The following is a 57,671-nucleotide window of genomic DNA, read 5'->3' on the forward strand; positions in this document are numbered from 1 at the left end:
GCATAATCTGCCAGGTATTGATCAAAGCCTGAACGCCCTTTTAATATTTCCAGCCCCACTGCCACCGACTTTTCGTCTGTTGAGTTGAGCAATTGTAAAAGTTTGTCAGTGTGCTCCATAATTGGCAATATAAGCAAAAAAACGACCCATAAAATGAGCCGTTTTTTACAAAATTTACAATTTATACACAAAATGAGGCCGTTTAACCAACCTCAAAACCTTAAACCCACCCTTCCAAAAACTGAAGATCAAACTTAAAAGGTTTGGTTGTTTCATCTACTATTTTGAATAAATGCGGGTAATACTTTCTCAACTCACTAATGTACAAGTCATAAGGCAAGTCAGCGAAATCGCCATAATCGTGTACATATTTCAAATACTTGTGCTTGCGTCGATGATGTTTTTTAAACAGCTTCTCTTCTGCAATACCAAAGTCCAGCGGAGGCAAATCCAGGTAGTCGCAAGCCTCCCGGTTAAAAGCAGGAGAGAGTTTTACCCAATGATTGCCCATCCATAGCTCTACATAACTATGAAAAACCAGCATGTCAGACTGTAATACATTTCCAAGCTGTTCGGCGGTAAGGTTACTACGCAAATTGGCAAAGCTTACCCGACTTGGTATGCCTACTGCCCTTGCTGCTGCCGCCAACAAAGTACTTTTTTCTATGTCGGTGCCTACCCCACGTTTTACCAAAGCACTGGCTTTGAGTTTACTTGGGTGCAGGTCTATATGTCCTAAATCAAATTTAAAATCGTCGCGCACCGCATAAAAAAGCTCTACAGCTTTTTCGGTGTCATATTTCAACCCATTGGTTACCTGATGTGCATAATCAATCACTGCCGGGTTATTGCTATCAATAAACTCCGCAGGTGTTAAGTATGCCTCTAATGCATGATCTGTTCTCATTCTCTTAAATTTATATATGCCTTACTTTCCGAGGCTTAAAATTAACCTCACTGGTTGAAGAGAATCCTTTATTTATGATTTTCCCATCAAATGATGGATGTATTATGCCTGAATTACTACCTGAGCATTGAGCCATTCTACACTGTCAGCCCAAAGCGAATCCTTAAATTTTTCTCTGAAAAAGCCAAAATGATCAATTCGATTGACACCTAAATCCTGAGGAGCCAGGTGACGATGCGTAATATCCGCTTTGTTGTAGCGGTTGAGCAATGCTTTTACTGCCCTGATTGGGGCATATCCATCATCGGTAAAACTCCACGAAAGCAAGGGTACTTCCAGTTCGCTGTGTTGCTTGGGTACTTCAAAATCATACGCAAACAAGTAATCGGGATGGCTTCCCCATTGGCTCCACTCTATTGCCACTCCTTTGGGCAGGTTTTCAAACATCCCCAGTTTTTTTGCCGGAAAATAACCAAACAACTTAGCCAGGTAGGGAAGCATATACTTCCAGAAAAACTTAAGTTTAGTCCTGCCTTTATCCCAGTAAGCCCAGTTGCCCACTTGCGAAGCTACCAGCATAATTGCCTGTACCTTTTGGCAAGAAGGAGCCAACCCTAATGCTTGCCCACCTACACTGTGTCCTATAGCAGTGAGCGGCAAATTGGGGTGTTGTACAGTGGCGTATTCGATCATTGTATTGACATCTACAATGCCCCACTGGTGAATACTTGCCTCAAAACCTCGCAACGATTTTGGGCTTGACCCACCAATGCCACGATAGTCGTAACTGTATACTTGAAACCCTTCATTTGCCAAAAATGCAGCAAACTTATTATAGTACTGTCTGAGTACTCCCATTGCGGAGTTAATCATTACCACCGCTTTAGGAGCGCCTGCCGGGTTAAACGATGTAACCGCAAGCGGGTGGCCATCAGGGGTTGTTATTTTTAATTCTTGCATCAGTGTTGTGTGTGAATGAATATTGTTGGTTTTATTTTACATCAAGTCAAATTGCTTCAAATGATGACGGTAGTGTTTGTTGTGCAATCGTTGTAATTCGTCAAAAGACAATGCCCCCATAGTTGGATTATAAGGTTGTAAGTCAGGGTTTTGTGCAAAAGCCTGATAGAACCATTCTATAGCCTCAATCGCTGCTTCACGGGCTTCGTCAAAAGTAGCATAGTGCAGACCTTCCAGTTTACCTGTCTTTGTATCATTCTTTTTAAACTCCCCTTCATTGACAAAAGCCTTAAACTTGAGTTGTCCTTCGGTAGGTTCAGCAGGTGGAGCGCCGTATTGTTTGACACTTGCTTTAGTGATTTTAGCCAAGTGTTCGAGCATGTGTTGGGCAGTCATCATACCCCACTGAGGGGTTGCATCTACTTGAAGGTTTTGGAGTATGTTGGGTACTTGAGTAGTCAAAAACTCCCGATGACTGACAGTTGTGTTCATCATAGTATATTGTGTTTTGTTGATTGGTTATTCATTCTTATGAGCTTAAGCCAATAGCCGTTTTTGACTTTTAATTACTTGTTGCTATTTACTTAGCTGTTTCCATCGCAGGTTTTTTCTTATTTTTAGGAATCCATGCCCACAACATCTCACATTCTACAGGTACCACCCCTGCCTCATCAGTTACCACCACTTTTACCAATACCTCCCCTTTGTCTTCGCTGTGTAGCAATTGTCTTTGTTCGGGGGTAAGTGTCGCAATTGCTTTCATTGCGCCTTGCGATCGTTTTACATAATTTACCTTCATTGTTTTCATCAAAGGCAGTTTGTCATCCGGCAGGTTCATGCCTACCATCATTCCTGTAGCAGTTTCGGCAAGTAGTGCAGTAGCTGCGGCATGTATTTGTTTGATATGATTGCGAACTTTCTTGCGGTTCTTGAGCGTAATTATTACCTCTTCAGTGGTCATTTTTTCAAACCTGATTCCAGCCGTTCCTACAAATGGCACAGTGCGCCCTATAGTCCAGGAAAGCAAAGGTTTGTACCAGGATTTAGGGTAGCTTTCCAGCTTTTTTACCGCGCGTTGTAATCTATTAGGCTTTGTCATATTAATTTATTGAATAGTCATTAAAAAATATATAAGCTTTATTGTTCTTACTCTGTGCTTTCTTTCAGGTTTTTCAACAATTTTACACTTATGGGTATATTTTGTAAATAAATTTATTGAACAGTCATTCAATTTTTAATGCAAAAAATAATTGTCAAACTGCTATTTGTCTCCAAGTTCTAAAAAACAATTTAACAATCATGGCTTACTTATGGGCTAATCGAGTAACCTCGCTCCCCTGTCAAGGGCTTTAAAAAAATACTTGGGATCGTTATAGAGCCTCATCAACATAATGCCACCCTCTACATCCTGCACTGCTTGTTCAGCTTTTTCTATGGCAATGGCTTCTACATATTTTTCTTTGAGCAAATGGGCATTGGCGGCAATCCAATCATCAAAAAAGGCACGTATAACCGGGATAAACTGTGGTTGATCTTGTACCATCTCTAATACCGTGTTTGCCATAATACAGCCACCTTCGGCTCTTAAGAAGACATCTCTGGTGATCTCTACCATTTCGTTGAGTCGTTCACGTACTGGTTTATCTTCTTGATAAGCAATACAAAACACCTTACGGTTAAAATACCCATGTACTGCTTTTAGTATTTCTTCCAGCAAGTGTTCTTTACTTTTAAAGTAATAGTAAAACAACGATTGTTTAATGCCGCAAGCTTCTGCCAGCTTTTTAATACCTGTATTGTAATAACCGTCTTTTCGAAATACTTCCAGACAGGTAGATATCATCTCCTTCTTTACGTCAGTATTCTTAGACATAACATTTAATATAAAGTGATTTTTCTGATAGTCGCACAATTATTTATTGAACGATCATTCAAATTTATAAAAACTTCTCTGAAACTCAAAAAATATCTTTTGGAAGTAGTGTAAGGTTGAGGCTTATTTGATTTTTTTTGATGAAACTGTAATAATAATTAACCAAGTGTGACTAATCTTTCAGATATTTAACACCAATCAAACCCATTTTATAAAACTTAAATTACTCTAATGAAAAAATATTTTTCTTTATTAATAGCCTTGTTGCTGATAAATGCCGGAGTTTGTGTGCAAGCCCAAACAGTAGACAAAATATTGAATAGTTATTTTGAAAATACTGGAGGAAAAGCCAAATGGAATAAACTGAACTCGATGATTATGGAGGGAAAAGTAGAGGCGCAAGGGCAGCAATTTCCGGTAAAAATGTATAACCAACGTCCTAATTTTCAGCGTATGGAAATGGTGTTTCAGGGCAAAACTATAGTACAACGTGCTTATGACGGCAAAGATGCCTGGGCGTCTAACCCTATTGCTGGCAAAACGGTAAAATTGCCCGAAGAACAAGCCAAAGAGTTAGCCGAAGATATGTTCGAGCCTGCTTACCTTAATTATAAGACCAAAGGGCATAAGATAGTGCTTGATGGTAAAGAAGAGATAGAAGGTACTGAGTGTAACAAGCTAAAGTTAACCAAAAAGAATGGCGACGTAGAGTACTTGTTTTTTGACACCGAAAGCAATGTATTATTAATGCAACGAACTACCGTAAAACAAGGGCCTTCTAAAGGTACCCAAATAGACTCTTTTATGAGTGACTACAAAGAAGTAGGTGGTTTGATGATACCTCATGCTTTGACTCAAAAGATGGGTACCAACACGTTTACAGTTACTATGGATAAGATTACGTTGAATTCTAAGATTGATAAGAGCTTGTTTTCTTTCCCCAAAAAGAAATAAAATAAACACTCAATAAACATTTGACTCCCTTTAATCAGCTACTTGCTCCTTTTATTGGCAGGTTTACCCACTTACAATGGCGGGGAAGTGTTTTCATTGGTAGTTTTAGTGATAGATTAAATCATTAGATACACACTACAATAATGAAAAAACATACCTGGGTTATTCGTGGAATTTTATTGGGAGTTTATTGCCTGGTGGCACAATTGACTTATGCCCAAACACTCAAAGAGGTCATTGCATTGCACCAAAAGAGTGTGCAAACTACTTCGAAGTCAAAGCTTACCTCTATGGTACTCAAAGGTACAACTACCATGGGAGGGATGGAGTTTGCGACTCAAGTATATCGAAAAGCACCTCATTTTTTTAAGGTGGAGGTGACTATACAGGGCAAAACTCTGGTCAATGCGTATGATGGGGTCAATGCCTGGAAAATTTACCCTTTTCCAGGAGGCAGTGATAAACCTCAGTATATGGCAGGCGCCGCAAAAACAAGTACAATCATAGATGCTGACTTTGACTATGAGTTTATCAATGCCGCTAAAAAAGGACACAAGGCAACCTTGGAAGGTACCGAAGAGGTAGAAGGCACTACTTGTTATAAAATAAAAGTGGTGAGAAAAGACCAACAGGTAAAGGCTTTCTTTTTGGATACAGATTCAGGGGTTTTGATTATGGTAAGAGGCAAGTCGGTACACCCAATGAAGCCTGATGTATTGGTAGAAAAAGAAACTTACCAAAGCGATTTCAAAGAAGTGGAGGGTTATATGATTGCCCACTATATGGAAGAGCGTATCGATGGAAAAGTAATTGCCAAAATGCAGTTTGACAGCGTTCAGGTAAATGAAAAAATCTCTAATAAAATATTTACATTTTCTGAAAAGCAATGAGGTATTTGATGTTGTCAAACGGAGCAGTAGATATAATATAAATAACAATTGTCAGGCAATGAAGTAGCGAAGGCATACTTGGTTGCCTGACATTTTTTTTGAAAAAAGAAACTTAAACTTCTCTGAAATGAATATCATACAAAAAACCAAGTGGGCAATGCTTGTTTGGTGTGGAGTGCTATGGGCTGGAATGATTACTACCTACGCCCAAACCAAAAAGCCGCTTAAAGGAGGTAAAATATTTGGAACGATGCAAGCGCGTCATATCGGACCAGCAGTAATGAGTGGGCGGGTAAGTGATATTGATGGGGTAAACAGTGACCCTAAAACTTTTTATGTAGGTACGGCGGGCGGCGGAGTATGGAAAACCACCAGTGGAGGTGTTAACTTTCGTCCTGTTTTCGACAAGCACTCACAATCTATAGGTAAGGTAACTGTTGACCAGCAAAACCCTAAAACTATTTGGGTAGGTACTGGCGAGCCTTGGGTACGCAATAGTGTATCGGTGGGTACAGGTTTGTATAAGACTAACGATGGAGGTAAAAACTGGAAGTTGATGGGGTTTAAAGACTCAGAACGTATCAGCGAGATTATTGTACACCCCAAAAACTCTGATATTGTGTATGTGGGAGTATTGGGGCATTTGTGGGATGCACACAAAACCCGTGGAGTGTATAAAACCGAAGATGGAGGCAAAACTTGGAAACAGTTGTTATATGTAGACGAAAATACTGGATTGGCTGATATGGCAATGGACGCCAAAAACCCAGAGGTAATTTATGCTTCTATGTGGCAGTTTCGTCGCTCTCCTGACTTTTTTGAGTCTGGTGGCAAAGGCAGTGCCTTGTATAAAACAACCGATGGAGGCAAAACCTGGAAAAAAATCCACAATGGTTTTCCTAAAGGCATATTGGGGCGTATGGCTGTACAATCGGCTCCTTCTAAACCAAATATAGTGTATGCTACTGTAGAGTCAGAAAAGAGAGCAAAAAATGGTTTGTATAAGTCTACCGATGGTGGCGCTAACTGGAAGCTGATTAATACTGATTTTGGGGTAGTAGTACGTCCTTTTTATTTTGCTCGCTTGGTGGTAGACCCAAAAGACGAAAATAAAGTCTTTAAAATGGGGCTAAACCTCATTATAAGTAAAGATGGTGGCAAGCGTTTCCGTACGGTGGGCAGTGGTGTACACTCTGACATGCACGCAGTGTGGGTAAATCCACAAAATACTAAGAACATATTGGTAGGCACTGATGGTGGCGTGTATCAGTCGTTTGATGATGGAATGTTTTTTATGCACTTGAAAAACCTTCCAATCTCTCAGTTTTACCGCGTAAGCGTAGACAATGAGCGCCCTTATAATGTGTACGGAGGCTTGCAAGACAATGGGAGTTGGGTAGGTCCTTCTCGCTCGTCTAATGGCGTGCAAAATCGTGACTGGAGTAACCTGGGAGGGGGTGATGGTTTTGTTGCAATGCGTCATCCTAAAAACAAAAACCTGGTATACTGCGAAATGCAAGGGGGTAAAATGTGGCGTTATAACCTAAGTTCTGGGCAACGAAAGACTATTACTCCAATGCCTCAGCAAAACGATCCTAAATATCGTTTTAACTGGAACACACCTGCCATATTAAGTGTACACAACCCCAATAGGTTGTATATGGGGAGCCAGTTTTTGCACATTTCAAATGACAATGGTGAATCGTGGAAAAAAATCTCGCCTGATTTAACTACCAATAGCCCCAAACGACAACGACGTGCATCGGGTGGGCTTACACCCGACGTATCGGCTGCCGAAACCAATACTACTATTTTTACAATTAGCGAATCGGTACTGGACGAAAAAGTGATATGGGTAGGCACTGATGATGGTCACCTACAGGTGACTACAGATGGTGGTAAAAACTGGATGAACACTACACCTAATATTAAGGGGTTACCCAAAAACACTTGGTGTAGTAGTGTAGAAGCCAGTCGTTTTGATAAAAACACAGCGTATGCTACTTTTGACGGACATCGTACTGGAGACAAAAAAGCGTATGTATACCAAACGACCGATGGGGGTAAAACCTGGAAGCCGCTTGCTACAGCTGATATTAAAGGCTATGCCCATGTGATTCGTGAAGACCTGAAAAGCCGTGATTTATTATTTTTGGGTACTGAGCTGGGCTTGTATATAAGCATAGATCAAGGCAAGAATTGGTCACGTTTTAAAAACAATTTGCCTATGGTAAGCATTCGTGATATGGTATTACAAGCCGACGAAGATGACCTGGTAATGGGTACGCACGGACGGGGTATTATTATTATAGATGATATTTCTCCTTTGCGAAAAATAACTCCTGAAATAGCTAGTAAAAAACTTTACTTTCTAAAGTCTAAGCCTATCATCATCCGCTCTTTGGGTGGAGGGCAAGAGTTTCCTGGAGCAGCCGAGTTTGTGGGTGAAAACCCTAACCCTGCTGGAAAAATCATCTATTTTCAGAAAAAACGCCACATTTTTGGTTCTATGAAAATAGAGATATTTGACGCTAAAGGTAATAAAGTGAGTACTGTGCCTGCAGCTAAAAGTGCAGGGCTCAATGTGGTATACTGGAATCCTCGTCTGAAGGCTCCGAAAACGCCCAAGGCCAAAACCTTTACTTTTGGGGCATTCAATGGTCCATTATTGCCCGAAGGTACTTATACAGTAAAGCTAACCAAAGGCAAAGACAAGTTTGAAACGACTATAGAGGTAAAAACAGACCCCAATTCACCTTACACCGCAGCAGACCGCAAGGCTTACCAACAAACTACGATGCGTTTGTACAACCTGATAGAAAAGTTGGCATATACTGCCAATGTAGTACAAACGATTATGAAAGATGCCACTGCTAAAGCTAAAAACGAGGCAAAAGGCAACAAACGTTTGGTGAAAAAGCTCAAGGCAATGTCAAATGAAATGGCCAAGTTTAACAGTGAGTTGGTGATTACCAGTGGCGACAATTATACAGACAGTGCTGAAGAACGTTTGAACGAAAAGTTAGCAGCATTGTATGGCGAAATTAGCGGCTACAGTGGTCGTCCGTCAAAAGACCAACTGCAACGTGTTGATGTATTGGAGAAAAAGGTAGAAGCTGCTTATCAGCGTATGTTGAAGATTAAAAGTAAAGAGCTGAAAAGTATGAATGACCGATTGGCAAAAGCCAAAATAGGAGAGATTAAAGTAAAAACTATGGAAGAGTTTAAGAAGAGCGATAAATAGGCATTTCTTTTACTGACACCTTATAAACAGGCCCTGTTCATTGAGTTGAGCAGGGTTTTTATATTTGTGGAAGAGTACTAAAGTAAAAAACGAGACCCTAACAGAATCTCGTTTTTCTTTCCTAACCACAAAGCTTATTAAATATCTTTGATTAATATATATTCAAACGAAAGACCAAAAGCGTTTTTGCTTAAAAACTATTTTGTAAGTAGTTGGTAGTCAGTGAAATAAAATTTAAATTTTCTGTTTTATCGAAAGTGAAAGAGGTGCAAAATAGCGGTTTTTATACGTTATCTCGTAATGATTGCGTTATTTCGTTAGTAGGGGTAATGTGATTGCCCTCATGTGTAATCGTTTATCGGAATGCTTGCTACATCATTTAGAAAACAACACCAGTACTACGCTCCGCGAAGGTCTTACCGCAGGGTGATCTGAGCAATGCTATTCGAAACCTAATAAACGACTTTTGTAAGACTTGTTGGAGTGGATTGGTCATACACAGATAAAACAGGAGAGCATTTCAGAAAGGCACTAAAGTAAAAAACGAGACCCTAGTAGAATCTCGTTTTTCTTTCCTAACCACAAAGCTTATTAAATATCTTTGGTTACTATATATTCAAACGAAAGACCAAAAGCATTTTTGCTTAAAAAATATTTTTTAAGTAGTTGGTAGTCAGTGAAATAAAATTTAAATTTTCTGTTTTATCGAAAGTGAAAGAGGTGCAAAATAGCGGTTTTTATACGTTATTTCGTAATGATTGCGGTATTTCGTTAGTAGGGGTAATGTGATTGCCCTCATGTGTAATCGTTTATCGGAATGCTTGCTCCATCATTTAGAAAACAACACCAGTACTACCCTCCGCAAAGGTCTTACCACAGGGTGACCTGAGCAATGCTATTCGAAACCTGATAAACGACTTTTGTAAGAATTTCTTGGTTGGCAATTGTTCCGTTATTCGCCGGAATAGCCAGGCTTATTGGTCAGGCTGGCGCCTACCCTCCGAGAAGGCCTTACCGCAGGGTGACCTGAGCAATGCCATTCGAAACCTAATAAACGACTTTTGTAAGATTTGTTGGAGTGGGTTGGTCATACACAGTGAAACAGGAGAGCATTTCAGAAAGGCACTAAAGTAAAAAACGAGACCCTAACAGAATCTCGTTTTTCTTTCCTAACCACAAAGCTTATTAAATATCTTTGATTACTATATATTCAAACGAAAGACCAAAAGCATTTTTGCTTAAAAAATATTTTTTAAGTAGTTGATAGTCAGTGAAATAAATTTTCATTTTTCTGTTTTATCAAAAATGGAAGCGTTACAAAACAGTAGTTTTTATACGTTATTTCGTAATGGTTGCGGTATTTCGTTAGTAGGGGTAATGTGATTGCCCTCATGTGTAATCGTTTATCGGAATGCTTGCTCCATCATTTAGAAAACAACACCAGTACTACCCTCCGCAAAGGTCTTACCACAGGGTGACCTGAGCAATGCTATTCGAAACCTGATAAACGACTTTTGTAAGAATTTCTTGGTTGGTAATTGTTCCGTTATTCGCCGGAATAGCCAGGCTTATTGGTCAGGCTGGCGCCTACCCTCCGAGAAGGCCTTACCGCAGGGTGACCTGAGCAATGCCATTCGAAACCTAATAAACGACTTTTGTAAGATTTGTTGGAGTGGGTTGGTCATACACAGTGAAACAGGAGAGCATTTCAGAAAGGCACTAAAGTAAAAAACGAGACCCTAACAGAATCTCGTTTTTCTTTCCTAACCACAAAGCTTATTAAATATCTTTGATTACTATATATTCAAACGAAAGACCAAAAGCATTTTTGCTTAAAAAATATTTTTTAAGTAGTTGATAGTCAGTGAAATAAATTTTCATTTTTCTGTTTTATCAAAAATGGAAGCGTTACAAAACAGTAGTTTTTATACGTTATTTCGTAATGGTTGCGGTATTTCGTTAGCAAGCGTTGTCCAATAAATTTATTATATTTAAGGCGAACCAATGCCATGAAAGAATATGACTATAGAAGAATTGAAGCAATTTTTTGATGAACGCCCTTCGTTGAGTGTCAATGGGGTAGGACAAGAAGCAGGACTCTCAAGTAGTTATTTGAGTAAAATTTTTTTAGAACAACGTCCTTTGTCACAAAAGACAACAGGTAAACTGCTTCCTGTATTAAAAAAATATGGGTATGCTTGTAAATAAATGGACGTTAAATTAAGACTTTTGCCTCTTTTCTACTATATTTGTATCACTTTTTCGGGTGAAAAAGTAGCCAATGGGATAGTTTGAGACCTGTCCCCATTGGCTTTTATTCACGTTAAACAACACGAACAATGCAAGGTACACAACCCTCATTGAATAGTCAAAGTATATCGTTACAAAACGATGCTAAAGTGCAATTAACTGCCCTCATTGATAACTTACAATATAGTTTGCAACGCAGACACGAAACCGTTTCGGCTTTGAGCCAAGATGCCCTCGAACACCTCAAAGAGCAAAATTCTCAACAAATCGAACATCATTTGCTTATGTTGGAAGATGAAATGCGTCTTGCTCGAAACGATTGGGCTTTGTTAGAGTGGTTGAGATAATGGGCTAATAAACAAAAACACCTTTTCAGACCACCACGAGGGTTTTTGAGAAGGTGTTGATTATATGGAAAAGAAACCGAGTAATACCTTAATTAAAATTGTTCTGCTTCTTGAATAATTTCTTCTACCAAGTGAAGCTTTTTATTTTGCAAAGCTTCTATTTGTTGTTGAAGTTCCTTCATTCGCTTCAATTTACCTTGTACTTCACTTGGGGCAGTAATGGCCCCTGTAATCCAGTACTCAGCAATTTTCATTTTTTCATCTTGATTCGCAAGCGTTTCCATAATTGTACGATTTATACATTCCTTAGGAATAGTACCAAAATAAATTTACATTTTTAACGTCATCTTTCGCTGACAGAATTCGTTAAAAAAACTTGACGTAGCGCTGCTATGCCGCCGTCCCGCAGGGCGGGCTCAACATCCACTGGATATTGCCCTGCCTATCCTGCCAACAAAATATTTTGGCGTTACTATAGAACTTTATTTTTACACCATTCCTTATAAATAACCGAAGTTGTTTTGCAAATCTAAATTACAGAAATTTATTTTTTATTCCAATAGCTTTCTTTCTCGTTAGGGAAGTCTTTTTTCTTAATATCGCTCACATAATTTTGAATAGACCCCGTAATTACAGAGTGTAAGTCGGCATAACGACGTAAAAAACGCGGTTTGAAGTCTTTATTTATTCCCAGCATATCTTGTAGTACCAATACTTGTCCGTCGGTATCAACCCCGGCTCCAATACCAATGGTAGGAACTTTCAAAGACTCAGATACTTTTTTGGCAAGCGGAGCCGGTATTTTTTCCAGTACTATTCCAAAACAGCCGCACTCTTGTAAAACAAGGGCATCTTGAATAAGTTTGGCAGCTTCTTCTTCTTCCTTGGCGCGCACGGTATACGTTCCAAATTTATAAATAGACTGAGGAGTAAGCCCCAAGTGTCCCATTACTGGTACACCAGCACTTAATACCCTCGTTACCGATTCCTTGATTTCGGCACCACCTTCCAGTTTTACTGCGTGGGCGCCCGATTCTTTCATAATACGAATAGCTGAGCGTAAAGCCTCCTCAGAGTTACCTTGGTAAGAGCCAAAAGGTAAGTCAACTACAATCAGGGCACGTTTGGCAGCTCTTACTACCGCCGATGCATGGTAAATCATTTGATCAAGTGTAATAGGCAAGGTAGTTTCGTGTCCTGCCATTACGTTAGATGCGGAGTCACCTACTAAAATAACATCTACTCCAGCGCCATCTACAATTTTTGCCAGAGAGTAGTCGTAAGCGGTAAGCATAGATATTTTTTCGCCTAAGGTTTTCATTTCCTGAAGCGAGTGAGTAGTTACTCGTTTGAGTTCTGCACTATATGTAGACATAAGGTGTTGGTTTTTTTTAAGTAATGTGATTGGGTCAGACACATGAGGCTTTGGTTAGCCAGTACCCAATAAAGTGATACAAATATTGATAAGAACAGAAGTTTTGGTTGGCTTGATGGTTAATTACTGCAATAAAACTACCTTTCCCCCTGTTTTCTGTGAGGGTCAAATGTAGTACAATTTATTGAGAAACCGAGAAAAGATTTGGCAAAGCCATCGGCTATGCAAGGGGTTTTTAGTAGCTTTGTGGAATTTTTTGACACAATAGATCACTAATTTAAGAATGCTTAAAATCAAAAAGATACGGGCATATTATCAGGCATACCGTAAAGATTTGGCAGCTACCCTTAGGCTAAGTTATCCTATTATGATAGGGCAGGTAGGGGTAATGCTCATGTCGTTGATAGATAATGTAATGGTAGGGCAACTAGGTGCAGTGCCTTTGGCAGCTTCTTCTATAGCCAATGCCATATTTTTTATGCTTACCATATTTGGGTTAGGCACTATTTCTATAGTAACCCCGCTTGTAGCTACTCGCCACGGCAAACAAGACAAAGATGCTTGTGGGGCTCTATTTTCTGCAGGTATCAAAGTAGCCTTTACTTTTGGGGTATTGTTTGTTGGTATTAGCTACTTGCTGGTATCTTATTTTGACATATTTGCTCAACCTGAAAAGGTAGTACCACTTGCCATCGAGTATTTGATCATCATTGCCTTTTCGGCCATTCCTATGATGTTGTTTATGGTAGCCAAACATTTTGCCGAAGGCATATCAGCTACCAAACCTGCCATGTATGTGACCTATGCCAGTGCAGCAGTAAATGTTTGTTTGAACTATGTGCTTATTTATGGGAAGTTTGGTGCACCCGCATTAGGGTTGGCTGGAGCAGGGTATGCTACTTTGATTACTCGTGCGTTAATGGCTGTAGGTATGTTTTGGTATGTGTTTACCAAACCACGTTTTCGCCCTTTTCTACGTACATTTACCCTATTTAAAGCCACTTATTCACAAACTAAAATCATACTTCAACAAGGCTTGCCGGCTGGTTTTCAGCACTTTTTTGAGGTGTCAGCTTTTGCTGGGGCGGCAATTATGGTAGGTTGGCTGGGTGCCAAACCATTGGCAGCCCATCAAATAGCGCTCAACCTTGCCGCGGTTACGTATATGGCAGCTACTGGGTTAGGGGTGGCGGGTTCTATCAGGGTAGGCAACGCCGCCGGAGAAGAAAGTCCAGCTCGGATATTCAGGGCAGGCACCAGTGCTTTTATGTTAGTATTTATATTTATGAGCATTACTTGTTTGTTGTTTATTTCGTTCAATTACTTTTTGGTAAAAGTATACATAGACGATCAACAGGTAATCAATATAGCCGCTTCGTTAATGATCATTGCAGGCTTTTTTCAATTGTCAGATGGCATTCAGGTAGTAGGTTTGGGGGTGTTACGAGGCATAGGCGATGTAAACCTACCCACTGTCATCACCTTGGTATCTTATTGGTTCATTGCTTTGCCAGTGGGTTATGTCTTGTGCTTTCACTTCAATTGGGGTGTAGAAGGTATGTGGGTAGGGCTACTATTAGGGCTTACTGTCTCCGCTATTTTTCTCACCTTACGTTTTTACCGCCTGGTATATGCCAATCGCAAGCAAGAAGCCACAGTATATTAATTAGTTATGAATGGTAAGCCTCTGGTGCTTGTCAGAAAATATTACTGCTTTGTTGGTGGAATCTTTCAATGGGGAATAATCAACAGATGGTTGTTCCTTGACTAACTCTATGGAGTGAATCATTTTTTCCTCATTTTTTTTTAATGCTTCAAGTGCAGCTTTGGCGTGTGGATGCGTAGCATTGATATTTATTATAGGGGCAGGATAATCTTGACCAATAGTACATTTATAAAAAATTTGTTCAATGGTAGTCATCTTGCTCAAATCGTGAATGAGCCCTGCTGGAATGTTTTTAAGCTCAGGTACCCATTTTTTTATAAACTGGGCTTTAGGGTCACACTTTTTAGAGACTTTTATTGGGTTCAAAATTTTTACCTTATGGGTATCTACAGCTCCCGCTTGCGCCTGAAAGCGAACAAAGTGTACTCCTGGTTCATAGTCTAAAAACTGTTGGCCAAGGTAATGTACACCAGTGTGCCATGATTGCCACAAATGGTGGGTAAGAAAAGACACGATTAATGAGCGCATTTGGAAGTTTAGATACCCTGTTTGGCGTATACAACGCATGCTTGCATCCACCAAAGGAAAACCTGTTTGCCCATTTTTCCAAGCCTCCAAGAGGTCATTTTTGTGATTTTGTTCCAATTGTAGGTACGCCTCGTTCCCTGCCTCAAACTCCAGGTAATCTTCCATTTCAAATTTTTGTATGCATTGACAATGCATGCGCAAATGATGCAGGTATGTCTCGAAGTTGGCTCGATGAGGTGAGTCTATCATCAACTGTTGGCAATGCTGGTATACTTGCCGTACACTCAGGTTTCCCCATGCTAAATAAGGTGATAAATGGCTATTACTTTGGTTGCTTAATGCAGGTTGTTTATGTTGGGTAGTATATTGTACAATGCATTTTTTGCCAAATGCTTTGAGGTATTTTTGGGCACTGCGCATGCCTACTGGTTGGTAGTTTTTGGAGTAAAGGTGAATTTTTTGTCCGGTCACATAATCAAACAAAAAAGCAAAATCGGTCACTTCGTAAGGCATAGCCTTTAATTGGGCTAAGTTGGGCGTAGCCAGTGGTTCTTTCATGAATATTTGCCAATCTTGTGCCCAACCTCGACGATTTTTCCTGCCCCTTTGTATGCCGTTTTGTTCAAACTCTTGCCACTCTATGTCTTTTTGTTCAAAAAACTGTTGCATTTGACGGTCACGGTCATAAGTCAACCGAATGCCTGTTTCCTGATGCGAAAAAACTTTGTCAATTTGGTGGGTTTTTAATATATACTCGAATACATCAGGGACTTCAGCATGGAAGCAATGAAGCTTGACTTGATAGTCTTCCAGTTCAAAATTGAGGTCTTCTATAGATTGATACACAAATTGCCAATGGCGTATGTTCCAGTCAGGGCTTTGTTGCAAAGAGGGTTCAAAAACATACACAAGTAAAACAGGTAAACCCACTTCGATAGCAGCTTTGAGTGGGGCGTGGTCTTCGAGACGCAAATCGCGTTTAAACCATACCACATTGATCATAGAAGTGTCTTTGACAGGGGTATCAGTCGAATCGGCATTTTCTTTTGGCTGCTCCATGCAATTACCCAAGGTTTTAGTGATAGTCCAGTGTATAAAAGTGAGGTACATTGACAACAATATGAGTATTTATAAAGTTTGCCTATCAATGTTTAGCAAAAATACAAAACCCAAACAGATTTTGCTAACTTTTTGTGAGCGTTTGTGTATAAAATGGGCATATAAACTAAAGCAAGTACTATTTCCTTTAAAATTCCTCAAAAGCCCCCTTTAACACTACTTTAACAACTCAATAACTACTCAGTAACAGGGGATCTTTATACAAACTAATATCTTTGAGACTTCAACTTAAAAAAACAAAACAAACATCTAATTCTGTAATCTTATGAAGAATCACCTACGCTTATTGTTTTCAGCGATTTTCTTTTTGTCTGTCACTACATTGGCCATTGCTCAACCCAAACTACCTGCGCCTAGCCCTGGTGCTGAAGTAATGCAAACTGTAGGCTTGACCGATGTAAAAGTTGTATACTCTTCTCCGGCAGTAAAAGGACGTACTATTTGGGGAGGACTCGAAAAATATGGCAAAGTATGGCGTGCTGGTGCTAATACTCCTACAAAGATTTCTTTTAGCAATGATGTGAAAATCAACGGTAAAAATATTAAAAAAGGAGACTATGTGTTAATGCTCGACCTCAAAGACGCAAATAATTGGGAGTGGATGCTGGCTACTAAAGGAAGTGCCTTTGGTTTTAAGGAAGCCGATGTATTAGTAAGAACTAAAGCTACTGTCACTAAAGGTTTACGCAACAGAGAGCGTTTGACTTATTATATTTCTGCTGGTACCAACGGTAAAGGTACTGTGAATCTTCGCTGGGAAAAAATAGAAGCTTCTTTCTCTTTTACAAGCGACATAAAAGGACCTTTGATGGCAAGTGTAAAGAAATTTGCTGGTCAGGCAAACTGGTTCAATTTAGGGAATACTGGTTACCAAGTGGTGTTAAACTCTGACAAAGAAAAAGACCTGAAACTAGCCAAAGGTATGATTGATGCTTCGGTAGCTATGGGCGGCGAAAATATGATCAACACCTGGTGGAAGGCCGAATTGATGGCTAAAATGGGCAAGAAAAAAGAAGCTTATACACTAGGTAAAAAGGTAAAAGAGCTATACGCCAAGGAAAAACGCAATGGTTGGAAAAACTTCTACAAAAACACCATTGATCCAAGTCTTTCTAAAGGAATGAAAGCGTGGAAATAATTTGAATATATTGATATATTAGCGAGGGGAAATGAGAGTTTCCCTTTTTTTGTGACTTTTTTGTAACAATACCTACAGTGTGGCTATTGAACAACGAAAAGTTGCATTGAACAAAGCATATCCCTATTACTCAAAATACATATTCTTATGGCAAAACTTAATACTTTGTTTTTGCTGGTTTTGACCTTGGTTTTTGGTACTTGCCTTACGGCAAAAGCCCAATCTTTGGCAGAACCTCGCCCCCAAATGAATGCTGCCGAAATAAAGCTGGCACTCAAAAAGCTACAAGTAACTGGTACCGCAATGTACCTTGCTGCTCACCCAGACGACGAAAACACCCGTTTGATTGCCTATCTTGCCAAAGGGCGGTTGTACCGAACGGCTTACTTAGCCTTGACACGTGGCGATGGAGGGCAAAACCTGATAGGTACTGAGGTAAGAGAATTGTTGGGAGTTATTCGCACTCAGGAGCTATTGGCTGCTCGCCGTACTGATGGAGGACAACAGTTTTTTACCCGTGCCAATGACTTTGGTTACTCAAAGAATACCGAGGAAACCCAGCAGATATGGGACAAGGAAAAAGTAAAGGCTGATATGGTATGGGTTATCCGTAAGTTTCAGCCCGATGTAATCATTACCCGCTTTTCGCACAATGAGTTTACCAAACGCAATCATGGCCACCATGTGACCTCAGCAGTATTTGGTGCCGAAATAAGCAAATTGGCTGCTGATCCTACCAAATATCCTGAACAATTGAAATATGTAAAAGTATGGAAACCCAAGCGGGTTGTTTGGAACACCTATCGTCATTATATGCGGTTTACTGGAGCAAAAACAAAACCTGACATGTCGAAATATCCCAAAGTAGACGCAGGTACATACAATGTATTGTTAGGTAAAGGTTATGGCGAAATAGCTGCCGAAAGTCGTAGTATGCACCGTAGTCAGGGGTTTGGGTCTGCCAAACGTCGTGGGGTGCAATATGAATACTTTGAACATGTAGATGGTGACAAAGTAAGCGGTGGACAAGCCGATTTGTTTGAGGGGATAGATGTTACCTGGAAGCGGGTCAAAGGAGGCAAAAAGTTAATCCCGATATTGGCAAAAGCCTATAAAGAGTTTGATGTGCAAAACCCCGCCAAAATAATTCCTACCTTGACCAAAGCTTATAAACTGATGCAAAAACTACCCCAGTCGGCATTGGTACAGGCCAAGTTGGAAGAACTCAAAAATGTGATTTTTCAGTGTGCAGGGGTATGGTACGAGGCACTTAGTCCAGTGTATGGAGTAGCTGCTGGTGACAAGGTTCAGTTAAATGTGCAGATAATCAAGCGTTCAGACTATCCAGTTACTTTACAAAAAATAGATGCTGTATCTGCGGAAAACAATGTATCTAAAGTGCTTAAGGATAATCGTTTAGAACGAATTAAGCTAAGTGTAACCATCCCTGCCAATGCTCAAAACTCTCAGCCTTATTGGTTGCACGAGCGTGCCGATAAAGGGATGTTTAAGGTAAAAGAACAAATATTGATTGGTTTACCTGAAAATAAGCCTGCCATTCCGGTAAAGTTTACTTTTAAGGTTGGTGATTTGATGTTGACAGATATGGCTCCTGTATTTCATAAGTGGGTGATCCCGCAAAGGGGAGAGCGTTACCGTGCCTTAGAGATTACGCCACCAGTGACTGCCAATATTGTCAATCCAGTATATTTGTTTACCAGTCAAGCCCAAAGTATAGAGGTGGTGGTAAAAGCACATACCCACAATTTTGTTGGGAAAGTAGCTTTACAATTGCCCAAAGGCTGGAAAAGTAGCCCTACATCGGCAGAAGTAAACCTGAAAGAGAAGTACCAAGAGCAAAAGATTAGCTTTAAAGTAACCCCTCCCGCTCAGGCGTCTGAAGGTGTAGCAAAGGCAATAGTAACGGCAGGGGGCAAAGTTTATACTTATGGTTTGCTCACCATTGATTATCCTCATATTCCTATCCAAACTATATTTCCGGTGGCAAAAGCCAAAATTGCCAAACTTAAAATTGCCAAAAAAGGGGAGTTGATTGGGTATATTATGGGAGCAGGCGACAAAGTGCCTGAGTCGTTGCGTCAGATTGGTTATAAGGTAGATTTACTAAAAGATGCAGATATTACAGCAGCCAACCTAAAAAAGTACGATGCTGTAATGGTAGGTATTAGGGCTTATAATACCAAAAAACGTATGAAGTTTCACCAAAAAACGTTGCTTGACTATGTGAAAAGTGGAGGCAATATGGTCGTGCAATACAATACTAGTCGTCGTACAGTGACCAAGCAGCTAGGCCCTTACCCTTTGAAACTTTCACGCGATAGAGTAACTGTAGAAGAGGCAAAAATGAGTTTTGTTGCGCCCAAACACCCAGTACTAAACACTCCTAATAAATTGACTGCTGCTGACTTTGACCATTGGGTACAGGAGCGTGGATTGTATTTTCCTAATCAGTGGGATGAGAAATACCAGCCTATTTTTTCGTGCAATGATCCGGGTGAAAGCCCCAAAAAGGGTAGCTTGCTGATTGCCAAATATGGCAAAGGTTATTATGCTTATACTGGACTGTCGTTTTTTCGCGAATTGCCAGCAGGCGTAGCAGGAGCCTACCGTTTACTTGCCAATATCTTGTCTTTAGGTAAATAAAAGAGAGCATATCCTCCCAACCTCATTTCTTGGGAGGATATTATTTTTATATTCTCAGAATTATTTGAGAGAGGCAAGAACAAGTTGCATGATTTTCTCAATACTTACCAGTTTTAGTTTCAAGTCTGCTACTTCATCTTGCAATGATGTAACTTTTGCTGATAATTCCTGCTCAAGGGCAGTATTTCCAGGCAGTGATTGATTCAGGAGCCCTGTACTTTCTTGCGAAGTGTTTGAGCCAGTCAGAGTTCTTGGTGGCACAGAGGCAGAATGAATCTTTATTCCTTTGGGTATCTCGCCAAGTAAACGATCTACTTCGGCCATTTCGGCTTCCACATCTATTCTAAACTCGGCAACGCTTGTGTAATTAGTATACGAGTCGTTGATTTCCAGTACATCTCGTTTTGCAGAGGAATTAAGAGTAGTAGCAGGAGTAGATGTTTGATTGAGCGATTGTGTAGCAGAATTGGAATCCAGGTTAGCAAACAATCGGTCAACCTCGGCCATTTCAGCTTCTACATCTAACCTAAACTCAGGTAGATTAGTGAAGTTGGTATAATCGTCGTTAATATTTAAATTATGCTTGTTTTCCAATTCTTTAGCAGTTAAATCAAAGTTTTCAAGTTGTTTGTCAAGTGATTGTTACGCAATAATTGCTCCTTTTTACTTTAATTAGCTTGGCAGTATTGGCACTTTGTTTTGTAGCTTTGTCTCCTTAAAAAACAATCAAATAGCATAGCAAAGTTCAGCTCAACAAAGCTAAAGGGAACCCCTATTTTGAACAAGTCACTAAATACACTGGAACTTAAATTTTTATTTTAATGATGGGTTTTTAAAAATTAAACCACCTTAAAATCAGCTATTTAGTTCTGACAGGTTTTCGGAACCTGTCAGAACTGGTCAAGTGTTATAGTGTTAAATTATTTTGTTCCAAGGTACTATATACATTGTCTACTAAATTTGATAATATTCCATTTCTTGTATGGTCTTATCGAAGCGAGACAATACAATGCCCTCTTTGGCAAAGGCTTGGAGAGTTTTTAAGAAAATATCAAGTCATTTAGTGCAATGTACTAAGGCTTAGCGCATCATTTCTCGGTAAGGAGGAAAATACTCAGTTGCTTTATGTTGGTATTTAAATACTTCCTCTACTACCTTCATTCCCTGATGGGTAATACTTGCCTGGTACTGGGTTTGACTTCCGGTACCAGAAGTAGCCATAGAAGGATGCATACGTATCAATTCGTGCATATACAAATATTTGTAGGCGGCTTGAAAAGCCATATTACTGATACCTACATTAGAGGCCAATTCCTGAATGTTGGCTATAAAGTCCATGTCAGAATTGCTAGTCTTGTATAATTCCATAAGAATCTGAAAACGATAAATTTGATTCTCTTGCACAATATTTTGCATGTACGTTGATATTTTAAAAAGTTAATACTATCTAGAAAAGAAATAAAATGAATACAACCATATGAACAAGCGTCAAATTACCTTCAAGTTATTGGCCAATAAAGCGAGATACCTGGCGGTTCATATTGTAGCACTTCATCAAGATCTAACCCTCAATCATAAGGAGTTTTACTTATCCCAAAAGCTCATAGAGAATGGGACAATCATCGGCGAAAAAATCACAGAAATGTCAAGCTTGTCTTCTACTGAAGCGATTCTCCAACATATTTCTCAGGTTTTAGACTATCTGCATAAAACACATTATTGGCTCAATCTGCTTTTTGAATCAGGTAGAGTAAGTGAATCTGATTATGACCTTGTACATCAGGAACTTGCTCAGCTTGAACAAATTATTCAGGAGAATTTCACGATTACCTAAGTACTGTATTTTAGCGTGTAAGGTGATGGGATGTTTGAGGTTTTGAAATACATTTCAGTACAATAAAAACCAGTGACTACAAGGCAAACCAAACCTTTGGTGTTATCAGGGGGCAGTGCCTATGACTAAAATTACCGTCATCAGTCCATCTCTATCACATTGTTAGCAAATCAAAGGTGAGCATTTTTTCACCCATGGCAGCTAGGCTAACAAGTACTTAATGTTGCATCTCACGAAAAGCCGGAAAGTAATACGTTGGCTCGTTTTCGTTAAAAAAGACTTCTTCTATGGCTTTGAGGCCTGAATGGGTCAAACAAGCTTGGTATCTTCCTGTTGAGCCTCCAAAGCGCACTCGAATAAGTTCTTCCATTTGTAAATATTTCCAGGCAGGCAAAAAGTCCAGTAGTTTGATTCCTTGGCTCATAGAAAGCTCCCGTAAATCATATACTGTATCTATATCGGCGTTGCTCCTCTTATAAAGTTCGAAGAGAATCCGAAAACGATGCCATTGCCGGTCGAACACTATTTGAAACATGGCATAAATTATTTATTAGTTATTTAAGTTGTAATTGCTTCCTTAAGAGACTCGCACATTTTAATATCCATTTGATGTACTGTGCTATTAGGGTACTTTCTCCTTATCTCGGTTCGCCCTACTTCCACACATTTTCGAAACCATTCTTCAGTAGTAAATAGTTTTCGGTGTATTCTCAACCCAAATTTTTCTTCCATTTTAGGCTTCCAAACTGCATAATACCATTCCATGGAAGGTTGATGAAATCCTCTAATTACTCGTTTATCGAAGACGAATTTTCTACAACCAAATTGCTTGATGAGTAGTCCTTTTTGTAATAGTAGATTTTTAAAATCCTCGATAGGCATGTATGGCAGTAATACTTCGCAAATAAAAATTTGTGTGCTTTGACTCACATAAATTTTTCCAGTTTTATCTTCATACTGGGTAACAAAACCATTTTCCTGAAGGATTCTTAAGTCATCTTGTATCATCTTAATTCGTGAATTTTCGTGTTAAAACAGCAAAAGTGAATCAATTGGCTAAAATCCAAAGCCAGATATGAAATACTCATGAATATTGTTGGTGGATATTTGGGTATTTAGCCACTGATTGAGGTGCTCTTTTTGGGTGACAAACTCAGTGTGACCTATTTCTTGTACTTTTTGAATGGCTTGTGAACGAAATTCCCCAACTTGAGGGAATACATAAAAGCGACTACCTCTTTGAATCTGTAGGCTTTGTTTTTCATTCAAATCACTGTGACTAGATGAGCTACCTAACATGGGAGGACTTGTGTATTCCTGAAAACTATCTTGTTGAAAAGACAGCAAGGTCATGTTGGAGCCAATATAGTCTAAACGCGAGTTTATTTTGTCAATGACACAAACCCCATATTGAGTCGTTTCGCGGAACTGCTGACGGTCATTATGCATCTTGGTCAAATAAAAATCGACTCTATTGAGGATAGATTTTACATCTATCAAATGGCTTTCCAGTACAATGGTGTTGGTCAAGTGATTGCAAACAATCGCCTGTTGCAACCTGTCACTATCGGTACCCTCGCAAAAAGCAAAGATTAGATAGACAAGACCCATTTTTTCTTTTGCCCACACAAAGCTCCCCTTCAGGTTGTCTTGAGACGCCTGTAAAAAGAAGGATTGAGGAAGTAACTGCTGAAGTTGATGTTCAGTAGTGAAAAGAACATCTCCCAAGTAGTTAAACTTAGAGGAAGAAGGCAAAGGTGCCTGTTCATTGTTGATAGCAGAATAGTTTTGCGTAGTGTATTGACTAAGCTCTTGCGCCAGACCATTTATGGTCATTTCTGCCATCTTAATCGTGGAATCCAGTTGCTCCTCGAGGTACTCGATACGTTCTTGCATGGCTTTTACATTTTGATCTGTTTCATTAGAGGAAGAATCGTCATTTGACCCATAATGAGACAAATCACGAGATAAACTACCCAACTCCTCAGTCTTGAGGTTTTTCTGTTGTAATAGTTGTTTTATCAACTGCAATATTTGGAAGTCTTCGTTGCTCATACTGTTTAATATCCAGTAGAAAATGTTCAACAAAATTAATCGTGTAAACGATAAAAAATGTGAAGTTATATATTAAAAATAAGAGAAAATGATGCCAAAAGATTGTTTTTTATATTAAATTTTCCGAAAATATTGGATTTTTAGAAATATAATTGTTTAATTTTAAATGCGTAATGTTAAACAGTTTATTTCCTTCTATTTTAAAGCTAAAGTTAGCTTTTAAAAGCTTGTTTAAAATTAACTGTTGGCAGGACATCGAATCAAATTTGGTAGATATCTAATGCATCGAGACTATAAGTTGTTACGCAACTTTTCTGATTGTATTTTGTCAAACCCAACTTGCCGTTTTGTTGTGGTGAACTCAACGAAGTCAGTTTAGCTAAAGCAGAACTTTGTAGCCTTGCATTTTTCAAATTAGTATAAGTACTAATTTTCAAAGGTGAAACAAAGCCCCCAAACTTAATCTGGAGGATTTAGAAAATTGCTAAAGCTTGGTTTGACACGTCTAACCAAAAAAAACATGATAAAATGCCTTTTAAACAAGTCCTAAGCTGCTAAAAGTCGAAATTGAAATCATTAAATTCTCCAGGTTGACTGTCAATCTTATCAGGGCGGTGAGCAGGGGGTGATTGATCAGGTTCAACAGATGACTTCAATGGTAAAGTTTCTTTTGCTGTTGAAATAAAATTATCTGCCTGATCAAGGTGTTGTGGGGTTTGGGGTGGTTCTTTTTGGGGGATAAAATCTGGCTGAGTGGAGGCAGGTACTGAGGGCGTACCTGCCTGGAAACTTTCTTGTCCAAATTGACTAGCGTCTAAATCCAGTGATTCCCAAGGGTTGTTTTCTGGGGAAGCCGCAGTAGTAGATACTAGAGCGGGATCTATTGTTCCCGCATGTTTATCGATTAAATAATCGATAAGTGTTAAAGCTAATTGAATATTATTCATAATTGTTCGTTTAGGATAAGATATGCTTTCATTATCAAAAATTTAACCAATCTGTTATTTACTTAAGGTAAAGTTAAAAAGAACCCTGAGTGGGTGATATGTGCCAAACTATCTAATATGGACACTGTTTCTCTTTGGTAAAAGGGTAAAACTCCCTGGATTGTATATGATTACGCTGCAAATCAGGCAATATATACTAATACTACTGATCGCATTCTTGAAGCCACCTCACCGCATGAACTTTGTCGGAAATAGGCATAATATGTAAGCAACCGCTTGGGAACAGTTTATTCAAACGGCGTGAGAATCCAAATTGATAAATCACGTTTTCAGGAAAAGTAAAGGCGATGTGATGCTTGCAACCTATGGCTTTGGTAATTTTAGGAATCCATTCCTCGACTACCCAATCAATGTCTTCAGGACTTGCTGAAAAAGTTTGTAAGTCTAAAAACCATTTGTCCACCTGGTATTTCTTGGCATGTTGGCCAACCTCTTGAAATAAGCCTCTGAAATCTTTGCTAGAACAATGTCCTTTGCTTTCAATAATGAAAATTCCCTCGGCAGTAATTAAATCAGCATTGATGTAACTGCTTCTATAAATCTCGGTAACCTTAGTGTTTGTTAGTGCTGTAATGCTCATTGTTAATGATTAATCGTAAAATTTTATATTAAGTATCTGGTTTGATAGTTGGCAAAAATTAAACAAGGAACATAGCATGTTGATTATCAGATAATTAAGTAGTGAAGAGCAAGCATGAGAATACCAGTTAGAGAAAATAGTCTCTATTTGGGAACAAAAAGTTAAGCAATGCTATTAATTGGTGGAAGGTAGAGATAGCAAATCTCTGGGAAAGATGAATTTTGCAAGTAATGATTGCAATATATTATAACAAATGTAAAAGTATCATACTTAGTTGTTTTAAGGGTATGCCCTCTACTATTTTGTTGTTTATGAGTATTAATACTTAATGTTCAGCTTTTTTGTTTATCTTATTCAAGTACCTTTTCTTGTGTGATTTATTTTTATGTTTAGATTTTTCCAATAAAAATTTTAGCTTAACCTGCTTTAATTGAGTCAAATTCTTAGCTAAAGTATGGTTATGCTCAAGGTTTTATTGATGTACATTCGAAATGTTTGTTTGAATACTGATCACTGAAAGTAAGCTAGTTAATTTACAGTAATTAGAGCAGAGAAAGGATCCGAATGCCTGCCTTTGGATTATAGTTTGATCTTGTTTAAGTAGATAATTTTGCTATTTAATATGATGTAAGTTTTTTTTGTAAAAAAAATATATAGCCCAGTTTGCCTTTCCGAGACCTATTGATCTTCCACAAAATTTTATGAATTATTTAACAAGATATAACCCTCTTTGTGAAGGAGCAGGCTTTAAAAATCTTCAAGATTTCCTTACCTTGGGCAGGAAGTAGCACACTCATAAACAAAAAAACCACGTATGACCAACCAAGAAACCCCACAAGAAGAGCAAATAAACACAGAAGAAGATGAAAAAATAGGTTTACCTTCTATATTTAAAAACTGGACACAGATGTATGTATTTGTATTGGGAGAGCTTGTCCTACTGATATGTCTGTTTTACATGTTTACTAAATTATTTGAATAGCTTACCTAACAAGTAGTTATCAGGTACTATGGGTTAATCTTACTTGTAGTGGCTAATTGCTTACCACTACTTCTAATCTCAAAAAAATCATCTTTTAAAATATGGGCACTTTAGACTGGGTAGTTCTTATCCTTACCCAATTATTGATTGTAGGCTATGGCTTGTGGAAGAGCCAGGGAAGCAAAAATATGCAAGCGTATTTGTTGGGCAACCGCGAAATGACCTGGTTTACTATTGGATTATCTATTATGGCCACTCAGGCAAGCGCTATTACCTTTTTGTCGGCACCTGGTTTGGGTTACGACGACGGAATGCGTTTTGTCCAATTTTACTTTGGTTTGCCGTTGGCAATGGTAGTTATTTCGGCAGTGATTGTCCCTATTTACCGCCGCTTGAACGTCTACACTGCCTACGAGTATTTAGAGAAGCGTTTTGACCTCCGTACCCGTGCTTTTGCTGCTTTTTTGTTTTTATTGCAACGTGGTTTGGCAGCAGGCTTTACTATTTTTGCGCCTTCACTTATTTTATCTGCATTGTTGGGTTGGAACATTTACTGGACTAACTTTTTTACTGGTTTAGTGGTGATCATTTACACTGTATCAGGAGGTACCAAAGCAGTAAGCCAAACCCAAAAAATACAAATGGTGATTATCTTGTTTGGCATGGTGGTAGCCGGCTATATGGTAGTCAATGGTTTGCCTAAGGAAGTTTCGTTCAATGATGCCTTGCATTTGGCGGGTAAAATGGGTAAACTCAATGTGGTAGATTTCGAGGTAGACCTAACTACCAAGTATAATTTCTGGTCTGGTATTATCGGTGGTTTCTTTCTTGCTTTGTCTTATTTTGGCACTGACCAGTCTCAAGTACAGCGTTACCTGGGAGGGCAATCGGCAGCCCAAAGTCGTTTGGGGTTGTTGTTCAATGGTATGATCAAAATCCCTATGCAGTTTGCCATTTTGTTTATAGGAGTCATGATGTTTGTGTTTTATATGTTTCAGGCGCCGCCTATTTCGTTTAAACGCAACCTGGTAGAAAATACCCGCAACTCAGAGTATAAACAAGAGTTTAAAGCCTTGGAACAAGCGTATGATAAAAACTCTGCGGATAAAAAAGCCTATGCTTTGGCAATGGTGAAGGCGCGTAAAGAAAAAAACTATGATGCCGAACAAGCTGCAGTAGCAGGGCTGCGTGCCAGTGAAAAGAAAGCCAAAGAAATAAAAGGTAAAGCCAATGCGGTGATGGTAAAAGCAGACAATACGGCCGATACCCGCGATATTAACTATATTTTTATTAGTTATGTGATGAAGTACCTCCCATTGGGTTTGGTAGGTTTACTGGTATCGGTGATTATTTCGGCATCTATGTCCTCTACCGCCTCTGAGCTGAATGCCCTCGCATCTACTACCGTCATTGATATTTACAAACGAATGATTAAGCCCGAAGCCTCCGACCAACATTATTTACGGATGAGTAAAGTATTGACTATAGGGTGGGGATTGTATGCCATTGTACTATCTATGTTTGCCAATAGGTTAGGTGCTTTGATAGAAGCGGTAAACCTGATAGGCTCGTTGGTGTATGGAACTATTTTGGGCATATTTCTGGTAGCATTTTTCTTGAAAAAGGTAGGCTCTAAAGAAGTTTTTATTGCAGCAGTTTTTTCCGAATTATTGGTCATTTATTGTCATACTTCTCAGTACATCAATGCCTTTTTTGCGGCAAGGGGGGTAGATGTAGGTTGGTTTTTCCCTAATATTAATATTCCATTTTTGTGGTACAATGTCATTGGTTGTTTGCCACTTATTTTTGTTGCTTGGCTATTGCATCAATCTAAGCTTTTGAAAAAATAAGGGCATTTGTTCAAAGGAGAGGAGGGCTGTAAAAAAACAGGTGATTTCTTCATAATTGCCTGTTTTTTGTATATTGTATATTACCAGTTTAAAACGAACTTCTGTGTTGTTATTTATACAATTAATTTATGAGATTTTTAATCTTTATCTCTTTGTGTGTATGCATCTCGTTCAATAATTTTGCACAGTTTATTCCTGAAGAGCAACTACTATCAGTGAGTAAAAAAATGATGGTTTTAGAAGACAATACTGGAACATTCACCATTAATGATATTGTAAAGCCTTCTTCTCAGCAGAAATTTCAATCTTTTCGTAAAAAAATATTTAGTCACCCTGTATCTAAATCTGCTTTTTGGTTTAAAATTACCATAGAAAATAAATCGAACAAAGATGTTTGGCTAAGCATAGCAGATACTCGCTTAAAATATATTGATTTTTATACTCCTAAAACCGACGGTACTTATTCCCCCCCTTTGTTGTTAGGAGCCAGTCGCCCACAGCAAAATAAGGTGTTTCCTTCTGCATTTTATTGTGTTCCTATTCGTCAACATCTTTCTCCTCAAACATATTATTTAAGAGTTAAAGGAAGCCTCAACCTATTACTTCCTTTTGAGGTTGGTACCACTCAGAGTTTGATTAAAAAGTTTGACACTTACGACCAAATCCTAAATATTTTTATAGGCTTGGTATTGTCTATGTTAGTTTATAATCTATTTCTGTTTTTTGCTACTCATGATAGGCTCTATCTTATTTATGTGAGTTACCTTGCCATGGTGTTTTTGGTGACACCTTTTAGCAATGGTCAAGCCATGTTTTTTTATAGCTGGTTTTGGGACAACTTTCTGGTATGGCAAAGCCCTTTGTTTTGGACGATTACCTTATTTGTAGATCTTTATTTAAACCTTAGACAGCATGCGCTCCAACTAAAGCGTTGGCTTTGGGCACTTACCGTATGTTTAGGGGTGTTTTTCCCTTTGCTTAACCTGATAGGAATACACATGGCTTATTACCTTAGGTTTTTTCAACTGATGGTATTAGTTTATTCTTTTAGTTTGCTTATATGTGGTGTGTACCTTTGGCGTAAGGGGCATAAAAATGCTCGGTTTTATATTTTGGGGTGGAGTTCGGTGATCATTGCTTCTTTTGTTTATTTATTTACATCAAACGGATTATTGCCACTTAATACATTTACCCGACAATCACTTTACTTTGGTTTTGGCTTAGAGGCATTGATGTTTTCGTTGGCGTTGGGTGACCGGTTAAATATACTCAAGAAAGAAAAAGATGCTGCTTTGGCGCAAAACCTGTCGTTGGTGACCAACCAAAAAGAGGTTTTGGAGAACAAAGTAAAAGAGCGTACCTGGGAAATTCAAGAACAAAAAGAAGAAATGGAAGCGCAAAATCAAATGATGAAAGAAACCCATAAAGCGCTTAAAGAAGCTTACCAGGAAATAAACAAAAAGAATCAAAACTTGTTAGCTTCTATCAATTACGCTCAAACCATTCAGAATGCTTTATTGTCTTTACGCAAGGGGGTAGTAAATGCATTGGGAGCCGATAATTTTTTCATTTTGTTCAAACCCCGCGATATTGTTTCAGGAGACTTTCATTATATAGAAGTTTTGGAGAGCGAGCAATTGTTGCTTGCTGCGATTGATTGTACCGGGCACGGCATACCAGGGGCATTTATGTCTATGATTGGGTACGAGGTGATGACTGAAATAGTGAAAATAAGAAGGGAAACCAAGCCCAATGCAATACTAGAGTTGTTGCACCGCTATATTGCCAGTGTACTTAAACAGTCGGAAACTAATAACAGGGACGGTATGGATGTGGCTTTAGTAGTGATAGACAAACAAAAGCACATAATGGAGTTTGCTGGAGCTAAAAACCCTTTGGTGTATATCCAAAACGAACAATTGACCCTTATTAAAGGAGACAAACGTAGCATAGGAGGGCAAGTGAGACAACGTAAGGAGTTTAAATGCCATCAAGTAGACATTAGTACGCCCACTATTTTTTATTTATTTTCTGATGGTTATCAAGACCAGTTTGGGGGCGAAGAAAATAAAAAGTTTATGTTGGCAAGGCTGAAGAGCTTATTGATGAACGTACATTTGAAAAGAATGGAGGAGCAGCAAAAAATACTAAATACGACCTTAGAAGACTGGATGCAACAAGGGAACGAAACACAAATAGACGATGTGTTGGTAGTAGGGGTGAGGGTATAGGTATTTATAGCGTAGCTTTTACTACTAAGTTTGCTTGATCAGGTTGCCAGGCAGGAAATAATGCATATTGAATTTTAGATTTTGATTTACGAACTATATCCAGCAAATCAAGGAAATGATGGTCATTTTGGGTTTTAGCTAAAATACCCTTGCCGTGCAGACTTGTACTGTATTCCTTTTGTAGGTTGGGCAAATCCTTCGAAAGTTTGTTAGCCTTATGAATGTAAGGCAGTAAAGTACTTAGGTTTTTTAAATACCAGTTTTCTTTGAGCCACAACTCAAACTTATCCCCCGTTTTATTAATGACCAACTTAATGGCATTATCAGGCACTTGAGTATCATATCGGTTTTCGAGGTAAAGTAAATTCAACAATACATGAAAAGTTTTGCGTTTTACTTTTTTATGCTCTTCTGAGGTTTCCAATAATTGGTCCCACACCCCTAGTATATTTATAACAGTTTCACTGGTTTTTACTCCCTGGTAGGTATATAGTGCCTCCATAGTATCGAGGCTCTTGTGTGATATATTGCCAAGGTACTCATCACTGTATTGGGCGATGTCTTCGAAAGCATCCAGCGATGTAATGAGGTTTAACGCTAAAAGAATGTTAATCTCATCACCACTATTGAAGAGTGATAATATTTTTTCTGCTTGTCTTTTTGTGATCATTACCTATAGAAACGAATAAATACAAAAAAAGTGCTGTTCAATCTGTTGAACAGCACCATAAGCCTTTGTGTAAGTACTTTGTTTGCTTAAGCATACTCAAGCAAACAAAGCCTGAGAATATTACTCTTGAGAGCCTTTTTTCTCTTTCATTTTCTTAAAACCTGACTTACTCATTTCTGCACGAGGAAAAGTATTATTTTTAGTATCAATGTCAGCAGTTTCTCCATTAGGGTCTACTACAAACTTCACTACTTCTTTTTTAGTCATCAATACCTTAGACACTTTTACCGGGTCTTTTTTCCAGATTTCTGCAGGTATTTTTACGTTTTGTTGGCTTCCATCCTTATACTGCATTTTTACAATAATTGGCATCAGCAAACCACCCTTGTTTTTAAAGTCTAATTGATAAAAGAAGCTGTTAGGGCTTATTGCCTCCTTATCACCTTTGTTGAGTGTTAAGCCACGTCGTTTGACAATCGCAGTAATGTTCTTGATTTGGTCTTGAGTATAAAATGTGGGCTTAAATACCATCTTACTTGCCACGGTTTTGTTTTTATCGCTTTCTACCTGGAACAATTTCACACCTTCGAGCGAAATATCACAAGGTTCGGTAGAATAAAACCAACCTCTCCAGAACCAATCTAAGTCAACCCCAGAGGCATCTTCCATAGTACGGAAAAAATCGGCAGGCTGTGGGTGTTTAAACATCCACTTTTGTGAATACTCACGAAAAGCATAATCAAACAGTTCTGGCCCCATAATGGTGTTGCGTAAGATGTTCAACGCAGTGGCAGGTTTGCTGTAAGCGTTAGGCCCAAAGTAAGGAATCGACTCAGAGTTACTCATGATAGGTACCATTTTCTTAGGGTCAATACGCATGTAGCGGATAATATTTTTTGGGTTGCGTGAACCTTCAGGGAAGCCGTTTTTCTTGTATACATCTGGTGCCCACGAAAGTGATTGAATTTCACGTTCGGCAAGTGTTTGTACAAAAGAGTTAAGCCCTTCATCCATCCATGTCCATTGTCTTTCATCAGAGTTTACAATCATTGGAAAGAAGTTGTGGCCCACTTCGTGAATAATTACCCCAAACATACCATTGCGCATACGTGCACTAGTGACTCCTTGAGCGTTAGGACGACCGTAGTTAAAACAAATCATAGGGTACTCCATACCGTTTGATGCTTCTACTGAAATGGCTACTGGGTAAGGGTAGTCAAAAGTATACTTAGAGTAAACTTTAAGTGTATGTGCTACAATATGGGTAGAGTAGTTGCCCCACAGTGGGTTAGCCTCTTTAGGGTAGTAAGACATAGCCCATACATTTTTACCTCCTACATTTACGCCCATAGCGTCCCAGATTAGCTTTCGTGAACTGGTAAATGCGAAATCACGAACATTTTTAGCCTTAAATACCCAAGTCTTGGTTTGAGTACTTTTGGTCTTTTCTTTAGCTTCGGCTTCTTTTTGAGTTACAATTACTACAGGGTTTTTAGCATTTTTAGCTTTTTCCCAACGTTTGATCTGCTCAGAAGACAATACTTTTTTGGCATTTTGTAGCTCTCCAGTTGCGCCTACAATATGGTCGGCAGGCACAGTAAGTGCCACTTCATAGTCGCCAAAAGTCAAAGCAAACTCACCACGTCCTAAAAATTGTTTATTTTGCCAACCGTTTACGTCATCGTACACACACATACGAGGAAACCATTGCGCTATAGCGTATACATTGTTGCCATCTTTAGGGAAGTGCTCATAACCACCACGGCCACCAATTTTTAAGCGTTCGCGAATTTTGTTTTTCCAATCTAGTGAAAATGTAAACGAACCACCTTTGGCTTTGATAGGCTGAGGTAACTCAAGGCGCATCATAGTACCATTGATGGTATACTTCAGTTTTTTGCCACTTTTATCTTTTACATTAGAAATGGTATACCCATAGTCATCTTTGGTAAGTGATACCCAGCGAAAAAGCCTTTGTACACTACCATTGCTTTTGGTAAGCTTCATTGGGTTTGCCTTTTGTGCAGTAGCATCCCCGGCAAAGCGATTTTGATCGAGTTGTATCCATAAATACCGCAATGGAATGGGGGCATTGTTGTAGTAGGTGATGGTTTCCGATCCGGTAATTACATTCTTTGCTTCATCTAAGGTAGCCTTAATTTTATAGTCAGCCTTTTGTTGCCAATAGTTTGGTCCTGGCGATCCATCTCCTGTACGATATACATTAGGAGTGGGGAGTTCCTGACCTAACTGAGCAAATTTAGAACTTACATATTTGGGGAGAGGAGCTTCTCGGTCAGAGGTCGATGGCTTTTTCTGAGCCAAAGCACTTATCGTTATACAGGATAGTAATAGTAATAGTAGTTTTTTCATATGGGTAAATATTAAAAATGAATAGGTTTTCTTATGATAAGAACCAGGTTGTCTAAACAAATTTAGCCAGAAAAGGGAGAATTATTAGGTGTATCAAGACTTTTTTAACATTTTGTTTATTTAAAAGTCTTGATTGCAAATTATTATAGTTCAATATTTGGCTTGAGTGGCCGTTGAGTATGTACAAATTGTAGGCTAGTTTTGTGTGTTTCCTTATGTTTTTATAGATTATTGCCCTTATATATTTATAAAAGCTTGAATAGTACAAAACTATAAAAGTGAATAACCCTAATCCACGTATATTTTATGGTAAAAACATTTGTGTTAATTTTTTATATGGCCTTAAACATTGTTCCTTCCAGAGTAAAACAGTTTAAGATTGAAGTGAAAAATCCTGCCAATCAAATAGAAAAAATTCAGTTGAATTTTACCCGTAACAAAAAGCAATGGCAGGTAATAGCCAGCCATAAACCACAAGATACATTATATTTTCGTTTCGACAAAGCCCGGTACTGTTATATCAGAGAAGGCAGCAACGGCAAAGAGAGCAAGGCAGATCTATTGACTAAAGTAGAGATTAAACGCAATCATAGAAGATGGCGCAAAGTTTCCAGGGTAGAGTTTGTACCCAAACAAGGCAAGTATAATGATCGGAAGTCGGGACTTGTATTTGCTATTAGCCGCAAAAAAAGGCGAAAAAAATTGATTGAAGTTGATAGAACCAGTGCCCCCGAAATGAGCAAAGCAATGCCTGATATGTTACTAAGTTGGTAATATTGTGCCTTGATGGGGTAAAAAAGCAAAAGCAGCTCCTTTTTGGGGAGCTGCTTTCTGTTGATAAGGGCTGACTTATGAGACAACCTCTTTTTTATGGTTGTATATGGTTTGTGTTTAATCTTCGGTTTGATCATCCCACCAAACACCTGCATTGACTGTTACATTAGGAACATTTGCTGCGTTATTGCTCAACTCCCCGGTAGGGTAGGGGAATCTTCGTGGTGCAGGTCCTGCAGTATTAGTAAGTGTAGGAATACCAGTACGACGATAGTCGTTGTATGCCTCGATAGGTTGGAACAACCAGAATGAAATGTACTTCTGCGTAATAATTTCGTTCAGGGTTACATTTGCAGGAGAAACGTTTGCTTGTGCCAGATAAGTAGTAATATCGGCAGTAGGCACTCCTTGACGTGTCATAGTAGCAGTCACTGCAGCTTGATAAGCAGTATTGGCCGCAGCTTGATTACCTAACCTTAAATTTGCCTCTGCCTCTATAAACTTCATTTCATCAAAAGTAAACAATTGTAAAGGTGCGGTTGCATTTACTATTGCACTTGAAGCTCTAGAGTATAAATTACCTGATTGATCATTTTGGGCTGAACCATTGGGAGCGTAAGACCTGATGCCCCCTTTTATAGTATCTACCATCATTGTCAGTCTAGGATCATTTAGCCCAGTAAGTAAGTTGCCAAATGTATTACTTACTGCATGATGACTTCTATCGTTTGACTCTTGGTACCAAGGGTGCTCTCCTGTAGGCGCTGTAGTAAAGCTTGTAAAAATACAGTTGTCACCAGCGTCACTATAGGCATTACCAATGGCATTCAGTGCATTGGTAGCTGAACCAGCAGGATCTACTTTACTCAACCTATTATACAAACGTGCTTTCAACGCCCAGGCAGTTTTAGTCCACTTAGTTACATCTCCGCCATAAAGCATATCATCACCAGTAGGTTTAATAACAGACGTCTTTGCCAAATCAGCAATTGCTTCATCCAAAATTGATTGCAATGCAGTATAAATATCTTGTTGATTGTCATACTTTGGTGTAGTGTTCTCAGAGCCTTTGATAGCTTCTGAGTAAGGAACTCTACCCCAAAGATCGGTAGCAATACTAAGGTTATATGCCTTCAAGATTTTTGCAATACCAGTATAGTGAGCATTACCTGCTTCAGTAGACTGTTTGATTAATATCTCAATATCAGTCAATGCACCTGCATAAAGCGCATTCCAGGAATTATTACCAATAGTGGCGTTTATCCCAGTACGTTTATCACCTTGTTCTGGCTGCCCATGAACCCCCGTGGTGTGCTCTACAAAAACAGAACTAAACCAAGCCAGGTCAGTTCCCGATATCGAAAATACAGTACTGGTAATAATACTTGTTAATAGCATATTATCAGGTACCGCAGTTGGGTTATTAGGGTTTGTATCTATTTTGTCTAACACATCGTCGGTACAAGCCGATGTAAAAGCAAAGAGTGCAAGAAATATATATATGAATGCTTTTCTCATGATCTTATTATAAAGTTTTGAAGTGGATTAAAATGAACTTTGTTAGCCCCATTTTATAGGGGAGTAACAAAGTTCTGGATACACTTTATGAACTTAGAATGTAGTTTTTAAGCTTACACCATAGCTTTTGGTTTGAGGAAGAGATACATACTCTAAGCCTTGACCATTGATAGCCCCTCCTAAGTTGGTTTCAGGGTCGAACCCTGGATAATTGGTAAATAACAATAGGTTACGACCTATCACCGATAAAGACAAGGTGTTTAACTTTAGTCTCTTCAACCAAGCTGAGGGGAATTGGTAGGTAAGCGCAACCTCTCTTAATCTTACAAAACCCGCGTCAAATACGTGAGCCTCATCGATATTGCTTAATACATTTACCCAGTAAGTTTGATTACGCGCTATAGAAATGTTGTTGTTAGGCAAGTTTGTATATACAGGGTTACCACTGGCATCTACTTCTCCGTTCCAAGATACTGCATCAGGCACTACATAACTTGTAGACTCACGATCTTCAGTTTCCTCGGTTTGTCCGTATAACCTAGCCAAACGAGTGTTTCCTGAGTATGCTTGTCCACCTTTTCGCCAGTCTATCTGGGTGGTCAAAGTAAAACCTTTGAATGAGAAGCTATTAGTAATCGCCATGGTAAAATCAGGCTGAACATTACCTATTACCTTAGGGTTAGGATCAGCTATAGGCATACCATAAGTAGCATTTGTGTTGGCATCGCCTCTGCCATCTACCACTACACGTCCTTGATCATCTCTTTGATAACCCACTCCAAACAAAGATGGGTAAGTTCTTCCGGCAAAGGCACGAGAACTAGGCGTAGTAAACCCTGCCAAGAATATATTGGCTACTCCCTCTTCTAAACGAATTACGCGGTTAGAAAACGATGTAAAGTTTACCCCTAGGTTCCAACCAAAACCACCTTGTTTGGCTGGTTGGATAATTTGTGCATTTACGGCAAGTTCATGCCCTTTTGTTTCTACCTCACCAGCATTGCGTGTTTCGCTGGTAAAACCAGTAGAACCAGGAACGGGTACACTAAATATCTGGTCAGTAGTATTATTTACATAATAGCTATAATCAAGACTAATTCTGTTGTTTAAGAACTTCAATTCTGTACCTACTTCATAAGTTACTGTGTTTTGAGGTCTTAAATTTTCATTTCTGATAATATTGCTTTGGGTAAATCCAACCTGACCATTGAAAGGGTATGCAATACCATCTGTTAAGAAACCACTATTCGGATTACCTTGTATAAAAATGTTAGTAGTAGAGTATGGAGCTGTTCCTGAACCTACTTGAGCGTAATTCAAGCGAATTTTACCAAAAGTTAAAATATTTTGAGGCACTTCAAATGTTTCGGTAAATGCCCAACTTACACCTACAGATGGATAGAAAAATCTACGATTATTTCTTGCAAGATAAGATACATAGTCTTGACGACCAGAAGCAGTCAGGAACAGGGTGTTTCTCCATGATAATTCGAAGTTACTGAAGAAACCAACCACCCGCTGTGCAGTACTTATTTCAGTAGTTACTTGATTGCTGGTATTTGACATATTGCGGAAGCCGCCAATAGTAATACCTGTACCTACTACGCTCAATGACTGTGTGCGGATATCATAAAACTCGTTACCTAGCAACAAACTTGCACTGAAGTCTTTACCAAAGTTTTGGTTCAATATCAAGGTCAAATTTGAGTTTACCTGACGACTAGTAAAGGTGTAGTCTTGAATTTGTCCACCTGACGGAATAGTTGTTCTTCCACCAGTACCTCCAGAGCCAAGTTCGTATACTTCTTTGCCACCCGTAACGTAAAAATCATTCCCTAAACGATAATTTACTGTAAGCCACTTCAAGGGCTTATAGGTTAGTTGAACATTACCAAAAGCTCTACGGTTGGTCTCGTCAAATTGATTGTTTGCTAAAGACCATCTTGGGTTATCCATTGCTCCACGGTAGTGAATTTGCTTGTAAGGGTTTCCATCTTCTGCATAAGGAGTACCCCATAAATCATAAGAGCTTGGTGCCCAATAGGTAGTAAACAAGGGGTTAGATAAATTACTACCGCCCGCTACTTTATCAATCAAAAGGTCAGAGAAGTTCAGCGAAGCCTCTACTTTTAGGTTAGTAGTTAGTTGGTAACCACCCGCTACTTTACCGTTGATTCTACGCATGCCAGTAGTTGGAAGAATACCTTCTTGCTTGGTGTAACCAAATCCTACTGCATAGTGTCCCTTGGCAGTAGCAGCAGATGCCGATACCCCCAAGTTATATGTTCCACCTGTTTGGAATAGTGGCGAAACATTATCGTAAGCTTGCCCTGTTACTTCTTGCCCCACATTATTAATGTAGGTAGTGCCGTTTCCAGTAGCATTAGGGTTTACATTAGGGTCGCCAAGTTGAGAAATTTTTGGCCCCCAAGACAGTGACGTTCCAGGGTTAAACGTCCTGGCACTTCCTTGTGCATACGTTTTTTGTGCCTTGGGCAAGCGAGTTACCCGATCCCAGGTATAACCAGTATTAAGCGTAATGTTGGTTCTTCCTTTTTTAGCATTTTTACCACTTTTGGTGGTAATTAAAACTACCCCATTAGAAGCTCTTAATCCATAAAGAGCAGAAGCTGCTCCCCCTTTTAGAATACTTACAGATTCAATGTCATTGGGGTTGATGTCTAAAGAACGACTTGATCCATCTGTACCACTTACACCCGGTGTAAAGTCAGAAGTACTTGAAATGGGTACCCCATCTACTACAAATAGAGGTTGATTGTTACCAGTTAAAGAAGAATTACCCCGAACAGTAATTAAAGAAGATGCACCAGGCATACCACTGGTTTGTCGTAGCTGTACACCGGCCGCCTTACCTTGTAGCGCATTAGACAAGTTTGGGTTATCAACCGCAGTGATTGCGTCTGCTTTTACCTCTTGTACTGCATAACTCAAGGCTTTTTTCTCTTTCTTAATACCAAAGGCTGTCACTACTACCTGAGCCAATGCTCCTTCTTCCTGAAGAACAACATCGATGCTTGTTTGTGCACCTACCACTATTTCCTGAGTTTGCATTCCTACAAATGAAAATATGAGTGTAGCGTTAGATGGAACATCAGCTAATGTATAGGTTCCATCGTTATTGGTGGCGGTTCCTTGCGTAGTACCTTTAATTAAAATTGTTACGCCTGGTAGACCTCCACCTTCTTTGTCTTTTACTGTTCCAGAAACAGTAATACTTTGTGAAAAGACATAGGTTGTTAGCCCCACCATGAAAAATAGGGTGAGTAAAAGTTTACTTTTCATAAGTAATTGCTTAATTTATTTTACCATAATACACTTAATGTGTTGAGGTGAGCATTATTCTTCTATTCAGCTTATTTGTAATGATGTCCTTTTCTGCCCATTAGGACTACAAATAATGCTGTTATAGTTTGGGTAATGCTCTATTTATCAACTCATTAGATACTTAACCATGCTGGTTGGCTTGGATAAAGTTCTTCTGAAGTTTTTCTTGAAAAAATTATAGAGAGTATGCCTGGTCCTTTAAATCTTCACAGTGGATGTACTGCAAGACAACCTTTTTGATAAAATGAAAATCAAGAAAGTTTTAAGGAGAGATATGAAGTACTATACTTCATGTAAAAAGATGTGAAGTAGTTTTTTTACATATAGATCAGATTTGATGATACCATAATAAACCATAATGTATTGTAGGTTTCCCAAACTATAGTTTTGTATATGCCATATTGTAATAATTGTCTGCCCAACATTATTACTGCATAGATAAATTATTATTTAGGTAACTTTAATACTTAGTAGATAGCTAAATGATTAGCTTCCCCTATCTTGACATGCCTTTTTTTTCAAAACATATAAAAAAACATTGGCTTGATCTTTTGTGATTTGCCAAGGCATGCCACTTCTTTTGCGAAATACAGCATAATGAAAAGCGTAAATTGCAGTGATGTAAAGGTTACAGCAATGCTGGCCACCTCTATAAAAAATCAAAGAATCCTTCTATTTGTCTTGTTATCAGTGTTTTATAATAGTAGAAGAGCACGTAGCAATACCGTGGGGAGGTCAACGCTTTGGTCATTGATGGACATGGAAACTGGCGTAAAGTTTTTAGAGTAGAGTTTATACAAAAAAATAGGTATAATGATCTAAAATTAAGACTTATATCCGCTATTAGCCGTAAAAGGAGGCAAGAAGTTGGTGAAACCACCGAAATGAGTAAAGCAATGCCTGATACGTTACTGAGCAAGCAATACGCTTTATGATAACCTTGATAGGCAACTTATAAATTCAAATCTTACAATTATGATTCAAATCTTTGTATTCATTTTTTACATGGCGCTCAACTTAGTGCCTGCCAAAACTACCCAGTTTAAGATGGAAATGCACAACCCTGACAATGACAAAGAGGTAGTAGTGCTGGAGTTTAAACAGCAAAAAGATCAATGGGCAGTAGTGCCTAGTCATAAGCCTGATGATGTACTATTTTTCCGGTTTGATAAACAACAGCATTGTTATGTCAAAGATGGGATAAAAGGTAAGGAAGAAAAGGTAGACTTGTTGAACAAAATGCACATTGTCCCTAATCATAAAAAATGGAAAAAAGTGACAAAAGTTGTTTTTGACTTAAAGAAAGAACAGGAGGGAAGCCCTCGTCATTTGGTTTTTATGGTGGCTAAAGATGGAAAGAAGAAACGCATTATTTCTATTGACAAAAAGGCTGTACCTGATATGAGTAAAGCAATGCCTGAAATGCATTTGACTTGGAAATAGTTTACAGAATCAAATATTTACCACGATGGATATAGTAAATGTAACGTTATTTTATATACTGCTTAGCCTTGTACCTGTAGACAAAAATCAGTTTCAGATAAGCACCAAGGAGCCTGAAAGCAAAACTGAGGTGACTATTAATTTTATCCGATCTTTGGACAAGTGGCAAGCGGTAAAAAGTACTGAAAAAGAAGGGTTGTCGATTTATTTTAAAGATAAAACGGCTTACATTAAAACACTTGGGAGTGACTCTTATGCCAAGATTGATTGGCTTGAAAAAGCAAAAGTAGTGACTAACCACAAAAAATGGAGCAAGGTGACTAAAGTAACAGTAAAGCAAATAGCAACTAAGCCTTTTATCTTTAGTGTAACAAAAGAAGGGAAAAACAGGCGAGTAATTAAGTTGAAGGCAACTCATCACCCTGAGGTATCCCAAAAAACACCTGTAGTACATGTAAGCTGGAAATAATTTACGAACTTTTAAAATATATACTTCTATGGACATGACATTTGTAATGTTGTTTTATATACTTACCAGCATAGTACCTGCCAACAAAAAGGACTTTCAGGTAACAGCTGCTCACCCCGAGAATAAAACAGAAACCATCATTCTTAGCTTTACCCGCTCATCAAATGAGTGGAGAGTAGTACCAAGTAATCAAAAAGATGAAGACATGTTTTTTTATTTCAAGGGTAAAATTGCCTATATCAAGCCTTCTGCCAGCGCTGCCTATGAGAAAGTGGATTTGTTGGAGCAACTGTTGATTGTGCCCAACCACAAAAAATGGAGTAAAGTAACAGAAGTGGCTTTTAAAGAAAAAGAGAGCGACCCCCGATCAGAGAGTTTGGTGTTTTTGGTGGTAAATAAAGGCAAAAACAAACGAATGGTGAAGATAGATAAGGCCAATCACCCAAAACTAACTGAGAAAGAGGCGCCCACCATGCATTTAAGTTGGAAATAAACAAATAAAACAACTATGAGGATAGCATTTGAGCTTATTTTTTATATCATTATCAATCTGGTGCCTGGTAAGGTAGACCACTTTCAGGCAGACTTTAAAAAAGATGATGAAAAGGTCATGCTTGAGTTTACCCGTGAGCCTAATAATCGTTGGAAGGTAGTAGGGCAGGTAAAAGGACAGAAGAGAAAAGAGGCACTTCACTTTTGGTTTGACAAAGACCTGTCAAAGTATCACCAAAAAACCGATAGAAATACAAAGGTGTACCCTTTTGCGGCACGCTATAACATCAAGCGTAATCGTAAAAAGTGGCGGAAAGCTTCTTTGATTACTTATACAGTGAAGTCTTCATCCACAAAATTCCTTAGTTTTAAAATAAATAAGCAGAGCAAGCGCCGTTACCATGTCGCACCGACAGGAAGTGATGAAGAAGTAAAAGACTTTCCTGAGTTTTGGGTGTATTGGGAATAAACGTGCTACCTGTCTTTAGACAAATGATTTGAAACCGTACACTAATTTTTCACTACCAATACTTGTGTAGAGTTTAATTTTATAAGCCCAAAAAGTGTTTGAAAAACAGCATCTTTCTTTCCGCCTTAGTTTACTGGCGTTAAGAAATTTGAAGAGTGAAGCCGTAAAAACAGATCACTGACCGAGGCACGAGGGAATGTTTGAGCTGTTTCGGCGGAATGAAGCAAATTTTAGCAACAGTAAACTACAGCGGTGGCTTTTTTTGGTTCGTTTTTTTAGCTAAAGAAAAAAATGAACGGATGCCTGAGGGCAAAGAATCAATAATTTAACCCAAAAGACTGCTGATTAATCGCTTTTTTTAACTGTATAAATTTATTTAAAAGGCAAAGAACTTTTGTTAAAAAAATGTGTACGGTTTTGAAGACAAATGATAAACAAAAGCCCTGACAAATTCACTTGTCAGGGCTTTTGTTGAATTGTTTACTTATCTATTCCTATTCAAAGCATATTTTAAAATTCTGGAGCCTATATTAATACCCTCCCTGATATTTACGGGTAACCCATTCTATAGTAGCAAGTGCCATCAATACAAAGAAAATCCATTTAAGGTGAATCATCTCTTGGATTTCTTCGGTGCTATGCAACACATTAGGTTTGCGGGTATCCAGCACTGCTTTTTTGAGTTCAGCAGTTTGGTTCATAGTAAAAAACCTGCCAGCAGTTTTTTTAGATAACTGTCTTAACAAGTTGTGGTCAGCTGTATTGTTTAGTGCCTCCAGTTGTAGACTTTTGATTGTAAACTCGCCGCCAGAAACTTCATTTTTATTTTTTATAGTAGCAGCAGCACTGTATTTATAAACCCCCTTACTCAATCCACTAATCTCAAAGCGTGAGCTACCCTCAGTGGGAGTAAACGAGTAAGTAGAAGTTTTGCCCTTTTCATTGGTCAAGGTAAGGTTTACCTTTACGTCATAAATACGCTCATATAACTTGTTATACATTTCGGTTTCAAATACCACCTTTTCAAAGTCATAAAATTCATTATTGATGGGGTACACCCGTAAACGTCGTTTATCTTCTTTAGTAGAAAGGTATTGTACTACTTTGCTTACAATTTCGTCTACAATTTCGTGTTTTTCATTCAAGGCATATTCTTCCTGACGCCATTCCCACAACCCTTCGCCTGCCATTACTGCCGATTTTACTCCGTTAAGCTCATTAATCACCAGTAAAGGCTTAGAGGTTTCTATACTTCCTACTCTTTGATGCAAAATTACTTGGGCACTATTGCTTACTCCATAACTACCAAAAGGTACCGATGCCGGAGGGAGTTTTTTGAATACTTTTACTTTTTCTCTCTCAAAATTAAACGTATTAAATTTATCATTAAAAATAGGGGTTACTTCGTCCATTTGACGCCCTCGTCGGTTGATGCGTAAACCTGCATTGAGGCTGTTAAAAGTGTTGAGGTCACTTTGGGAACCTAAAATATAAAAAATGGGTGTACCTTGTTTACGAAAACGAGCCAATAGATTTCTGCCATTGCGGTAAATATTAGGTACCTGGTGGGCTATTATCAAATCATATTTTTCGTTTTTAAGCTTAGTAATCCCCGGAATGTGCATATCAAAACTATAATTATCGTTTTTGGTAATCGCACTTTTGAGTGCCTTAATATCAGGATGCGGAGTAGGAGCAATCACCAAAATTTTTTCCTTGCCATCTATCACCTCAATATATACATCGCGGGCATTATTGGTCTTGGTAAACTCATTTTCGAGTGCGTCTACATATACCATATAGCGTTGCATTCCTTTATACTTGGCCTCAGTCAAAAACGTTACCTGTTGTAGCTCACCATCTTCTTTAAATGTGACCCTTTTCCTGCCTAAAACCTGTCCGTTTTGACTCAAATACACATTGACTGACCGCCCAGGGTAGCCTATATTTTCTACCTCTGCCACCACCGGAAACTTGTTGCCCAGATAAGCCACTTTGTTGGCAAGTACTGCTGCCAGTTTTATATCACGTTTTTGGGTGGTGTCACCCACTCCTACTGTATATACTGGAAAACTGTAGTCTTGAAAAACAGGTGAAATGCCTTGGTTGTAGATACCATCTGACACCAACACTACCTTATCAAGGTTGCGATTTTCATAATTGTTTTTGATGGTATTTAGAATGGCGCTTAGGTTAGAACTGGCAAAGTTGAGTGGAGTTTGGACAATGTTTTTGGCAATACTGGTAATGTCCAGGTTTTGAATATCAATATTTACATTGTCTTTTTTTAGGGCATCACCCAAGTTTTCAAGTTCTTTATAAAGGTTTCTTATTTTCACCGAGTCGTTGGTAGTAGCTATAGACTGAGAGTTATCTATGGCAAACACTACAGTAGGTTTTTCTATAGTATTGCTTACCTGCCGTAAGTAGGGGTTGAGTAGTAGCAGCAAGCATAAAATAGTGACCAGTACAAACCTGAGTGTACCCAGTATACGATTGGTGGTTTTCGACCAATTGGCTTTTTTAGAGTACAACAGCAGTGCATAAGCCAAACCAATGGCTACGCACACCAGAATAAGCCAGGGAGATGCCTGGGTGATCAGTTTAAGTTTTTCCATACAATATTTATGATCCAGCGTCCGTAGTCTTTACAAGTGGTGAGCCATTGGGTGTCCCTTGTTATGGGGTGGGGTATAGCCCTCATTGGCGGTTGGTTTTACCCTTTGCTGTTTAGGTGTATGTAGAGATTGGGGCAAAGGGTTTGAAATGACTATTATTTCGGACTCATTGAGCTAATATTTAGTGTCTTACAAAAACTCCAAGATAAAAAACAATCTTTATAAATTGTATAATGACTTCATTAAAATTACACTAAATACGCAAAAAGCCTTGTTAGCGGTTTGTTAAAATTTGAGTCAGGTATAACTTGTGTGCTTGCTTGACAAACCTATGGGCACAGAGATAGCTAACAACCCACCGTCAAAAAAGACTTCTTTATCAGTGATTGAATGGTTTCTACAGCCTTTTCGCAATCTTGTTGCGTTATATCCAGGTGAGTTACCAAACGAATACGTTGATCAGATACACATAAAAATAATATCCCTTGGTCTTTAGCTTTTTGTTCAAGTACTTGGGCATTCAAGCGTTTGTCGGTCAGGTCTGCCATGACTATATTGGTATGAGTACTGTCAATATTTACCTTAAGCCCTTTAATTTCGTTCAGTGATTTTGCCAAAAACTGAGCGTTTGTGTGGTCTTCTGACAGTCTTTCGCGGTGATGATGTACTGCATACAACCCACCTGCGGCAATAATGCCTGCTTGCCGCATAGCGCCCCCCATAATTCGACGGTAACGATAAGCCTTTTCAATCAACTCACTGTTTCCAGCAAGCAATGAACCCACTGGAGCCCCCAAACCCTTCGACAAGCATACCGATACAGTATCAAACCCTTGGGTAAGTGTGTGTAGTTCTGTGCCATAATAAATGGCGGCATTCCATAAGCGGGCACCATCCAGGTGTTTGGCTATTTTTAGCTCATCGGCAGTAGCCAGTACTTGGGCAATCTCACCTTGGTTCCAAACCAACCCACCACCTACATTGTGGGTGTTTTCTATAGAAACCAGCCTTGTGGGAGCAAAATGATAAGGAGCCTGGTTAGGTTTATAAGCTGCTTTTACATCCTGAGCAGTAAACCGACCGTCGCCTGTCAGAGGGGTAAGCTGTATGGAAGATATAAACCCTGCTGCCCCCGATTCAAACATCCAGTTATGGGCATGATTACCCACTATCATTCCGTCGCCGGGTTGGGTGAGCAACTTGATGGCTATTTGATTTGCCATGCTACCTGTGGGCACATACAGGGCTTTTTCTTTGCCCAGCAAATCAGCTACTTCTTCTTGTAGCGCGTTTACGGTGGGGTCTTCCTGGTACATATCGTCACCTACTTTGGCTTCGGCCATAAAGTGCCTCATGTCAGCCGTAGGTTGAGTCACAGTATCTGATCTTAAGTCTATTTTTTTTGTAGATTGGGTCATTTTGTAGTACTATTTTTAAATGTGTCTTTGGGTATAAAAAAGCAGGCTATATTACAATAGTCCATAGCATTTAGTCCGTAGTCCATAGCAGATTCGAGTAAATGTTTACCCTATGAATCATTGTAAACCAATGGCGTATATTAAATTTGTGTACTTGCTTTATTTTTCAAAGGGTTTCAGGTTTACGTCTAAACACGTAATTAAATAGTTTTTAAACTTATAGCCATTTGATAACCGAGCCTCTGGTGAGCTCACCGAAGGTAATCAGTAATCAACTTTGACTAAAATCACTGCGGAGTATTGATATTAACTGCTAGTACAAATATCAGCAAACTATCTGAATAGTACCTCAAAGCCTTTTTTAAAAACAATACTTGCTTTTGACTACGCTTTTTGTAAATCACTGAAAAAATCAAGGTGATATAAAAGTGTAGTTACTTGTGGAGCAGGGTGTAGCTTGCGACTTGTCGCTTAAAGCTTGCCCCTGCTGGGGCTTTTGACTAAACTTCAAACCTGACGAATATCATATTTTTTTTGCCTCTTATTGCCCACATTTGTAGCACTAAAGAAAGGACTTAATCATTAACACTAGTTGTTGGTTATTAATTACCAGCAACTTAAGACTAAATATATGCTCCAGGCAGAAACCCATACTACGCTCCAATGTTACCATTGTGGCGAAACTTGTGCCGATGATCACATTCATCTGAACGAGAAAGTGTTTTGTTGTGATGGTTGTAAAACTGTATTTGAAATCTTGGACGAAAACGGGTTATGTAATTATTACGACCTGGAACAATCGCCTGGAATTCAGCTGAAAGTGCGCAACTGGGGTACTCGTTACGATTTTCTCGATAATCTTGATATTGCCCACCAATTACTTGATTTTGCCGAAGGTAATACCCAAAAAATTACTTGGTTTGTTCCAGCTATTCATTGTAGCTCATGTATTTGGTTGCTTGAAAACCTCTACAAGCTTCAGCCAGGTATTCAATACTCAAGGGTAAACTTTGTGCGCAAAGAGGTCATGCTTACCTATGACTCCAGTCAGATTTCTTTACGTAAGCTTGCCGAACTACTTGCCACATTGGGTTATGCTCCAAAAATTCAATTAGACGACTTGAAACCTGACAGTGGTTCTCAAAAGAAAAAGTTGAGTGCAGAAGAGAAAAAGCTATATTTTAAAATCGGAATTACCGGGTTTGCCTTTGGCAATATTATGCTATTGAGTTTTCCTGAATACCTCGATTGGGTAGGAACCGATTATCAGAATTTTTTTGGTTATTTGAATATATTACTTGCCCTGCCAGTATTTTTTTATTGTAGTTCCGACTATCTCCTGTCAGCGTTTAAAGCCTTACGTGCCAAGACGATCAACTTGGATGTGCCCATTTCTATGGGAATTATTGTTTTATTTGGGCGTAGCTTATACGAAATCTTAACCCATACTGGTGCTGGTTTTATGGATTCGTTGGCGGGCTTAATCTTCTTTTTGCTTGTAGGCAAGTGGTTTCAAAGCAAAACTTACCAAAGTCTTTCGTTTGAACGCGATTATAAATCTTACTTTCCTTTGGCAGTACAATTAAAGCAACGCAAGGGACAAGGCAGTAAGCCTATGAGCAGTATTCCGGTAACTGACATCAAAAAAAACGATCATATCATTATCCGAAACCAAGAGCTTATTCCTGCGGATAGTATTTTGCTAAGTGAAGATGCTTTCATTGATTACAGTTTTGTTACTGGCGAGGCAGAGCCAATCCACAAAAGGCAAGGCGACTATTTATATGCTGGGGGGAGGCAAGTAGGTGCCAGTATCACACTTGAAGTACAAAAAGAAGTAGCCCAAAGTTATCTCACTCAATTGTGGAACAACGATGTGTTTAGCAAAGATGGTGGTACCCAAAAGCAATTTCAACAAAAGGTAGCACGTTTCAGTCAGTATTTTACCCTAGTAGTACTTGCTATAGCCTTTGGAGCAGCTTTATACTGGAACTTTACTAACCCTGCTAAAATCTGGAATACCTTTACGGCAGTATTAATTGTGGCGTGTCCCTGTGCCCTGGCGTTGTCTATGCCTTTTACATTGGGCAATACAATGCGTATTTTTGGGCGTAATCGCTTGTATCTAAAAAACGCTGAAGTAGTAGCCGATTTAGCCGGTATTAACCACTTGGTGTTTGACAAAACAGGGACTATTACTCACCCTAACGAAACTAAAATAAGCTTTGACGCCGTTCAAAACCAGGGTTTAAGTCCTGAACAAGCATTGTGTATTGCGTCATTAGTCAAACATTCTACACACCCTCTAAGCCAACGAATTTTTAAGCATTTAAACATTCAAAACCTGGCAGAAGCAGCTCAGTTTAACGAAATACCGGGCAAGGGCATTATGGGTATAGTAAAAGGGACTGAGGTAAAAGTAGGTAGTGAACAATGGATCAAAGGTGAGGATTTTGTACCTCAAAATGTTGCCCAATTGCAAACCAAAGTTTTTGTAAAGTTGGGCGATGAAGTATTAGGAGGTTTTGTGATGCAACACGAGTATCGGCAAGGCTTAGGCAAGCTTATCCAGGGAATGCAAAGCCATTATGGTACTTCGCTCATTTCTGGTGATAACGATGCAGAAGCTGAGCGTTTAAAATCACTTTTTGGGCAACAAAGTATCTTGAAGTTTCAACAAAAGCCTGCTGATAAACTAGCCTTTATCAATGATTTACAGCAAGAAGGCAAACAAGTAATGATGATGGGTGATGGTTTGAATGATGCTGGAGCTTTGCAACAAAGTCATGTAGGCATTGCCGTTTCAGAAGATACTTCGTCATTTTCGCCAGCGTGTGATGCTATTTTAGATGCTAGGGTATTCGATAAATTGCCTAGATTTCTAAAGTTCTCAAAAACCAGCCTTAAGGTAGTGAAAATGAGTTTTGTGCTTTCATTGCTTTACAACCTGATAGGCGTTGCTTTTGCCGTAAGTGGTAACTTGTCGCCTGTAGTGGCGGCCATTCTGATGCCCTTGAGTTCTATCACTGTGGTAAGTTTTGTAATCGTAACGACTAATGCTTTGGCTAAGTACCAAGGCTTGGTCATAGGAGATACCCTGTCAAAAAACTAAAAAGAAAGAAATATGTCTGTCATTGTTATTTTAATTATAGCGAGTATACTAGTGGCCATCGGTTTTTTAACCGCCTTTATATGGTCAGTAAAAAGTGGTCAATACGACGATACCTATTCACCTAGCGTGCGTATTTTATTTGATGACACCACTCCAAAAAAAGATTTGGCTAAAAAGTCGAAGTAAAGACTTGTAAGGAAAAACAATCAAGTTTTTCCTTTTTTTATGCCACTTTGTCTATTTATTCAATCTTTGACACTGGGCTGATCGTTGATTATCATACAACAAAATACAATCTTCGAATTATGAAAGTCAACACTATTGTTACAGTTATTCTTTCCCTCTGGAGCTTATCTACTCAAGCACAAACCTGTTACCTCCCCAATACCCAAATTACCCATTGGGACATTAATCAAAATACCTTGCCTCGCTATGTAGTTGCTTCTATAAAGGCAATGGGTGAAACCTCTCCTGATGGGTTTATCCTAATGTTGGGTACTACTAGCCAAGGCGTGTATACTATAGAAGGAGGGAGCCCTTCGGATGCAGTAGCTGGAGAGCAATCATCTGCCGCATTGGTATTTACACCTTATACAGGGCAGCGCAAAATGTATGAATTGTACAAAAATCAAGATTTGAGCAAGTTAGAAGAAAAAAAACTGCTGCGTTTGCTCTGGAAATATGATCGGGATAAGACTTACCCACTGAAAGCTCTAAAAAGAATTGATTATCAAATTAACCCCAAAAGCCAGACAACCAAGCAAACCCTTGCCAACACTGTCAAATGGACAATGAAAATAGTACATCCAAAAACCAACACCACCTTGTTTTGGCATCTCAGTGTAAAATCAAATATGTCTCATTGTTTTTATCAGTGGAAGTTTTTTAGAAAAAAAGGGATGTAAAAAAGGGGAGTATACAAACAGAAAAGCTTCTCACAATCTATACGATTGGAGAAGCTTCTTGTACCAGGGGCGGGACTTGAACCCGCACGACCCAAGGGTCACAAGATTTTAAGTCTTGCGTGTCTACCAATTCCACCACCCCGGCAGGTAGAAAAAATTTTACCCCAAGTATGTTGGGGTAAAATGTGGAGCGAAAGACGAGATTCGAACTCGCGACCCTCACCTTGGCAAGGTGATGCTCTACCAGCTGAGCTACTTTCGCTTAATAAAGTATGTCTCTTTGTTTTTGTGTGCACAAAGGTACAAGAGAAATTTGAATTTGCAAACACTCCCTGAAAAAAACTTGATATTTTTTTACGTTTTTTTTGAAAAAGTGCGTTAACGGCGCGTCTAGGTAGTTTTTATTTTTGGGTTTTTGTGAAAAAATTATTCTCGTTTGTTCAAACTACTTTCATTTTTCATCTTTCCTTTTTTTTTCCGTTTTTGTTTTTTAAGCTTTTTCAAATCTTTCTTGGTAAGTTTGTTATGGTTGTAGCGCAATTTATTGATAAAAGCCACCTCTTTTCTGATACCTATGCCAGCGGCTTTGCGATCAAATACAACTTGTTCGCCCCAAAGCAAAAAAACATCCCCATACCAATGGATAAAGTGCTGGTTGGTAGCAGAGTAAATTTGATCATCAGGATTAGGGTTTACCACTTCATCCTCTGTTTCTTTTTTGATTGTTTTGTTCTTGTATACCAACTTAGACCAAAGAACAGGAACTGAGCTTTCGCGGTACTGCCTCATGTATGCCAGTATTACTGAGTCACCTTTGAACCCCACCCTTACTTGTGGCTTAAGGTTTAGGGTAGTTATACTGGGTTTAATTTTGATGGTGTTGTCCCAAAGCCTTTTGCCATTGTAATTAATAGCACTAATAGAGGCTGAGGTAAACTGAAACTGTCCTTGGGTAATTACCCTTGGTAGGGCACTAGGTCGCCGTATACTGGAAGACACCACCCGATTATGATACCAATAGCGTTCTGCTATTACTAATAAGTTGTCTTTGTTTTCAACTTCTACAATATTGCCCAAAAGCATTTTAGACCTTAAGGTGTACTCTTTGCCTTGAGCTTCTTTTTTTAAAGCCCTACGGCGGATACGCTTAATTTTTTTTTCCGAATAAAAGTTGAGAAAATTTCTGAAGTCAAGAAATTTATGTAGACGAAGCCGTGACTGACGACCGCTTTTGATAAGCATGGTGGCCAAACCTTGTGGGTAAGGTTGACATTTAATACTATAGGTGCCTAACAATAGACTCTTAGTGGCACTAAGGGGGTATACATGTGCCGAATGCATGGTATATTTTCGGGGCAACAACACTGTTTTGCCTGGTTGCAAGCCTACAATGTTAGAAATGGTATGTACTTGTGTATTACAATTTCTGGTATTTCGCATCAGGTAAAAGCCCGAATTGATAGCAGGGTGGCTGTATACATCCAGACTATTGTAAGTTTTGCTGTAGGTAGCGGGCACTATTTTGGTGGTGCCATCTAACATATTGAACCTAAGTGCTGCTATGTCTGAGTTAAAAGTTCCCGTAAAAAAAGCATAATTACCTGCGACTCTTACTTTTTTCAACTGCACTTTTAAAGGCAGTATCCCATCAAATACCTCTATTGCCCCATCTTTGATGTTTAATTTTACGATTTTAAATTGCTTTTTTTCTTCCCTGGTCATCAAAAAATAAACAAACTTGTATTGGTCGTAGTAAGTATGGGTGGGGGAAAAAAACTTATCAAATTTTTGTCCTTTTTTCCACACTTCACGCATTGTCGTATCCATACGGATGAGTTCCCAACTCGTTTGCTTATCACTCCAATTTTCGCGAATTGCCAAAAACAAGACTCCTTTTTTTTTGAGTGAAGTTACCATAAAGTCTTCACTGATCCGCTTTTGTGTTACAGGCATTTCAAAGCGCTCTTGTGGCGTAAATTGCGCTTGCACATTGATTGTAAGCAACAAACAAAATACGAAGCAAAGCGTCCATTTTATGTAATGAAATATATTTGTCAAGATTCGTGATTTTTAAAGTGTTGTAGATTGAGTTTTTATAATTTTGCCCTTTTGCTTATTAAAGAAGTGTATTTGGTGAGTTTGCCCCTATCAAACAGGGAGTATTTTATACAAAATAATAAAAAAAAGTGTGGGTGTGTAGAATATGTTGCTTTTTTGTAGTTAAAATCGATGATTTTTATCAAATAAGTGAATTATCACTTTTTACCCCAGATTAAATATGATGAAAGTAAAATTGATTGTGACTGATGAACAGCGCAAGATAGCTTTTAATATTAGAAACGAAGTTTTTGTAGAGGAACAGCAGGTGCCTAGAGAAGATGAGTTTGATGAGTTTGAAAATGAATCTCGCCACTTTTTGGCAACTATTCACCAGCAGCCTTGTGGAGCTGCTCGTTGGCGTTATACCCCAAAAGGAATCAAACTAGAACGCTTTGCCGTATTGTCTTCTTTTCGTCGTCAGGGAGTAGCTTCTGCATTGTTGCAGGCAGTGATAGATGATGTACAAGCACAACCCAACACTGAAGGTAGACTGATGTATATGCATGCACAAACAACTGCCCTCCCTTTGTACAAAAAATTTGGATTTAAAGTTCAAGGTGATTTATTTGTAGAATGTGACATTGAACATTACCTGATGACCAAAGTGGTCAAGGCATAAATCGTGGTAGGTTAGGCAAGAAATTACTTGCTTAGCCGTTTTAAAAACTATTACTACCAAAACAACATTTATAAAGAGTTCTAGTATGGGGCGTATTTATCCATTATTGTTAGGCCTAAGCCTACTCTTAGGTATGTCATCGTTGTATGGGCAGTCAAACACACCCACAAAAAATAAACCTAACGAAGAAGGTGCAGCGCAGGTGTGGAATCGCTCCACAACTATTGACAAGGTTGATTCAACTATTCAAGTAAAAAGAGCGAGAGTTACCCAAGCCCATAAGAACCCTTTAAAACGCAAACTTAATAAGCAGCAGCGCAAAAAAAAGTATGTGGCTAAAGCGCCTCGTTCAAAAAAGTTGTTTAAGAAAAGAAGTCGTAAGTTTCGACCTTTGGGAAAAAGACTGCGAAGTGGCAAAGCCTACGAGTGGCCACCTTGGCTTATAGATTTAAATATTTTTACTACACTATTGTTTATAGGGATATTTTTTGGTTTAGTAGCTTTGACTTACCTATTGCTTCGCCCCGATGTGTTAATTTCATTGTATCAAATGCTGCTATTGGCTTCAGCTTTTGCCGGAATGTTGTTTTGGTATGTGATTTTGGGTACAGAGCAAGGATTTGATATAGCTATTTGGAAAATTTTCTTTAAACATGGGTGGTTAAGCTTTCCTCTTATTTTTGGGATCTACTTTGGCTTCCGCCTATTGTTTAATGCCCCCATGATGATTCCTTTTTTACAGTTACTACTCATAGGCTTTTTGATTGGGTTGGTGTTCCTGTTGCTTTACTTCATCATTGATTATTATTAAACATTGCCTATCTTTTTTATTAACCTGGGTGGTGATATACCTGTTGCCAAATATTTATTAAAGAAATGACTTTTTATACCCCCAGCCTAACAGCCTATCTGCCACGGGCTTTTTGGGTGCATCAAACAATATCAGCCAACAACCGTTCTGTTTTGCGAAAGTACCATCCGCTCAATATAAATATACCTACAGCTACTCCCAACGACATACCTATATAAGGCGATAGTTTGCCACCAACGATCATCCAACGAAACCCTTCTGTGATGCCTGCCATTGGATTGCTATAATATAAAAGGTGGTACTGTGCAGGAATAAGTGTAGGAGGGTAGGCGATAGGCGTAAGGTAAAACCCCACTTGTAAACCAAACCTTGAGATGGGTTGAAAGTCACGAAACCTTACCGATAAAGCACTTAACCCAATAGCACACCCTAAAGATGCCACTAACAGAGCAATAAGCCAAAGCGGAAAATATACCAGATTTTTGTGAGGCGTATATGCATAACACAGCATTACTCCAGCCATTAATAATACATTGACCAGGAGATCTACTGCAGCTACCAAGGCTTTTGATAAAGGGAGAATAATACGGGGAAAGTAAATCTTTGTAACCAAACTATGGGCATTTAAAATAGCTACACCTCCTTGATTGACTACTACAGAGAAATAATGCCATGCATATAGACCAGAGAAAGCAAATATGGGGTAAGGAACCCCTTGTGTATCTATTTTGATCGCTATGTTAAACACCAAAGTGAATATAAGTAGTGTTACCAATGGCTGAATAAAAACCCATAGCAACCCCAACGAGGTTTGAGCATAGCGTACCTTCAGGTCTCTAAAGGTAAGTGTACGCAATAAACTGCGATAATGCCAGACTTCTTCGCAATAAACCTGCCATGATGGAACTTGGTTTTTGATGACTTTTTTAGGAGGTAAGGGGGTGTTTTTCATTGAAAAGTAATGACACTATAAGTAAATTAGTAAAGCTCAATAGCAGAAATTTTGTTTCAAAATCAAATAAGTTCCTTATTTTATGCTATTTTTGCTTACCTTAGTTTTTGAAAACAATACAGGTGCATTATTCAATCATATTTTAAATGCAAGCAGTACCATGTTTTGTTAAAATAGAAGTTTTTTTGTGTTAAAAAACAGTTTTTGACAACAACAAAAGACTTTTTTTTATATGTTTCGAAAAAAATCCCTTAGAGATAAGGGTGGTTAATTGTAATCTTGTCTAATAACTAGTATAATACATTGATTAATTTTTGTGCAAAAAAGCTTATTTTTGTATTATCAAATAAATAATTATATCAAATTTTAAACCCAATATATATGATAAAAAACTACTCACTTCTTTTTTTTGTAGAAAATAAATTTCCTCATTCAACAAAAAAATAAACCCAACTCATTAGAGATTATATAAAATAAAGCAACTTTTTGGAACTCCTATTTTTTAAATTAAAAGGTAGGCAGACATTCTCCTCTTGAAGGCGAGAACTTTTGAGTTCGCCTATAGGGTGAGATGTAGCAACAGGAGAGGTTTATTACTCCTGAACGACGCGTTACTTTGCTGAAAATACTTGTTTTATATCTAATCATCTATTTTGCTCAATATCTCTTGTTGATTACTTACGTGCAATCCATTTTATACAAATGGTAACACGAAGTAAAAGAAGGACAGGTGCGTCATTTTTTCTAAATGTAAGAAATTAAAAGACTTGATAGGTTAAACAAGTCAGCATGTTACTGCTTCTAGCCACAGATTTGTATAAATCTAGGTGCTATGAAAGCTGTAGTTGCCTGAGGAACAAGCGAAAGCTTGCTTTTGTCAAGGTGATGTGCTGTTTAATCAATCATTTTTATAATTCTGATTATAAAATCTTATCCAAACAATCAGCTTGTATGGTTAAGTAGTGGATGAAAAATAATACCTGGTAATAATTTATTGCTGAGCATCATTCTAGTTCACTCAAAGTGTATTATGGTAAAACAAATTAAGTAATTACTTATGAAAAGTAAATTTTTACTCACTCTACTTTTCTTGGTGGGATTAACAACTTACGCCTTTTCACAGATTACTGTTTCAGGAACTGTAACAGATAATAATGGAGATGGATTACCAGGTGTAAATGTGATCGAAAAGGGTACCTCAAACGGTGCTGCCACTGACGTAAACGGTAAGTTTACGCTTTCAGCTTCTAAAGGAGCTACACTTATTTTCTCTTTTGTGGGTTACCAAAACAGAGAAATAAAGTTAATATCAGGACAGACTGACTTAGGGACTGTTAAATTGGCTGAGGAAGGTTCATTGAACGAAGTAGTAGTTACTGCACTTGGTTTAGAACAAAATAAAGACCAAACAGGTACTTCTGTGAGCCAGGTAGCTACTAAAGACCTGATCAGCTCTGGTGAGCCTCAACTGTTGAACCAATTGGCTGGTAAAGCTGCTGGTGTACAAATTATTTCAAACAGTGGTAGTGACCCTGGAGCTGGTGCTACTATCAGAATTCGTGGGGCTAACTCTATCAGTGGTTCAAATCAACCTTTGATCGTAATTGATGGTATTCCAATGTACAATAACACCGACCAGGCAGGTTCTGGTGCTGGTGGTACTGCAGGGGTTGCTCAGCAAAGTCGTTTGAACGATATCAACCCTAATGACATTGCTTCTATGGAAGTATTGAAAGGTGCTGCTGCTGCTGCCTTGTATGGTGCACGTGCATTGAACGGGGTTGTGTTGATTACTACTAAAAGTGGTAAAGCAAGTAAAAAAGGGTTTACTGTTGTACTTAACTCTAGCATTGCTATTGACCGACTAAACCGTAAGGTGCCTCTTCAAACCTCTTATGGTCAAGGAGTTGGTGGTCGTTTTCAGGAAACAGGTACTTTTGGAACAGCGGGTAGTTGGGGAGATAGAATTGCAGCTCGTCCAGGTGGGGCTAATACTTTTATTACTGATCCTAACGATCCTAATTATGCGGGTCGCTTTGAAGCAAACGATGGCAAAACTTATTACAGAATCCCTAGTGGTACTGCTACTGAACCTTGGGGAGGTAAAAGAAGCCGTGAAACATTTGATGTTTATGAGAACTTGTTTCAAACAGGTATCACATTAAACAATGATATTAGTGTAAGTAGTGCCAACGAAAAAGGAAATCTCTACATAAGTTTTTCTGATACTCGTCAAGAAGGCATTATCAAAGGGAATAGTAGCTACCGTAGAACAACGGGACGTTTGAACAGTACGCGCTATTTAGGTAAATATTTTACAATTGCTGCTAAAGCCAATTACTCTCACATTGAGTCAAGTCGGGTTCAGCGTGGTTCTAACGTTTCTGGAATCTTGTTAGGAGGTTTAAGAACTCCTGCTGATTTTGATATGAGAGGTTACTCTGGAACCTACTATGACGTAAATAATACGCCTTACCCAAATTTACAACGTGCGTATCGTAACCCAGTAGGAAGTAGAAACTTCAACAGCACACCAAACTCTGTATACGATAACCCTCTTTGGATTGTAAATAACATCTTGGGTGACAACGCAGTAGACCGTTTTATTGGTTCGTTAGAATTTGGCGCAGATCCTTTGCCTTGGTTAAACCTGACCTGGCGTATAGGAATGGACCATTACTCTGATATTCGTGGAGACTTTTTCCCATTTATTTCTGCTCAAGCTTCTGGGGGGTCTTATGCTTTGAACAACATACGCAACACGCAGTTTAACTCTGATTTGATTGCCAGGTCAAGTTTTAAAATCAATGATAATATTTCGTCTACAATTCTTGTAGGTATAGGAGCAAACGAGCGTAAGTTTTCTCAAAACAGCTCTACTGCCACCAACTTTGTAAATACATTGGCTCCTCCTATCTTGGCTAACAGTAGTGCTAGTGGACGTACGCCAATATCTACGTTTAGTGTGGTGCGTAATGTGGGTTACTACTATCAGGCAAGCTTTTCGTTCTATGACTTGGTATTCTTGAATACAAGTGGACGTTATGAAGATTTCTCTACTATGAGCGAAGGTTTCTTCTACCCAAGTGTAGACGTGGCTTTCCAATTTAGCAAGCTATTGCCTAAAAA

At 38.7% G+C, this 57,671-nt stretch carries 47 protein-coding genes and 2 tRNA genes (2 of these 49 running past the window's edge); 23 read left to right on the forward strand and 26 right to left on the reverse strand.

The features are described 5' to 3' along the window. The 6 genes from M23134_RS04870 to M23134_RS04895 form a co-directional block, all read right to left on the reverse strand. A protein-coding gene (locus M23134_RS04870) for a leucine-rich repeat domain-containing protein (protein WP_002694302.1) crosses the window boundary here: on the reverse strand, nt 1–119 show its 5' portion. 574 nt of this gene lie to the left of the window's left edge; 119 of the gene's 693 nt are visible here — the first part of the coding sequence; the start codon lies at nt 117–119; its stop codon lies beyond the left edge, outside the window. Nucleotides 120–220: 101 nt separating this feature from the next. Further along, nucleotides 221–907: a transglutaminase-like domain-containing protein gene (locus M23134_RS04875; RefSeq protein WP_002694303.1), complete on the reverse strand. Its 687-nt coding sequence runs from the start codon at nt 905–907 to the stop codon at nt 221–223. Between the two features lie 102 nt (nt 908–1,009). Next, nucleotides 1,010–1,867: an alpha/beta hydrolase family protein gene (locus tag M23134_RS04880; protein ID WP_002694305.1), complete on the reverse strand. Its 858-nt coding sequence runs from the start codon at nt 1,865–1,867 to the stop codon at nt 1,010–1,012. A 36-nt stretch (nt 1,868–1,903) separates the two neighbouring features. After that, nucleotides 1,904–2,362, reverse strand: coding sequence for a DUF1569 domain-containing protein (locus M23134_RS04885; protein WP_002694307.1), 459 nt, complete (start codon nt 2,360–2,362; stop codon nt 1,904–1,906). Between the two features lie 85 nt (nt 2,363–2,447). Continuing rightward, nucleotides 2,448–2,966 (reverse strand): DUF4442 domain-containing protein, encoded by a 519-nt coding sequence (locus tag M23134_RS04890; RefSeq protein ID WP_002694308.1) that lies wholly within the window; start codon nt 2,964–2,966, stop codon nt 2,448–2,450. 216 nt (nt 2,967–3,182) lie between these two features. Beyond that, nucleotides 3,183–3,740, reverse strand: coding sequence for a TetR/AcrR family transcriptional regulator (locus M23134_RS04895; protein WP_002694309.1), 558 nt, complete (start codon nt 3,738–3,740; stop codon nt 3,183–3,185). Nucleotides 3,741–3,971: 231 nt separating this feature from the next. Here M23134_RS04895 and M23134_RS04900 point away from each other — a divergent pair, with 231 nt between their 5' ends. From M23134_RS04900 to M23134_RS04920, 5 genes are all read left to right on the forward strand, one after another. Beyond that, nucleotides 3,972–4,694: a LolA-like protein gene (locus tag M23134_RS04900; RefSeq protein WP_002694310.1), complete on the forward strand. Its 723-nt coding sequence runs from the start codon at nt 3,972–3,974 to the stop codon at nt 4,692–4,694. Between the two features lie 143 nt (nt 4,695–4,837). Beyond that, complete coding sequence (locus M23134_RS04905; RefSeq protein ID WP_002694311.1) at nt 4,838–5,584, forward strand: outer membrane lipoprotein-sorting protein; 747 nt, start codon at nt 4,838–4,840, stop codon at nt 5,582–5,584. Nucleotides 5,585–5,711: 127 nt separating this feature from the next. Beyond that, on the forward strand, nt 5,712–8,828 hold the full coding sequence (locus tag M23134_RS04910; protein WP_232296776.1) for a WD40/YVTN/BNR-like repeat-containing protein: 3,117 nt from the start codon (nt 5,712–5,714) through the stop codon (nt 8,826–8,828). A gap of 2,019 nt (nt 8,829–10,847) precedes the next feature. Beyond that, nucleotides 10,848–11,036, forward strand: coding sequence for a hypothetical protein (locus M23134_RS04915; RefSeq protein ID WP_002694314.1), 189 nt, complete (start codon nt 10,848–10,850; stop codon nt 11,034–11,036). Nucleotides 11,037–11,167: 131 nt separating this feature from the next. Then, complete coding sequence (locus tag M23134_RS04920; RefSeq protein ID WP_002694316.1) at nt 11,168–11,425, forward strand: hypothetical protein; 258 nt, start codon at nt 11,168–11,170, stop codon at nt 11,423–11,425. Between the two features lie 92 nt (nt 11,426–11,517). On the opposite strand, the gene M23134_RS04925 is transcribed toward M23134_RS04920, so the two are convergent. After that, nucleotides 11,518–11,709, reverse strand: coding sequence for a hypothetical protein (locus M23134_RS04925; RefSeq protein ID WP_002694317.1), 192 nt, complete (start codon nt 11,707–11,709; stop codon nt 11,518–11,520). A 260-nt stretch (nt 11,710–11,969) separates the two neighbouring features. Next, complete coding sequence (gene panB / locus M23134_RS04930) at nt 11,970–12,800, reverse strand: 3-methyl-2-oxobutanoate hydroxymethyltransferase (RefSeq protein WP_045113013.1); 831 nt, start codon at nt 12,798–12,800, stop codon at nt 11,970–11,972. 283 nt (nt 12,801–13,083) lie between these two features. Between panB and M23134_RS04935 the strand changes: the two genes are divergently transcribed. Further along, on the forward strand, nt 13,084–14,466 hold the full coding sequence (locus M23134_RS04935) for an MATE family efflux transporter (RefSeq protein WP_002694319.1): 1,383 nt from the start codon (nt 13,084–13,086) through the stop codon (nt 14,464–14,466). Here the strand turns inward: M23134_RS04935 and M23134_RS04940 are convergent, their stop codons facing one another. Beyond that, on the reverse strand, nt 14,467–16,053 hold the full coding sequence (locus M23134_RS04940) for an FAD-binding domain-containing protein (protein WP_053337245.1): 1,587 nt from the start codon (nt 16,051–16,053) through the stop codon (nt 14,467–14,469). A gap of 325 nt (nt 16,054–16,378) precedes the next feature. Between M23134_RS04940 and M23134_RS37540 the strand changes: the two genes are divergently transcribed. Beyond that, a complete protein-coding gene (locus tag M23134_RS37540) occupies nt 16,379–17,251 on the forward strand; it encodes a DUF2911 domain-containing protein (protein WP_053337246.1) in 873 nt (290 codons plus the stop codon). A gap of 147 nt (nt 17,252–17,398) precedes the next feature. Next, the gene (locus M23134_RS04950) at nt 17,399–19,915 is read left to right on the forward strand and encodes a PIG-L family deacetylase (protein WP_002694323.1); all 2,517 of its coding nucleotides are present in this window, start codon (nt 17,399–17,401) and stop codon (nt 19,913–19,915) included. A gap of 60 nt (nt 19,916–19,975) precedes the next feature. Here the strand turns inward: M23134_RS04950 and M23134_RS04955 are convergent, their stop codons facing one another. Next, on the reverse strand, nt 19,976–20,509 hold the full coding sequence (locus M23134_RS04955; RefSeq protein WP_002694324.1) for a hypothetical protein: 534 nt from the start codon (nt 20,507–20,509) through the stop codon (nt 19,976–19,978). Nucleotides 20,510–20,995: 486 nt separating this feature from the next. After that, nucleotides 20,996–21,331 carry a hypothetical protein gene (locus M23134_RS04960; RefSeq protein ID WP_002694325.1) on the reverse strand — a complete coding sequence of 112 codons (336 nt, stop codon included), beginning with the start codon at nt 21,329–21,331 and terminating at the stop codon, nt 20,996–20,998. A 61-nt stretch (nt 21,332–21,392) separates the two neighbouring features. On the opposite strand from M23134_RS04960, the gene M23134_RS04965 reads away from it, so the two are divergent. Beyond that, nucleotides 21,393–21,749 carry a four helix bundle protein gene (locus tag M23134_RS04965; RefSeq protein WP_002694326.1) on the forward strand — a complete coding sequence of 119 codons (357 nt, stop codon included), beginning with the start codon at nt 21,393–21,395 and terminating at the stop codon, nt 21,747–21,749. Between the two features lie 217 nt (nt 21,750–21,966). Here the strand turns inward: M23134_RS04965 and M23134_RS04970 are convergent, their stop codons facing one another. From M23134_RS04970 to M23134_RS04990, 5 genes are all read right to left on the reverse strand, one after another. Then, nucleotides 21,967–22,284, reverse strand: coding sequence for a hypothetical protein (locus M23134_RS04970; RefSeq protein ID WP_045113014.1), 318 nt, complete (start codon nt 22,282–22,284; stop codon nt 21,967–21,969). A gap of 23 nt (nt 22,285–22,307) precedes the next feature. Then, nucleotides 22,308–22,757: a hypothetical protein gene (locus M23134_RS04975; protein ID WP_045113015.1), complete on the reverse strand. Its 450-nt coding sequence runs from the start codon at nt 22,755–22,757 to the stop codon at nt 22,308–22,310. A 48-nt stretch (nt 22,758–22,805) separates the two neighbouring features. Beyond that, nucleotides 22,806–23,804 carry a hypothetical protein gene (locus M23134_RS04980; protein ID WP_002694329.1) on the reverse strand — a complete coding sequence of 333 codons (999 nt, stop codon included), beginning with the start codon at nt 23,802–23,804 and terminating at the stop codon, nt 22,806–22,808. Nucleotides 23,805–24,358: 554 nt separating this feature from the next. Beyond that, nucleotides 24,359–24,751, reverse strand: a complete 393-nt coding sequence (locus tag M23134_RS04985; RefSeq protein ID WP_002694330.1) for a hypothetical protein — start codon at nt 24,749–24,751, stop codon at nt 24,359–24,361. Between the two features lie 202 nt (nt 24,752–24,953). Further along, complete coding sequence (locus M23134_RS04990) at nt 24,954–25,391, reverse strand: hypothetical protein (RefSeq protein ID WP_002694331.1); 438 nt, start codon at nt 25,389–25,391, stop codon at nt 24,954–24,956. A gap of 814 nt (nt 25,392–26,205) precedes the next feature. Here M23134_RS04990 and M23134_RS40955 point away from each other — a divergent pair. The 3 genes from M23134_RS40955 (at nt 26,206) to M23134_RS05000 (ending at nt 30,454) form a co-directional block, all read left to right on the forward strand. Then, nucleotides 26,206–26,373, forward strand: a complete 168-nt coding sequence (locus tag M23134_RS40955; RefSeq protein WP_002694333.1) for a hypothetical protein — start codon at nt 26,206–26,208, stop codon at nt 26,371–26,373. 101 nt (nt 26,374–26,474) lie between these two features. Further along, nucleotides 26,475–28,223 carry a sodium:solute symporter gene (locus M23134_RS04995; protein WP_002694334.1) on the forward strand — a complete coding sequence of 583 codons (1,749 nt, stop codon included), beginning with the start codon at nt 26,475–26,477 and terminating at the stop codon, nt 28,221–28,223. A gap of 128 nt (nt 28,224–28,351) precedes the next feature. Beyond that, entirely contained in the window at nt 28,352–30,454 is a 2,103-nt protein-coding gene (locus tag M23134_RS05000; RefSeq protein WP_002694335.1) for a 7TM diverse intracellular signaling domain-containing protein, read from the forward strand. Nucleotides 30,455–30,458: 4 nt separating this feature from the next. Here M23134_RS05000 and M23134_RS05005 read toward each other — a convergent pair whose 3' ends face one another. Beyond that, a complete protein-coding gene (locus M23134_RS05005; RefSeq protein ID WP_002694336.1) occupies nt 30,459–31,124 on the reverse strand; it encodes a hypothetical protein in 666 nt (221 codons plus the stop codon). 120 nt (nt 31,125–31,244) lie between these two features. Further along, nucleotides 31,245–33,497, reverse strand: coding sequence for a M1 family metallopeptidase (locus M23134_RS05010; protein ID WP_002694337.1), 2,253 nt, complete (start codon nt 33,495–33,497; stop codon nt 31,245–31,247). Nucleotides 33,498–33,803: 306 nt separating this feature from the next. Between M23134_RS05010 and M23134_RS05015 the strand changes: the two genes are divergently transcribed. Next, entirely contained in the window at nt 33,804–34,271 is a 468-nt protein-coding gene (locus M23134_RS05015; protein ID WP_002694338.1) for a hypothetical protein, read from the forward strand. Nucleotides 34,272–34,388: 117 nt separating this feature from the next. Here the strand turns inward: M23134_RS05015 and M23134_RS05020 are convergent, their stop codons facing one another. Beyond that, entirely contained in the window at nt 34,389–35,789 is a 1,401-nt protein-coding gene (locus tag M23134_RS05020) for a SusD/RagB family nutrient-binding outer membrane lipoprotein (protein WP_002694339.1), read from the reverse strand. Nucleotides 35,790–35,882: 93 nt separating this feature from the next. Then, entirely contained in the window at nt 35,883–39,092 is a 3,210-nt protein-coding gene (locus M23134_RS05025; RefSeq protein WP_002694341.1) for a SusC/RagA family TonB-linked outer membrane protein, read from the reverse strand. 1,017 nt (nt 39,093–40,109) lie between these two features. On the opposite strand from M23134_RS05025, the gene M23134_RS05030 reads away from it, so the two are divergent. From M23134_RS05030 to M23134_RS05045, 4 genes are read left to right on the forward strand one after another with little or no spacing between them, the layout of a single operon-like run. Then, complete coding sequence (locus M23134_RS05030; RefSeq protein WP_045113017.1) at nt 40,110–40,577, forward strand: hypothetical protein; 468 nt, start codon at nt 40,110–40,112, stop codon at nt 40,575–40,577. A 25-nt stretch (nt 40,578–40,602) separates the two neighbouring features. Then, complete coding sequence (locus M23134_RS05035) at nt 40,603–41,046, forward strand: hypothetical protein (protein ID WP_002694344.1); 444 nt, start codon at nt 40,603–40,605, stop codon at nt 41,044–41,046. Between the two features lie 28 nt (nt 41,047–41,074). Next, complete coding sequence (locus M23134_RS05040) at nt 41,075–41,539, forward strand: hypothetical protein (RefSeq protein ID WP_045113018.1); 465 nt, start codon at nt 41,075–41,077, stop codon at nt 41,537–41,539. A 15-nt stretch (nt 41,540–41,554) separates the two neighbouring features. Then, complete coding sequence (locus M23134_RS05045) at nt 41,555–42,007, forward strand: hypothetical protein (protein WP_002694346.1); 453 nt, start codon at nt 41,555–41,557, stop codon at nt 42,005–42,007. A gap of 530 nt (nt 42,008–42,537) precedes the next feature. On the opposite strand, the gene M23134_RS05050 is transcribed toward M23134_RS05045, so the two are convergent. Further along, on the reverse strand, nt 42,538–44,625 hold the full coding sequence (locus M23134_RS05050) for a vWA domain-containing protein (protein WP_002694348.1): 2,088 nt from the start codon (nt 44,623–44,625) through the stop codon (nt 42,538–42,540). A gap of 347 nt (nt 44,626–44,972) precedes the next feature. After that, the gene (gene ltaE / locus M23134_RS05055; protein WP_002694349.1) at nt 44,973–46,043 is read right to left on the reverse strand and encodes a low-specificity L-threonine aldolase; all 1,071 of its coding nucleotides are present in this window, start codon (nt 46,041–46,043) and stop codon (nt 44,973–44,975) included. Nucleotides 46,044–46,674: 631 nt separating this feature from the next. Between ltaE and M23134_RS05060 the strand changes: the two genes are divergently transcribed. The 3 genes from M23134_RS05060 to M23134_RS05070 all read left to right on the forward strand — a co-directional run bounded on the left by M23134_RS05060 (nt 46,675) and on the right by M23134_RS05070 (nt 50,060). Further along, a complete protein-coding gene (locus M23134_RS05060) occupies nt 46,675–49,155 on the forward strand; it encodes a heavy metal translocating P-type ATPase (protein WP_002694351.1) in 2,481 nt (826 codons plus the stop codon). A 12-nt stretch (nt 49,156–49,167) separates the two neighbouring features. After that, a complete protein-coding gene (ccoS, locus tag M23134_RS05065; RefSeq protein WP_002694352.1) occupies nt 49,168–49,341 on the forward strand; it encodes a cbb3-type cytochrome oxidase assembly protein CcoS in 174 nt (57 codons plus the stop codon). 119 nt (nt 49,342–49,460) lie between these two features. Continuing rightward, a complete protein-coding gene (locus M23134_RS05070; protein ID WP_002694353.1) occupies nt 49,461–50,060 on the forward strand; it encodes a hypothetical protein in 600 nt (199 codons plus the stop codon). A gap of 61 nt (nt 50,061–50,121) precedes the next feature. Here M23134_RS05070 and M23134_RS05075 read toward each other — a convergent pair. The 3 genes from M23134_RS05075 to M23134_RS05085 form a co-directional block, all read right to left on the reverse strand. Further along, nucleotides 50,122–50,205: transfer RNA gene (locus M23134_RS05075), tRNA-Leu, on the reverse strand. Between the two features lie 41 nt (nt 50,206–50,246). Continuing rightward, nucleotides 50,247–50,322, reverse strand: a tRNA-Gly gene (locus tag M23134_RS05080). Between the two features lie 164 nt (nt 50,323–50,486). Next, nucleotides 50,487–52,118 carry a hypothetical protein gene (locus M23134_RS05085; protein WP_157558344.1) on the reverse strand — a complete coding sequence of 544 codons (1,632 nt, stop codon included), beginning with the start codon at nt 52,116–52,118 and terminating at the stop codon, nt 50,487–50,489. Between the two features lie 220 nt (nt 52,119–52,338). Here M23134_RS05085 and M23134_RS05090 point away from each other — a divergent pair, with 220 nt between their 5' ends. Continuing rightward, nucleotides 52,339–52,779 carry a GNAT family N-acetyltransferase gene (locus tag M23134_RS05090; protein ID WP_002694356.1) on the forward strand — a complete coding sequence of 147 codons (441 nt, stop codon included), beginning with the start codon at nt 52,339–52,341 and terminating at the stop codon, nt 52,777–52,779. Between the two features lie 85 nt (nt 52,780–52,864). Further along, on the forward strand, nt 52,865–53,590 hold the full coding sequence (locus tag M23134_RS05095) for a hypothetical protein (protein ID WP_002694357.1): 726 nt from the start codon (nt 52,865–52,867) through the stop codon (nt 53,588–53,590). A 121-nt stretch (nt 53,591–53,711) separates the two neighbouring features. On the opposite strand, the gene M23134_RS05100 is transcribed toward M23134_RS05095, so the two are convergent. Further along, on the reverse strand, nt 53,712–54,542 hold the full coding sequence (locus tag M23134_RS05100) for an ABC transporter permease (RefSeq protein WP_002694358.1): 831 nt from the start codon (nt 54,540–54,542) through the stop codon (nt 53,712–53,714). Between the two features lie 1,057 nt (nt 54,543–55,599). Here M23134_RS05100 and M23134_RS05105 point away from each other — a divergent pair. Continuing rightward, a protein-coding gene (locus M23134_RS05105) for a SusC/RagA family TonB-linked outer membrane protein (RefSeq protein WP_045113020.1) crosses the window boundary here: on the forward strand, nt 55,600–57,671 show its 5' portion. It continues 1,282 nt past the right edge of the window; the window shows 2,072 of its 3,354 coding nt (coding positions 1–2,072); it begins with the start codon at nt 55,600–55,602; its stop codon lies off the right edge, out of view.

The organism is Microscilla marina ATCC 23134 (assembly GCF_000169175.1).
Taxonomy (GTDB): Bacteria; Bacteroidota; Bacteroidia; order Cytophagales; family Microscillaceae; genus Microscilla; species Microscilla marina.

Bases quoted from the DNA above. Each gene is read 5' to 3' on its own strand.
- M23134_RS04915 (WP_002694314.1), top strand. From the start codon at position 10,848: ATGACTATAGAAGAATTGAAGCAATTTTTTGATGAACGCCCTTCGTTG.
- M23134_RS04990 (WP_002694331.1), bottom strand. From the start codon at position 25,391: ATGAGCATTACAGCACTAACAAACACTAAGGTTACCGAGATTTATAGA.
- M23134_RS04950 (WP_002694323.1), top strand. From the start codon at position 17,399: ATGGCAAAACTTAATACTTTGTTTTTGCTGGTTTTGACCTTGGTTTTT.
- M23134_RS04900 (WP_002694310.1), top strand. From the start codon at position 3,972: ATGAAAAAATATTTTTCTTTATTAATAGCCTTGTTGCTGATAAATGCC.
- M23134_RS04965 (WP_002694326.1), top strand. From the start codon at position 21,393: ATGAACAAGCGTCAAATTACCTTCAAGTTATTGGCCAATAAAGCGAGA.
- M23134_RS37540 (WP_053337246.1), top strand. From the start codon at position 16,379: ATGAAGAATCACCTACGCTTATTGTTTTCAGCGATTTTCTTTTTGTCT.
- M23134_RS05035 (WP_002694344.1), top strand. From the start codon at position 40,603: ATGGATATAGTAAATGTAACGTTATTTTATATACTGCTTAGCCTTGTA.
- M23134_RS05070 (WP_002694353.1), top strand. From the start codon at position 49,461: ATGAAAGTCAACACTATTGTTACAGTTATTCTTTCCCTCTGGAGCTTA.
- M23134_RS05095 (WP_002694357.1), top strand. From the start codon at position 52,865: ATGGGGCGTATTTATCCATTATTGTTAGGCCTAAGCCTACTCTTAGGT.
- M23134_RS05015 (WP_002694338.1), top strand. From the start codon at position 33,804: ATGGTAAAAACATTTGTGTTAATTTTTTATATGGCCTTAAACATTGTT.
- M23134_RS04925 (WP_002694317.1), bottom strand. From the start codon at position 11,709: ATGGAAACGCTTGCGAATCAAGATGAAAAAATGAAAATTGCTGAGTAC.
- M23134_RS04890 (WP_002694308.1), bottom strand. From the start codon at position 2,966: ATGACAAAGCCTAATAGATTACAACGCGCGGTAAAAAAGCTGGAAAGC.
- M23134_RS05045 (WP_002694346.1), top strand. From the start codon at position 41,555: ATGAGGATAGCATTTGAGCTTATTTTTTATATCATTATCAATCTGGTG.
- M23134_RS05060 (WP_002694351.1), top strand. From the start codon at position 46,675: ATGCTCCAGGCAGAAACCCATACTACGCTCCAATGTTACCATTGTGGC.
- M23134_RS04910 (WP_232296776.1), top strand. From the start codon at position 5,712: ATGAATATCATACAAAAAACCAAGTGGGCAATGCTTGTTTGGTGTGGA.
- M23134_RS04995 (WP_002694334.1), top strand. From the start codon at position 26,475: ATGGGCACTTTAGACTGGGTAGTTCTTATCCTTACCCAATTATTGATT.
- M23134_RS05090 (WP_002694356.1), top strand. From the start codon at position 52,339: ATGATGAAAGTAAAATTGATTGTGACTGATGAACAGCGCAAGATAGCT.
- M23134_RS04895 (WP_002694309.1), bottom strand. From the start codon at position 3,740: ATGTCTAAGAATACTGACGTAAAGAAGGAGATGATATCTACCTGTCTG.
- M23134_RS05020 (WP_002694339.1), bottom strand. From the start codon at position 35,789: ATGAGAAAAGCATTCATATATATATTTCTTGCACTCTTTGCTTTTACA.
- M23134_RS04920 (WP_002694316.1), top strand. From the start codon at position 11,168: ATGCAAGGTACACAACCCTCATTGAATAGTCAAAGTATATCGTTACAA.
- M23134_RS04905 (WP_002694311.1), top strand. From the start codon at position 4,838: ATGAAAAAACATACCTGGGTTATTCGTGGAATTTTATTGGGAGTTTAT.
- M23134_RS05100 (WP_002694358.1), bottom strand. From the start codon at position 54,542: ATGAAAAACACCCCCTTACCTCCTAAAAAAGTCATCAAAAACCAAGTT.
- ltaE (WP_002694349.1), bottom strand. From the start codon at position 46,043: ATGACCCAATCTACAAAAAAAATAGACTTAAGATCAGATACTGTGACT.
- M23134_RS04970 (WP_045113014.1), bottom strand. From the start codon at position 22,284: ATGTTTCAAATAGTGTTCGACCGGCAATGGCATCGTTTTCGGATTCTC.
- M23134_RS04940 (WP_053337245.1), bottom strand. From the start codon at position 16,053: ATGGAGCAGCCAAAAGAAAATGCCGATTCGACTGATACCCCTGTCAAA.
- M23134_RS04960 (WP_002694325.1), bottom strand. From the start codon at position 21,331: ATGCAAAATATTGTGCAAGAGAATCAAATTTATCGTTTTCAGATTCTT.
- M23134_RS04985 (WP_002694330.1), bottom strand. From the start codon at position 24,751: ATGAATAATATTCAATTAGCTTTAACACTTATCGATTATTTAATCGAT.
- M23134_RS04975 (WP_045113015.1), bottom strand. From the start codon at position 22,757: ATGATACAAGATGACTTAAGAATCCTTCAGGAAAATGGTTTTGTTACC.
- M23134_RS04980 (WP_002694329.1), bottom strand. From the start codon at position 23,804: ATGAGCAACGAAGACTTCCAAATATTGCAGTTGATAAAACAACTATTA.
- M23134_RS40955 (WP_002694333.1), top strand. From the start codon at position 26,206: ATGACCAACCAAGAAACCCCACAAGAAGAGCAAATAAACACAGAAGAA.
- M23134_RS04875 (WP_002694303.1), bottom strand. From the start codon at position 907: ATGAGAACAGATCATGCATTAGAGGCATACTTAACACCTGCGGAGTTT.
- M23134_RS04935 (WP_002694319.1), top strand. From the start codon at position 13,084: ATGCTTAAAATCAAAAAGATACGGGCATATTATCAGGCATACCGTAAA.
- M23134_RS05010 (WP_002694337.1), bottom strand. From the start codon at position 33,497: ATGAAAAAACTACTATTACTATTACTATCCTGTATAACGATAAGTGCT.
- M23134_RS05025 (WP_002694341.1), bottom strand. From the start codon at position 39,092: ATGAAAAGTAAACTTTTACTCACCCTATTTTTCATGGTGGGGCTAACA.
- panB (WP_045113013.1), bottom strand. From the start codon at position 12,800: ATGTCTACATATAGTGCAGAACTCAAACGAGTAACTACTCACTCGCTT.
- ccoS (WP_002694352.1), top strand. From the start codon at position 49,168: ATGTCTGTCATTGTTATTTTAATTATAGCGAGTATACTAGTGGCCATC.
- M23134_RS04880 (WP_002694305.1), bottom strand. From the start codon at position 1,867: ATGCAAGAATTAAAAATAACAACCCCTGATGGCCACCCGCTTGCGGTT.
- M23134_RS05005 (WP_002694336.1), bottom strand. From the start codon at position 31,124: ATGATCACAAAAAGACAAGCAGAAAAAATATTATCACTCTTCAATAGT.
- M23134_RS05040 (WP_045113018.1), top strand. From the start codon at position 41,075: ATGGACATGACATTTGTAATGTTGTTTTATATACTTACCAGCATAGTA.
- M23134_RS05030 (WP_045113017.1), top strand. From the start codon at position 40,110: ATGATTCAAATCTTTGTATTCATTTTTTACATGGCGCTCAACTTAGTG.
- M23134_RS05050 (WP_002694348.1), bottom strand. From the start codon at position 44,625: ATGGAAAAACTTAAACTGATCACCCAGGCATCTCCCTGGCTTATTCTG.
- M23134_RS04885 (WP_002694307.1), bottom strand. From the start codon at position 2,362: ATGATGAACACAACTGTCAGTCATCGGGAGTTTTTGACTACTCAAGTA.
- M23134_RS05000 (WP_002694335.1), top strand. From the start codon at position 28,352: ATGAGATTTTTAATCTTTATCTCTTTGTGTGTATGCATCTCGTTCAAT.